This window comes from Geobacillus sp. E263 (assembly GCF_007197795.1).
In the GTDB taxonomy this organism is placed as follows: Bacteria; Bacillota; Bacilli; order Bacillales; family Anoxybacillaceae; genus Parageobacillus_B; species Parageobacillus_B toebii.
In genome coordinates, this window is record NZ_CP041632.1 from 2766680 (window position 1) to 2824350 (window position 57671).

Annotated in this window: 60 protein-coding genes, 3 pseudogenes and 2 riboswitches (2 of these 65 running past the window's edge); of the genes and pseudogenes, 20 read left to right on the forward strand and 43 right to left on the reverse strand. The window is 43.1% G+C overall.

Annotated elements, in window-relative coordinates:
• The 8 genes from FNL97_RS14140 to FNL97_RS14175 all read right to left on the reverse strand — a co-directional run.
• Window positions 1-37: the 5' end (the start) of a TetR/AcrR family transcriptional regulator gene (locus FNL97_RS14140; protein WP_012749347.1), read on the reverse strand. Its footprint begins 536 nt before the window's first position; the window shows 37 of its 573 coding nt (coding positions 1-37); its start codon is at window positions 35-37; its stop codon lies off the left edge, out of view.
• A gap of 94 nt (window positions 38-131) precedes the next feature.
• Entirely contained in the window at window positions 132-1556 is a 1425-nt protein-coding gene (hemY, locus tag FNL97_RS14145) for a protoporphyrinogen oxidase (protein WP_062677435.1), read from the reverse strand.
• A gap of 18 nt (window positions 1557-1574) precedes the next feature.
• A complete protein-coding gene (gene hemH, locus FNL97_RS14150) occupies window positions 1575-2507 on the reverse strand; it encodes a ferrochelatase (protein ID WP_012749345.1) in 933 nt (310 codons plus the stop codon).
• A gap of 15 nt (window positions 2508-2522) precedes the next feature.
• Entirely contained in the window at window positions 2523-3560 is a 1038-nt protein-coding gene (gene hemE / locus FNL97_RS14155; RefSeq protein WP_143416010.1) for a uroporphyrinogen decarboxylase, read from the reverse strand.
• Between the two features lie 339 nt (window positions 3561-3899).
• Window positions 3900-5300 (reverse strand): hypothetical protein, encoded by a 1401-nt coding sequence (locus tag FNL97_RS14160; protein ID WP_062677433.1) that lies wholly within the window; start codon window positions 5298-5300, stop codon window positions 3900-3902.
• Between the two features lie 155 nt (window positions 5301-5455).
• A complete protein-coding gene (locus FNL97_RS14165) occupies window positions 5456-5962 on the reverse strand; it encodes an antibiotic biosynthesis monooxygenase family protein (protein ID WP_143416011.1) in 507 nt (168 codons plus the stop codon).
• Window positions 5959-7173, reverse strand: a complete 1215-nt coding sequence (locus tag FNL97_RS14170; RefSeq protein ID WP_143416012.1) for an ABC transporter permease — start codon at window positions 7171-7173, stop codon at window positions 5959-5961. Before FNL97_RS14170 ends, FNL97_RS14165 begins: the two co-directional genes overlap by 4 nt.
• Complete coding sequence (locus FNL97_RS14175; RefSeq protein ID WP_012749340.1) at window positions 7170-7907, reverse strand: ABC transporter ATP-binding protein; 738 nt, start codon at window positions 7905-7907, stop codon at window positions 7170-7172. Before FNL97_RS14175 ends, FNL97_RS14170 begins: the two co-directional genes overlap by 4 nt.
• A 520-nt stretch (window positions 7908-8427) precedes the next feature.
• Here FNL97_RS14175 and FNL97_RS14180 point away from each other — a divergent pair.
• A complete protein-coding gene (locus FNL97_RS14180) occupies window positions 8428-8850 on the forward strand; it encodes an HIT family protein (protein ID WP_012749339.1) in 423 nt (140 codons plus the stop codon).
• Window positions 8851-8894: 44 nt separating this feature from the next.
• On the opposite strand, the gene FNL97_RS14185 is transcribed toward FNL97_RS14180, so the two are convergent.
• Window positions 8895-9725 carry a peptidylprolyl isomerase gene (locus FNL97_RS14185; RefSeq protein WP_062677430.1) on the reverse strand — a complete coding sequence of 277 codons (831 nt, stop codon included), beginning with the start codon at window positions 9723-9725 and terminating at the stop codon, window positions 8895-8897.
• Window positions 9726-9910: 185 nt separating this feature from the next.
• Between FNL97_RS14185 and FNL97_RS14190 the strand changes: the two genes are divergently transcribed.
• Window positions 9911-9997, forward strand: coding sequence for a YjcZ family sporulation protein (locus FNL97_RS14190; RefSeq protein ID WP_073967926.1), 87 nt, complete (start codon window positions 9911-9913; stop codon window positions 9995-9997).
• 67 nt (window positions 9998-10064) lie between these two features.
• Here the strand turns inward: FNL97_RS14190 and FNL97_RS14195 are convergent, their stop codons facing one another.
• Window positions 10065-10244, reverse strand: coding sequence for a hypothetical protein (locus FNL97_RS14195; protein ID WP_012749337.1), 180 nt, complete (start codon window positions 10242-10244; stop codon window positions 10065-10067).
• Window positions 10245-10428: 184 nt separating this feature from the next.
• Here FNL97_RS14195 and FNL97_RS14200 point away from each other — a divergent pair, with 184 nt between their 5' ends.
• The gene (locus FNL97_RS14200) at window positions 10429-10770 is read left to right on the forward strand and encodes a YhaI family protein (protein WP_143416013.1); all 342 of its coding nucleotides are present in this window, start codon (window positions 10429-10431) and stop codon (window positions 10768-10770) included.
• On the opposite strand, the gene FNL97_RS14205 is transcribed toward FNL97_RS14200, so the two are convergent.
• Window positions 10763-11368: an HTH-type transcriptional regulator Hpr gene (locus FNL97_RS14205; protein WP_205729474.1), complete on the reverse strand. Its 606-nt coding sequence runs from the start codon at window positions 11366-11368 to the stop codon at window positions 10763-10765. The genes FNL97_RS14200 and FNL97_RS14205 overlap by 8 nt on opposite strands.
• Window positions 11369-11541: 173 nt before the next feature.
• Here FNL97_RS14205 and yhzF point away from each other — a divergent pair, with 173 nt between their 5' ends.
• Entirely contained in the window at window positions 11542-11721 is a 180-nt protein-coding gene (gene yhzF / locus FNL97_RS18550; protein WP_502707817.1) for a membrane protein YhzF, read from the forward strand.
• 50 nt (window positions 11722-11771) lie between these two features.
• On the opposite strand, the gene FNL97_RS14215 is transcribed toward yhzF, so the two are convergent.
• From FNL97_RS14215 to FNL97_RS14240, 6 genes are all read right to left on the reverse strand, one after another.
• Window positions 11772-12296: a tryptophan transporter gene (locus FNL97_RS14215; RefSeq protein WP_012749334.1), complete on the reverse strand. Its 525-nt coding sequence runs from the start codon at window positions 12294-12296 to the stop codon at window positions 11772-11774.
• Between the two features lie 115 nt (window positions 12297-12411).
• On the reverse strand, window positions 12412-13494 hold the full coding sequence (serC, locus tag FNL97_RS14220) for a 3-phosphoserine/phosphohydroxythreonine transaminase (RefSeq protein WP_012749333.1): 1083 nt from the start codon (window positions 13492-13494) through the stop codon (window positions 12412-12414).
• Between the two features lie 108 nt (window positions 13495-13602).
• A complete protein-coding gene (locus FNL97_RS14225; RefSeq protein WP_012749332.1) occupies window positions 13603-13788 on the reverse strand; it encodes a sporulation YhaL family protein in 186 nt (61 codons plus the stop codon).
• 193 nt (window positions 13789-13981) lie between these two features.
• Complete coding sequence (gene yhaM / locus FNL97_RS14230; protein WP_012749331.1) at window positions 13982-14956, reverse strand: 3'-5' exoribonuclease YhaM; 975 nt, start codon at window positions 14954-14956, stop codon at window positions 13982-13984.
• 89 nt (window positions 14957-15045) lie between these two features.
• Window positions 15046-16284, reverse strand: a complete 1239-nt coding sequence (locus tag FNL97_RS14235) for an ABC transporter permease (RefSeq protein WP_143416015.1) — start codon at window positions 16282-16284, stop codon at window positions 15046-15048.
• Window positions 16277-17176: an ABC transporter ATP-binding protein gene (locus FNL97_RS14240; protein WP_012749329.1), complete on the reverse strand. Its 900-nt coding sequence runs from the start codon at window positions 17174-17176 to the stop codon at window positions 16277-16279. The genes FNL97_RS14235 and FNL97_RS14240 overlap by 8 nt, the downstream gene beginning before the upstream one ends.
• A gap of 141 nt (window positions 17177-17317) precedes the next feature.
• Between FNL97_RS14240 and FNL97_RS14245 the strand changes: the two genes are divergently transcribed.
• Together FNL97_RS14245 and FNL97_RS14250 are read left to right on the forward strand one after the other, a co-directional pair.
• Window positions 17318-17503, forward strand: coding sequence for a YhzD family protein (locus tag FNL97_RS14245; protein ID WP_012749328.1), 186 nt, complete (start codon window positions 17318-17320; stop codon window positions 17501-17503).
• A 319-nt stretch (window positions 17504-17822) separates the two neighbouring features.
• Entirely contained in the window at window positions 17823-18905 is a 1083-nt protein-coding gene (locus FNL97_RS14250; protein WP_015863580.1) for an RNA-guided endonuclease InsQ/TnpB family protein, read from the forward strand.
• Between the two features lie 52 nt (window positions 18906-18957).
• Here the strand turns inward: FNL97_RS14250 and FNL97_RS14255 are convergent, their stop codons facing one another.
• The 3 genes from FNL97_RS14255 to FNL97_RS14265 all read right to left on the reverse strand — a co-directional run bounded on the left by FNL97_RS14255 (window position 18958) and on the right by FNL97_RS14265 (window position 22102).
• A complete protein-coding gene (locus FNL97_RS14255; protein ID WP_143416016.1) occupies window positions 18958-20463 on the reverse strand; it encodes a coproporphyrinogen III oxidase in 1506 nt (501 codons plus the stop codon).
• A gap of 107 nt (window positions 20464-20570) precedes the next feature.
• Complete coding sequence (locus tag FNL97_RS14260) at window positions 20571-21434, reverse strand: Cof-type HAD-IIB family hydrolase (protein ID WP_012749326.1); 864 nt, start codon at window positions 21432-21434, stop codon at window positions 20571-20573.
• Between the two features lie 308 nt (window positions 21435-21742).
• Window positions 21743-22102 carry a YlbF/YmcA family competence regulator gene (locus FNL97_RS14265; RefSeq protein WP_143416017.1) on the reverse strand — a complete coding sequence of 120 codons (360 nt, stop codon included), beginning with the start codon at window positions 22100-22102 and terminating at the stop codon, window positions 21743-21745.
• Between the two features lie 279 nt (window positions 22103-22381).
• Between FNL97_RS14265 and FNL97_RS14270 the strand changes: the two genes are divergently transcribed.
• The 4 genes from FNL97_RS14270 to FNL97_RS14285 are packed head-to-tail and all read left to right on the forward strand — an operon-like array spanning window position 22382 to window position 27059.
• A complete protein-coding gene (locus tag FNL97_RS14270) occupies window positions 22382-23470 on the forward strand; it encodes a YheC/YheD family endospore coat-associated protein (protein WP_143416018.1) in 1089 nt (362 codons plus the stop codon).
• Window positions 23471-23476: 6 nt separating this feature from the next.
• Complete coding sequence (locus FNL97_RS14275; protein ID WP_143416019.1) at window positions 23477-24541, forward strand: YheC/YheD family endospore coat-associated protein; 1065 nt, start codon at window positions 23477-23479, stop codon at window positions 24539-24541.
• Window positions 24538-25887, forward strand: a complete 1350-nt coding sequence (locus tag FNL97_RS14280) for a YheC/YheD family endospore coat-associated protein (protein WP_062679193.1) — start codon at window positions 24538-24540, stop codon at window positions 25885-25887. Before FNL97_RS14275 ends, FNL97_RS14280 begins: the two co-directional genes overlap by 4 nt.
• Window positions 25884-27059, forward strand: a complete 1176-nt coding sequence (locus tag FNL97_RS14285) for a YheC/YheD family endospore coat-associated protein (RefSeq protein ID WP_062679192.1) — start codon at window positions 25884-25886, stop codon at window positions 27057-27059. The genes FNL97_RS14280 and FNL97_RS14285 overlap by 4 nt, the downstream gene beginning before the upstream one ends.
• On the opposite strand, the gene FNL97_RS14290 is transcribed toward FNL97_RS14285, so the two are convergent.
• A complete protein-coding gene (locus tag FNL97_RS14290) occupies window positions 27016-27420 on the reverse strand; it encodes a hypothetical protein (RefSeq protein WP_012749320.1) in 405 nt (134 codons plus the stop codon). The genes FNL97_RS14285 and FNL97_RS14290 overlap by 44 nt on opposite strands.
• Before the next feature lie 103 nt (window positions 27421-27523).
• Here FNL97_RS14290 and FNL97_RS14295 point away from each other — a divergent pair, with 103 nt between their 5' ends.
• From FNL97_RS14295 to FNL97_RS14305, 3 genes are all read left to right on the forward strand, one after another.
• A complete protein-coding gene (locus FNL97_RS14295) occupies window positions 27524-27712 on the forward strand; it encodes a hypothetical protein (RefSeq protein WP_012749319.1) in 189 nt (62 codons plus the stop codon).
• Window positions 27713-27811: 99 nt separating this feature from the next.
• Complete coding sequence (locus tag FNL97_RS14300) at window positions 27812-28714, forward strand: PucR family transcriptional regulator (protein ID WP_143416020.1); 903 nt, start codon at window positions 27812-27814, stop codon at window positions 28712-28714.
• A gap of 168 nt (window positions 28715-28882) precedes the next feature.
• On the forward strand, window positions 28883-29995 hold the full coding sequence (locus FNL97_RS14305) for an ABC transporter ATP-binding protein (protein WP_143416021.1): 1113 nt from the start codon (window positions 28883-28885) through the stop codon (window positions 29993-29995).
• 50 nt (window positions 29996-30045) lie between these two features.
• Here the strand turns inward: FNL97_RS14305 and FNL97_RS14310 are convergent, their stop codons facing one another.
• The gene (locus FNL97_RS14310; protein ID WP_143416345.1) at window positions 30046-30288 is read right to left on the reverse strand and encodes a hypothetical protein; all 243 of its coding nucleotides are present in this window, start codon (window positions 30286-30288) and stop codon (window positions 30046-30048) included.
• 246 nt (window positions 30289-30534) lie between these two features.
• On the opposite strand from FNL97_RS14310, the gene FNL97_RS14315 reads away from it, so the two are divergent.
• On the forward strand, window positions 30535-30744 hold the full coding sequence (locus tag FNL97_RS14315) for an alpha/beta-type small acid-soluble spore protein (RefSeq protein ID WP_062679188.1): 210 nt from the start codon (window positions 30535-30537) through the stop codon (window positions 30742-30744).
• Window positions 30745-30801: 57 nt separating this feature from the next.
• Here the strand turns inward: FNL97_RS14315 and FNL97_RS14320 are convergent.
• The 14 genes and pseudogenes from FNL97_RS14320 to FNL97_RS14385 form a co-directional block, all read right to left on the reverse strand.
• Window positions 30802-31335: pseudogene (locus FNL97_RS14320) on the reverse strand (amino acid ABC transporter ATP-binding protein); the annotation flags it as partial.
• Window positions 31248-31790, reverse strand: a pseudogene (locus FNL97_RS14325) (transporter substrate-binding domain-containing protein); the annotation flags it as partial. The pseudogenes FNL97_RS14320 and FNL97_RS14325, both read right to left, overlap by 88 nt.
• A gap of 122 nt (window positions 31791-31912) precedes the next feature.
• Entirely contained in the window at window positions 31913-33181 is a 1269-nt protein-coding gene (locus FNL97_RS14330; protein WP_012749314.1) for a hemolysin family protein, read from the reverse strand.
• 452 nt (window positions 33182-33633) lie between these two features.
• Window positions 33634-34821 carry an IS701 family transposase gene (locus FNL97_RS14335; RefSeq protein WP_012748853.1) on the reverse strand — a complete coding sequence of 396 codons (1188 nt, stop codon included), beginning with the start codon at window positions 34819-34821 and terminating at the stop codon, window positions 33634-33636.
• 200 nt (window positions 34822-35021) lie between these two features.
• Window positions 35022-36047 (reverse strand): thiazole biosynthesis adenylyltransferase ThiF, encoded by a 1026-nt coding sequence (locus FNL97_RS14340; protein WP_012749313.1) that lies wholly within the window; start codon window positions 36045-36047, stop codon window positions 35022-35024.
• On the reverse strand, window positions 36044-36811 hold the full coding sequence (locus FNL97_RS14345) for a thiazole synthase (protein ID WP_062679187.1): 768 nt from the start codon (window positions 36809-36811) through the stop codon (window positions 36044-36046). The genes FNL97_RS14340 and FNL97_RS14345 overlap by 4 nt, the downstream gene beginning before the upstream one ends.
• 1 nt (window position 36812) lies before the next feature.
• Window positions 36813-37016, reverse strand: a complete 204-nt coding sequence (gene thiS, locus FNL97_RS14350) for a sulfur carrier protein ThiS (protein ID WP_012749311.1) — start codon at window positions 37014-37016, stop codon at window positions 36813-36815.
• Window positions 37016-38146 (reverse strand): glycine oxidase ThiO, encoded by a 1131-nt coding sequence (thiO, locus tag FNL97_RS14355; protein WP_143416022.1) that lies wholly within the window; start codon window positions 38144-38146, stop codon window positions 37016-37018. The genes thiS and thiO overlap by 1 nt, the downstream gene beginning before the upstream one ends.
• Before the next feature lie 43 nt (window positions 38147-38189).
• Window positions 38190-38798, reverse strand: coding sequence for a thiazole tautomerase TenI (tenI, locus tag FNL97_RS14360; protein ID WP_143416023.1), 609 nt, complete (start codon window positions 38796-38798; stop codon window positions 38190-38192).
• Window positions 38799-38814: 16 nt separating this feature from the next.
• Window positions 38815-39597 (reverse strand): energy-coupling factor transporter transmembrane component T family protein, encoded by a 783-nt coding sequence (locus tag FNL97_RS14365; protein WP_143416346.1) that lies wholly within the window; start codon window positions 39595-39597, stop codon window positions 38815-38817.
• Window positions 39598-39610: 13 nt separating this feature from the next.
• Complete coding sequence (locus FNL97_RS14370; protein WP_143416024.1) at window positions 39611-41062, reverse strand: ABC transporter ATP-binding protein; 1452 nt, start codon at window positions 41060-41062, stop codon at window positions 39611-39613.
• Between the two features lie 20 nt (window positions 41063-41082).
• A complete protein-coding gene (locus FNL97_RS14375; RefSeq protein ID WP_143416025.1) occupies window positions 41083-41673 on the reverse strand; it encodes an ECF transporter S component in 591 nt (196 codons plus the stop codon).
• Complete coding sequence (tenA, locus tag FNL97_RS14380; RefSeq protein ID WP_143416026.1) at window positions 41657-42355, reverse strand: thiaminase II; 699 nt, start codon at window positions 42353-42355, stop codon at window positions 41657-41659. Before tenA ends, FNL97_RS14375 begins: the two co-directional genes overlap by 17 nt.
• 108 nt (window positions 42356-42463) lie before the next feature.
• Window positions 42464-42571, reverse strand: a riboswitch (TPP riboswitch).
• A 73-nt stretch (window positions 42572-42644) separates the two neighbouring features.
• The gene (locus FNL97_RS14385) at window positions 42645-42959 is read right to left on the reverse strand and encodes a YbjQ family protein (protein ID WP_062679180.1); all 315 of its coding nucleotides are present in this window, start codon (window positions 42957-42959) and stop codon (window positions 42645-42647) included.
• Between the two features lie 156 nt (window positions 42960-43115).
• On the opposite strand from FNL97_RS14385, the gene FNL97_RS14390 reads away from it, so the two are divergent.
• Window positions 43116-44300 (forward strand): class I SAM-dependent rRNA methyltransferase, encoded by a 1185-nt coding sequence (locus FNL97_RS14390; protein ID WP_062679179.1) that lies wholly within the window; start codon window positions 43116-43118, stop codon window positions 44298-44300.
• Window positions 44301-44362: 62 nt separating this feature from the next.
• On the opposite strand, the gene FNL97_RS14395 is transcribed toward FNL97_RS14390, so the two are convergent.
• From FNL97_RS14395 to FNL97_RS14415, 5 genes are all read right to left on the reverse strand, one after another.
• On the reverse strand, window positions 44363-45562 hold the full coding sequence (locus FNL97_RS14395) for an MFS transporter (protein WP_049756982.1): 1200 nt from the start codon (window positions 45560-45562) through the stop codon (window positions 44363-44365).
• 113 nt (window positions 45563-45675) lie between these two features.
• Entirely contained in the window at window positions 45676-46206 is a 531-nt protein-coding gene (locus FNL97_RS14400; protein ID WP_143416027.1) for a YfiT family bacillithiol transferase, read from the reverse strand.
• Between the two features lie 243 nt (window positions 46207-46449).
• On the reverse strand, window positions 46450-48114 hold the full coding sequence (locus FNL97_RS14405) for a glycoside hydrolase family 13 protein (RefSeq protein ID WP_062679177.1): 1665 nt from the start codon (window positions 48112-48114) through the stop codon (window positions 46450-46452).
• Window positions 48115-48372: 258 nt separating this feature from the next.
• A complete protein-coding gene (locus FNL97_RS14410; protein ID WP_017435755.1) occupies window positions 48373-48576 on the reverse strand; it encodes a YbdD/YjiX family protein in 204 nt (67 codons plus the stop codon).
• The gene (locus FNL97_RS14415; protein WP_143416028.1) at window positions 48569-50647 is read right to left on the reverse strand and encodes a carbon starvation CstA family protein; all 2079 of its coding nucleotides are present in this window, start codon (window positions 50645-50647) and stop codon (window positions 48569-48571) included. Before FNL97_RS14415 ends, FNL97_RS14410 begins: the two co-directional genes overlap by 8 nt.
• Before the next feature lie 360 nt (window positions 50648-51007).
• A riboswitch (cobalamin riboswitch) is annotated at window positions 51008-51205 on the forward strand.
• A 124-nt stretch (window positions 51206-51329) separates the two neighbouring features.
• Between FNL97_RS14415 and FNL97_RS14420 the strand changes: the two genes are divergently transcribed.
• Together FNL97_RS14420 and FNL97_RS14425 are read left to right on the forward strand one after the other, a co-directional pair.
• Window positions 51330-53615: a ribonucleoside-diphosphate reductase subunit alpha gene (locus tag FNL97_RS14420; RefSeq protein ID WP_143416029.1), complete on the forward strand. Its 2286-nt coding sequence runs from the start codon at window positions 51330-51332 to the stop codon at window positions 53613-53615.
• A gap of 19 nt (window positions 53616-53634) precedes the next feature.
• Entirely contained in the window at window positions 53635-54675 is a 1041-nt protein-coding gene (locus FNL97_RS14425; protein WP_143416030.1) for a ribonucleotide-diphosphate reductase subunit beta, read from the forward strand.
• A 14-nt stretch (window positions 54676-54689) separates the two neighbouring features.
• Here the strand turns inward: FNL97_RS14425 and FNL97_RS14430 are convergent, their stop codons facing one another.
• Together FNL97_RS14430 and FNL97_RS14435 are read right to left on the reverse strand one after the other, a co-directional pair.
• On the reverse strand, window positions 54690-55379 hold the full coding sequence (locus tag FNL97_RS14430) for a TerC family protein (protein WP_143416031.1): 690 nt from the start codon (window positions 55377-55379) through the stop codon (window positions 54690-54692).
• 18 nt (window positions 55380-55397) lie between these two features.
• On the reverse strand, window positions 55398-55670 hold the full coding sequence (locus FNL97_RS14435) for a YkvA family protein (RefSeq protein ID WP_143416032.1): 273 nt from the start codon (window positions 55668-55670) through the stop codon (window positions 55398-55400).
• 528 nt (window positions 55671-56198) lie between these two features.
• Here FNL97_RS14435 and FNL97_RS14440 point away from each other — a divergent pair.
• From FNL97_RS14440 to FNL97_RS14450, 3 genes and pseudogenes are all read left to right on the forward strand, one after another.
• The gene (locus FNL97_RS14440) at window positions 56199-56942 is read left to right on the forward strand and encodes a DMT family transporter (protein WP_286173389.1); all 744 of its coding nucleotides are present in this window, start codon (window positions 56199-56201) and stop codon (window positions 56940-56942) included.
• Window positions 56943-56954: 12 nt separating this feature from the next.
• Window positions 56955-57263, forward strand: a pseudogene (locus FNL97_RS14445) (antibiotic biosynthesis monooxygenase family protein).
• Between the two features lie 118 nt (window positions 57264-57381).
• Window positions 57382-57671, forward strand: partial view of an RNA polymerase sigma factor gene (locus FNL97_RS14450; protein ID WP_062753977.1) — the 5' portion only. It continues 271 nt past the right edge of the window; only the first 290 of its 561 coding nucleotides appear in the window; the start codon lies at window positions 57382-57384; its stop codon lies off the right edge, out of view.

Sequence of the window (57671 nt, forward strand, 5' to 3'; positions counted from 1 at the left end):
CCGCTTCAATGATTTGTTGTTTTCGATCAATAGACATTTCCCTCATCCTTCGAATGACTAAAAGAACAATTTGGTCATTACGTCTAAAATCATAACATATTTTTCACAAAAAAGAAAGAGGTTAACTCTTTTTAGTTAACCTCCGCAAACTTTCGATGGCTCACTTGCAAATAATCGAGTACTTTTTTTACCGCTTCTTCCCCTTGGGCAATGCAATCCGGCAGCCCTAATCCTTCGTACGAACTTCCCGCTAAAAACACACCTGGAAGCTCAGAGTCCATGTGTGCTTTTATATTCGCAAGCCGCTCTTTATGGCCTACCGTATATTGTGGCATCGCCCTTTTCCATCGCGAAATAACGAAAAATTCCGGACGTCCCGTAATACGCATAATTTTGTTTAAATCATCCAGCACGACGCGGACGATTTCGTCATCTGACTGTTCGACAATTTCTTCATCGCCAGGACGGCCGACATAGCAACGCAACAGCGCTTTTCCGCTTGGTGCGGTATGCGGCCATTTTTTATGCGTCCATGTGCACGCCGTAATCGTATAATCATTGCGGCGGGAAACGACAAAACCCGTTCCATCAATATCTTGTTCAATAGCGCTTTCCGGAAAGGCCAATGCCACGGTTGCTACCGACGTCGATGGAACTGATTGAAACGGCGCGAAAAACGGATAATCAGCAAACATCGCTGGTACAGATGAGTGCGGTATCGCGACGATAATGCTATCTGCTTTCCACACTTCTCCATTGCTTAAACGCAAACGATATTCCGTTCCTTCGCGTCTAACGTTTTCTACCCGCACCCCTTTCATGACACTGCCTTGTTCCAATCGTTTTTCCAATTCATCGACTAACGATTGCAATCCCGTTTTTAATGTTTGAAACGCGCCTTTCCGTTGTTTTGCTGCTTTCGGCGTCGTTCGTTTTGCACCTCGCACCAGGCTGCCGTATCGCTGCTCCAATTGAAAGAACTGCGGAAATGTCGACATTAAACTCATTTGATCAATATCGCCTGCATAAATGCCAGATAACAGCGGCTCAATTAAGTTATCTACCACCTCATCGCCAAATCGGCGGCGGAAAAATTGTCCTAATGATAAATCGCCTTCTGTTTTTGTCGGCGGCAAAATAAAATCAAGGGCAGCACGCAGTTTTCCCAGCGGAGAAAACAACCCTGTCGTGATAAACGGACCGATTTGTGTCGGAATCCCCATGACGGCTCCGCCTGGTATCGGATATAGCTTGCCGTTCACTAAGATGTACGATTTTCCTGTCGCGTTATGAACAATCTCGTCTTCTAGTCCTACTTCCTGCACAAGACGAAAAGCGCTTGTTTTCCGCGCTAAAAACGAATCAGGACCGCGCTCAATCACAAAACCGTCACGTATCATTGTTTGCACTTTGCCGCCTAAACGATGGGTCGCTTCTACCAGTTTACATTCAATAGGAAGCTGTTGTTCTTTAATTGCTTTTTGCAAATAATAGGCAACGGCAATTCCTGTTATTCCGCCTCCGATGATCACAACCGTACGTTTTTCGCCACTCACTGTTCATCGCCTTCTTTATCAAAGTTTGATCCGTTTTAATACAACTGTTGCCAATGCATCGATGAATTTTGGATTCGCATTCGGCATTTCCGGCCGATAATAGTTTGCCCCGATTTCTTCTGTTACTTGTTTACATTCAATATCGTTATCGTACAACACTTCCAAATGATCAGCGACAAAACCGACTGGAACATAAACAAACGATGTATATCCTTTTTCCTGATGCAGCTGTCTCGTTAAATCTTGTACGTCTGGTCCTAACCAAGGCTCTGGTGTGTTGCCGGCACTTTGCCAACCTACCGCATAATGTTTTACACCTGCTTTTTCCGCGATTAGTTTAGCTGTTTCGGCAAGCTGCTGCGGATACGGATCCCCCGCTGCAATAATTTTTTCCGGCAGGCTATGCGCTGACACAATGAGCACTGCTTTTTCGCGTTCTTCTTCGGTCATGGACGCGTATACTTCTTTTACTTTTTCCACCCAATAATCGATAAATTTCGGTTCATCATGCCAGCTGTCAATCGTATAAATGACCGGTCCTCCTAATTTTTTTGCTTCCGCTTTTGCCCGTTCATTATACGATTGAATGCTAAACGTTGAAAAATGCGGTGCAAGCACAATGCTCACAGCTTCTTTTATGCCATCTTCATGCATTTGGCGAACGGCATCTTCCACGAACGGCTCAATATGTTTTAATCCTAAGTACATTTGAAACTCAATGTCATCTTGAATGTCGTTAAGCCGCTTTTCCAATTGTTTTGCTTGTTCCAGAGTAATTTTTGCCAATGGAGAAATTCCGCCAATCGCTTTGTAGCGTTGTTTTAAATCTTCCAATAGTTCCGAAGAAGGCTTTCGGCCATGACGAATGTGCGTATAATATCGTTCAATATCTTCTTCTTTATATGGAGTTCCGTACGCCATCACTAATAATCCCATTTTCTTTTTTGCCATCTTTACTAACACCTCTTATTTTCTTGACGTATAGTCATGGATAAACGCCGTTAACCGTTTTAACGTTTCTGGCTGAATCTCTGGAAAAATGCCGTGGCCTAAGTTGAATATATATCCCGGCTGTTCCATGCCTTCGTCCAAAATTTGTTTCACGCGTTTTTCAATTACTTCCCAAGGAGCCAGAAGAACTGCTGGATCTAAATTTCCCTGAAGCGCTTTTGTAATCCCTCTTTCCCGCGCTTTGCGAATCGAAAGCCGCCAGTCGAGTCCGATTACATCAAGCGGCAAATCGTTCCATTCTTTCGCTAAATGGCTCGCACCAACCCCAAACATAATAAGCGGAACGTTTTCTTCGCGAAGCGCCGCAAAAATACGAGCCATTGTCGGTTTAATAAATGTGCGGTAATCGTCAACATTCACCGCGCCAACCCATGAATCAAAAATTTGAATCGCGCTCGCGCCAGCACGAATTTGCGCCTTCACATAGCGAATCGTCATATCAGCAAGCTTGTCCATCAGAGCAAACCACGCTTTTGGTTCTGCGTACATAAACGCTTTCGTTTTATTGTAGTTTTTCGATGGACCGCCTTCAATCATATAGCTCGCAAGCGTAAACGGCGCACCCGCAAATCCGATGAGCGGAACATTTAATTGTTCAGTCGTCAGCAGTTTGATGGTTTCCAATACATATGGCACATCTTCTTCCGGATGAATTTCTCCAAGTTTTTCTACATCCGCAAGAGAGCGGATGGGATTAGCAATCACCGGTCCAACCCCTGCTTTAATTTCTACATCAACACCAATCGCCGGAAGCGGGGACATAATATCTTTATATAAAATGGCCGCATCCACATGATATTGTTCGACCGGCAATCTTGTTACATAAGCACAAAGCTCTGGTTGATGGGTAATTTCAAATAACGAATATTTCTCCTTAAGCGCCCGATACTCCGGCTGGGACCTTCCCGCTTGTCTCATATACCAAACCGGAACATAATCTGTCTTTTCGCCGCGGCAGGCGCGTAAAAATGTATCATTCTTTTGTTTTGACATCCTCATCCGCCTTTCTTTCATTCAACATCGATAGATCTATAAAAGATAAAAAATTTTTCATCAAAGCAGTTGTATACAAAGTTACGATTATAACTATACAAGGTTCTTATGACAATGTATAGCAATGGGGGGAAACTGTCAAAAAATTGACGATTTATTTTCGTTTGTTACTGACTTTCTGCACAATACCGTTTCGTTCGTCTGATTTCAGAAATAAATAGCCAGTCATTCCGTTTTTTATACTTTTCATGGTTATATCAAAAAATCATTCGTGTTCCTTTATTATTATATCAAAAAAGCCGCCTCGCTCACTCCTACGAGACAGCTTTTTCGTCAATGTTAAATCAAAAACATCGCTACAATGGTTGTCACAACAAGTCCAATCGCCACCGGAACCAAGTTTCGGCGCGCCAGCTCAAACGGGTCTACACCGCAAATAGCTGCCGCTGGAATAAGCGCCCACGGAACAAGCGTGCCGCCTCCAACCCAAATTGCCGTAATTTGTCCAAGCGCAGTTAATGTCGCGGCACCGCCGCCAATCGCTGTCGCGAATAAATGAGCAACCGACCCCGTTAACGAAATACCAGAAAATCCTGAACCATCCAATCCTGTGATTGCTCCTACAATCGCTAACGTGACCGCTCCAACTCCATCGCTGAGCGGTACGACATGAGCGAGCGCAATTCCTAGATCGTTTACAATTCCTTGCGATAGTTTAGGCAAGTGTTCTCCGATGATTTTGACAAACCCTGCGTCACCGAGGTAAAAAAACGCCGCGATCGGAATGACTGGTCCAAACACTTTAAAGCCAAATTGAAATCCTTCGATTAAATAATTCGTAATTTCACTAAAACTTTCTTGTTTATAAGCAAAAATGGAAATAAGAATTAAAATAAAAATCGCTGTTCCACCGATTAACGCAGTCGCATCTCCACCTTGCAGGCGCAAATAAAACATTGCGATGACATCTAGAACAAATAAAATCGGAATGATGATCGCCAACATATTTTTCGCTTGATTAGACAACAATTGTTTTGCCTTTTCGATTGCCTCATCCGCTGTCGCCGCTACTTCATTCGTTTCATTAGCGAAATGGCCCCTTTTCATATCACGACGAAGCAATAGAAAGGCAGCAACCGTAGTAACAACTCCCATCACAAACACAAGCGGCACGCTGGCAGAAATGACTTCGGAGACAGAAAGACCAGCGGCATCTGCTGTCAGTTTTGGCGCTCCTTGAATAATAAAATCTCCTGATAGAGCAATACCGTGACCAAACAAATTCATCGCCATCGCCGCTCCTAACGCCGGCAACCCAACACGAATGGCCACAGGCAGTAACACTGCACCCATTAACGCAACTGCGGGAGATGGCCAGAAAAACCAAGAAATGATCATCATCAAAATCCCAATCGTCCAATACGCCCATCCCGGAGTGCGGATAAACCGGATAAACGGCGAAATCATCACATCATTAATTCCTGTTGTTGTCATCACTTTGCTCATTGCCACAATAATGGAAATCACTAAAATGGTTGGCAAAAGCTCTGTAATCGCGTAAATAAAGCTATTAAACACCCCGCTGATCGCCGCGCTTAACGAATGGGTCGCTGTAGCGGCTAACAAAAAGATCCCGATAATGCAAATAAGTGATGTATCTTTTCGTGCGATCATAAATCCGATAATAAACACGATAAACGCTAAGTAAATCCAGTGCAGCACCGTTAATTCCACACCCATTTATATTCTCCTTTCCTATATGCTTTCCATTGTTAAATAGGACATTTTCCCAACATGGATGTACTACAGCATATGAAAGGAGAATAAAGGTGTGAAACACTATCCGCAAAAAACCCCCGCTTATTCATTCGAAAAAGCGGAGGTAAAAAACCGTTTTATCTTTCTTGAACGACCGAATAGACTGTTATATAAGATGGACGCGGAAATATTTTTTGTTGAGATGGTTTTTGTTCTTCTTTCCGCTGCTCATGCGCTTTTGTGAACGCTTTTGAACGCTGCCAATTTTCAAAATGCTCTTTTCCTTCCCATAATGTCATAATGATATACGTGTCATTAGAAAGCGGACGCAGTACGCGAATCGCAACAAATCCAGGTTCATTTTCAATCAGTCTTGCCCGCTGCACAAAGCGATGCTCAAATAGCGGCCGCCCTTCGTCGGTCACCGGAATATTATTGCATACAACAAACGCTCCGCCCAACTCACCAACTGCATCGATCACCTCATAACGGCGCGGCTCTTTAAACACCGTTTCGCCATCTGTTTCATGAATCAAAACAGCATCTTCTCCACTTTCCAACAACAACATCGTTTCATTTGCATGCATGCCCTTCACCTTTTGCAAATAATCCGTTGTTCCTGTCGTAATATACATTTTTTTCATCGTTTTTCCCTCCTATTGCGGCGTTTGGAAAGATAATGAAACAGTAGCCAATAACTAAAAACAGCTCCTGCCATCCATGACGCGCCCCATATCCAGCCAGCATAAAGCAGGAATAAAAACAAACTGAAAACAATGTTTTGCACCATTAATAAGAAAAAGAGGAGGCGGCATACTGCCTGTTTCCGCGCATCGTTAGGAAGCGGATATAATCGGATAAACAAGTTTGTCCGATGATGGTCGATTACCGAGAATAATTGAAAACCTGTAATGTAAAGAAAAAATAACGATGCAGCGATTTTTCCGTATTCGGATGGAACAATATAAAGAAATAACAATCCGATTGCGATTAAACGGATATAAAGACCTAAATATCCGCCCGAACGGATGAATGTTCTTGCGTACAAATAAAGAAACGTATTTTTTGGATGATACGGAATCATAGAAACTAGAAAATCAAGCCAGCGCCGGCGTTTCGCCTCCTCTTTCCATTGTGGAACATCGGTAAATAAATTGGCGATACGGTAAAATGTGCGCACCGCACTTGTTTCTTGTTCAATGAGACGCTCCCATTTCCATCCTTTTCGCTTTGTTGCTTGCACCAAATAAACCGTTATGCCTGCAATAATGGCACATAGAGCAAGCAAAAACAAAACCGAAGCAGGAACAAGCAAAAAGTAAACAAAAAGAGCATTGACCCCAAACCGTGCGACCATGCTAAGACGATGGGCAAGCGGTTCAATAAAATAATTTCCTTTCCAGCTTATAAACAAATTCCATCCTTTCAAAACGAGCAACACGAAAAACAGCAGCCATAAAGAAACATCGGAAAACTTCCGGTGAAGCGGCGCAATTGCCAACCATACAAGAAGCAGCCCATATCCCTGCAAAAGAAAACTCAGCAAAAAAGCCCGTTGAATATATGGACGAAGCTTTGTCTCAGACGGCAATAAAAACACGATATCCGCTTCTTGAAATAACGTGCGCAACGAACCAAACGTCAATACGAAAGAAAAAATCAGTGCGGCAATGATGGGATAAGGAAAATGCGGCGGAAGCGTTTGTACCCAACGATGGTAGGCGACCGCCCCTAGGCCAATGCCAATGAGCAATATAAACAATAGATGATCGTTCAACATATAACGTAAATAGCGCCGCATTTTTCGCACTTCTTGATAAAGGCGGTCGTTCCATAGTTTTTTTCCATCCATCATACGCTTTCTTCCTTTGTTAACGCAATATATAGTTCATCCAACGTTGCCGCTGGAGAAGAAAATTGTTCACGCAACTCCTCGAGCGTTCCTTTCGCCCTTACTTTTCCGTTATGCAAAATGACAAACGAATCACAATATTTTTCTGCTGTCGCCAAAATATGTGTCGACATTAAAATGCCCGCCCCTTTTTTCTTCATTTGCTGCATTTGTTCAAGCAAAGAATGAATCCCTAACGGATCAAGGCCAAGAAACGGCTCGTCAATGATATAAAGCTCTGGCTCCACTAAAAAGGCGCACATAATCATGACTTTCTGCTTCATTCCCTTGGAAAAATGAGCAGGAAACCATTTTAACCTTTTCTCCATGCGAAATTCTTTTAATAACGGCGGAAGACGCCGTTCGTATTCATGTTTTTCCAAACCATAAGCCATCGCCGTTAATTGCAAATGTTCCTCCAATGTCAGTTCCTCGTACAAAATAGGTGTTTCTGGTATATATGTAAATTGCGAACGATATACATCCGGCTGTTCCGAAAACGTTTTTCCGTTAATCGTAATCGTCCCTTTCCTCGGTTCCATCAGCCCAATAATATGCTTGATCGTCGTACTTTTTCCCGCGCCGTTTAGACCGATTAAACCAACTATTTCCCCGCGATCGACGGTAAACGAAACATCTTCGAGCACGTTTTGCTTCGTATATCCCCCGTATAAATGTTGAACTTCCAAAAGCGCCATCGCCTGCTTCCTTTCTATTCATAAATTACGGATTACATTTTCATTTTATCAAAGCAACAAATACTTTCCAAAAATTATCTCTCTCCTTTTTGCATACATCCTTTTTTCTCGGGCATGATAAATAGCGAAGAGGGGATGAGGAACAGCGCAAATGATGAATCATCCACTTAGAAATGAGGTGTTCACGAAAGACACACTTGTCGAAGTAACACCATTGTAATGCAGTGAGGAAGCGCGAAACTCCTTAAGTAAATGAGGTGTTTGTGAAAGACAAGACCATCGTTCCATTGCTATGAAGCAACGAACCTCTATGTAAGAGCTTAAAGGGGATGGTCATCTTGAACAAAGGAAAACTCACTCTTTAACAACTTTTTTTGCAAATGGGGTGTTCATCAAACGCCATTTTGTTTGAATAAACCCTCTCCCCTTTTCACTAAAGCAGGATGTAATCAATACAAGATTACATCCTGCTCTTTTTATGGTAAAATGGAAGAAAAAATAGGAAAGGTGGCTTTTTCTAGTGAGTGAATGCATTTTTTGCAAAATTGTAAACGGAGACATCCCAGCGGCAAAAGTGTATGAAGATGAACATGTATTGGCTTTTCTCGACATCAGCCAAGTAACGAAAGGGCATACGCTTGTCATTCCAAAAGTACATAAAGAAAACATTTTTGAACTCACTCCAGATGTTGCAAGCCACGTCTTTACCGTTGTTCCAAAAATCGCAAACGCGATCAAAAAACAATTTTCCCCAGCCGGCTTAAATTTACTAAACAATAACGGTGAACAAGCAGGGCAAACTGTCTTTCATTATCATGTTCACTTAATCCCTCGTTACGGCAAAGGAGATGGATTTGGCGCTGTATGGAAATCCCATGCAAGCGATTATACGTTTGACGATTTACAAACCATTGCCGCAACAATTCAAAAAGGATTGGAATAAACAAAAGGAAGCGATTCTTACCCGCTTCCTTTTGTTTTTGACCGTTATTTTAACACATCTTGCAAATCTTTATCTTCAATCTCCACTTTTGCATCTTTTATCAGTTTTTCTACTTTTGATTGTACTTTTGCTGGATCCAATTTGCTTTGTTTTACTTCGAATTCGATTTCCTCTTTCATTTCGTTAAACGGCTTTTTCTCCTCTTTGTCCGTCACTTTGATGATATGGTAGCCATAGTCTGTTTTCACCGGATCGCTCACTTGTCCAACTTTTAACTTATATGCTGCATCTTCAAATTCTTTCACCATTTTTCCAGGTCCAAACCATCCTAAATCGCCGCCATTCGATGCTGACCCTGGATCTTGTGAATATTGTTTCGCAAGCTTTGCGAAATCTTCTCCTTTATCAAGCTTCGCTTTAATTTCTTTTGCTGTCTTTTCGTCTTTTACTAAAATGTGGCTCGCTCTAATTTTCGGTTTATAATTCTTATAATAGTCTTTTAACTCTTTATCCGTTACTTTTATATCTTCCATTGCTGCTTTTTGCCGCAAAAGATCCAGTTTCACCATATCCCGAATCGCTTTTTCTCCATTTTGCTGAACGGCTAAATCATATTGCGTTCCATACATTTCTTTTAAGTTCTCGATTTCTTTATCGATTTCCTTGTCTGTCACTTTATATTTTTTGCTTAATACTTTTTCATGAACAAGGTCACGAATCACTTCCTTGCCTACGCGGGCCTTCATTTCATTATAAAATTCTTCTTTTGTGATGTTGCCGTCCTTTGTTTTTACAATGACTTCAGAATCGCCGTTATTGCAGGCCGAAAGCCCAAAAACAGCGGCGACGGCTGCAACGATCATCCATTTTCTCATTTGTTCCACAACTCCCACACCAATTTTTTGACAAAAAAAATTACAACAATAACTATAACATATTTTTCATAAAGAAAAAAACTTTTTCCTTTTAGTCATACGCCCATACATATGTTTTTGCCTTACATATGATGATGATGAAGCATCTGAGGCTGAATTGCTCCTTTTTGAAAGGAGGTGTTACAATGGGCGCACCTTATGCAGGAGGCTTTGCGTTAATTGTTGTGTTGTTTATTTTGTTAATTATTGTTGGATGCTCATGTTTATTCTAATTAACCCCTTCCCCTTGTCTACAACACATCTACAAAAAAGCTGGCAGCACAAGCTGTCAGCTTTTTTCTATGTAAATAACACTTCAAAATAGGAAGAAATTAATAAAATCGTAATAAGAACGTTGATTGTTCGAAAAACACTTGGTTGCTTTTCTTCTGGTATTTCCCTTTGCGCGCAAAGGCGAGATGTTAATTGATTAATAAGAAATAAAATAATGACAGCAAGGGGTATAAAGTACACCGTCAAACCTGTTTCCCCTCCTATTCATAATTACTCATTTACTTTACAACGTTTCTTTTTATAAATCAATATGATTTTTACAGAAAAACTCTTCTCCCCTGAAAAAAACTTTTTTATTGGTTGTTTTTCATAAATTAGGTAAAATATACGTAAAAACTTGTCCATTATGTTCGGCAAAAGGAGCGCGCATATGGGAACACTAGAGGAACGAATCGCCAAATTGGAATTCCATCGATCGTTGTTAATGGAAATGGTCGATGAAACAAAAAAACCGTTTTATTATCTTGTTATTAAAGCAAATTTAACAAAAGAAGAAGTAGATGAAGTGCTTGCCCTTTGCGAACAGTTAAACGAGGAATATGAAAAACAAAAAGCGGAAGGGCTGACGATTTTCACCCCGCTCCTCCTTCATTTCGCGGGAATGCTCCATCCTAGCCTTCCGCTCGAACAGACAGTTGACGCTCTCCTTAAGCAGCAAATGTTTGTCCCCCTAATGACGGAATTGAAAAAGTTAATGAAAACCGTTAGCTAGACTGACTTGTTAGCTCCTTTTCTTTTTCTTGCGATTTCGCGTTTCGTTTCACTAGTTTTCCATCTTGTTCCACGAAATCGTTTTTAATGTTTTCAAACGCTCTTTCAAAAATTTCCATAAAGTCATCGCCATAAATGTTGCGGATGATACACATCATTTCTAAAATTTCTGGAAACTTTCCATATAGCTCTCGCAGCGGCAATGCTCCGTTAAACACCGCGTTTTGCGTTGGATCATACGATTCCATTAATTTCAATAATACTTCTTCTCCTTTTTCTGTCAGTTCAATGTACGTATTGCGTTTATCGTCTTGTTTTTTCGAAAAGGAAATCAAGCCTCTCTCTTCTAATTTTTTTGAAAAATTAAACGCTGTGGATACATGCATCACTCCAAATTTTGCAATTTCCGAAATCGACGCCCCTTTAAAATGATATGCAATCCATAAAATATGATGTTCGTTAATGTTTAAGTCAAATGGTTTAATCCATTGCTGCCAGTCTTTTTCGATCGATTTCCAAAGCGCCTTGCTTAACTGAGCAATTCGTTGGCTAAATAGCATCGCCTCTTTTATAGAATAATTTTGCTCTGTCGTTTTCATCGTTCCACCCACTCTTTCCTCACCGTGTTTTTTACTTTCTATTATGCCAGTAAAATAAAAATTAATAAAGATAAAAATGTTTAATTTTTTTATTTTTGTGACCATTCCCCGCCGTTCATAGCTGTAAGTTAGCCAACATATAGTAAGCATAGGGGGAGAAAGCAATGATATATATGCAATCGTTTTTTTTTATGATTAGTTTCATATTTTTCTGTCTTTTCATAAATACTCTTTTTTCATTAACAAAAGCGAAAATGTATCCGCCAAAAATAGTATTAAAACAGCGTGCTTTCGGTTATATTGGAATAGCATTTTTTTGCTTTGTCACTGCTTGGCTACTCCGATATGTATAGCGTGATAGCAAAAAACCCGACCAAGATGATGATCGGGTTTTTTGCGATTGTTACGCATGCGCTGTAATGTTCATCCGCTTAAAAATGGACGAGGCAATTGGATAGATAATCACCATCACAATCGTATTAATCACAGCCGCCGGCAATACAACGGTCAGAAATAAAGCAGAAAAAGCTGCCCCGCCTGGCAATCCTACCAACAAAAGCGCAGCGGTTAAAAAGATCGTGCCAGAAATGATCGTGCCGACCGCTGTTAATATTGCGGCAGAAATCACCGTTTGACCATACTTTTTCAAAAGCAACACAAACGCGAAGAATACAAAAGCGGTAATCGTTTTGTCAATGATATTTGGAACTTGTCCCCCCGGGAATCCTGTTGTCATCGCGGAAATAATGCCTGTCACAACTCCAACAAGCCCCACTGCTTTAACATTCGGAAACAACAAAATAGCCAAAAACATCATTGTCAGCATCATGTCCGGCTTCATCCCAAAGAAAATTCCTGGAATGACCGCGTGCAATACCGCACCAATTCCGACTAACAATGCCAATGAAACTAGTACTCTCGTATTCATGCTCATCTCTCCTCATCTATTCTTTCCTAAGCTCCTCTAATAGTGCATTTGCACCTATTACGAGAATCTTTCTATCATTATATCACTTTGCAGTGTGAAAGTGAAGTGGGAATTTTCAGTTAAATTTCCGATAGAAATCATTCATAAATTCCGCTAACGCTTCACACGCTTCAAGCGGCACGGCATTATAAATCGATGCACGGCAGCCTCCAACAGAACGATGGCCGGCTAATCCAACAAATCCTTTCTCTTTTGCCTCCGCCAAAAATTTCTTCGTTAATTCTTCATTTGGCAGCCTAAATGTCACGTTCATAAGCGAACGGCTGTCCTTTTCCGCATGTGGGGCATAAAACCCATTGCTTGCATCAATCGCTTCGTATACGACAGCCGCTTTTTCTTTATTGCGTGCTTCGATCGCTTTCACACCGCCTTCTTCCTCGACCCATTCGAGCACAAGAGAAAGCATGTAAATCGCAAACGTTGGCGGCGTATTGTATAATGAATTACTTGAGCTGTACGTGCGGTAATCGAGCATCGTCGGCAAGTTATCCGGAATGCGCTCCAATAAGTCATTGCGGATAATTACCACCGTTACGCCGGACGGCCCAAGATTTTTTTGCGCCCCCGCATAAATTAATGCAAATTGCCCAACATTGATTTCCCTGCTTAAAATATCGCTCGACATATCGGCAATAAGATCAACTGGCAAATCAGGGAATTCATGCCATTGTGTGCCGAAAATCGTATTGTTGGAGGTAATATGTAAATACGCTGCGTTTTCGGAAAGCTGAATGTCTTCCGGATGCGGAATGTACGTATAATTCGCTTCTTTGCTTGATGCGGCGATATGAGTTTTTCCAACCTTCTTTGCCTCTTTCAGCGCTTTTTCCGACCACGATCCTGTTAACACGTAATTAGCGACATGGTCTTTTCCAAGCAAATTCATCGGCACCATCGAAAACTGCAGGCTCGCTCCGCCTTGTAAAAACAAGACGTCATGGGTATCAGGAATGTTCATCAGCCGTTTCAGCCGCTCTTTGGCGCTGTTGTGCACCGCATCGTATTCTTTGCTGCGATGGCTCAGCTCCATCACGGACATCCCTGTATTTTGAAAATTAAGCAATTCCGCTTGCGCCCGCTCTAATACCGGAAGCGGCAACGCTGACGGTCCCGCGTTGAAATTATACGCCCGTTTCATTTTTTCATCCCCCATTTTATTTCTTTAATGAATAAGAGAGTTAATATTATCCTAACACGAATTCCGAAAAAATAAAGGGAATTTTTCAAAAAATAAAGTCCTTGTTGGCTACAAGGACTTCGCTTGCTGGCGCCGCTCCCGCTCCTTTCGGATGCGCTCCATATAAATTTCTCCCTCTTTTTCAATAAATGCTTCATCGATTTCTCTCTCTTTCGCTGCTGTTCTTACTGCCATGTAACCGCTAAAAATAATTCCCGCAACAACTAAATAAATCCACCATGGCATGCTAAGCATTAACATCCCCCTTTTTCTGGCTTGTCTTACTAAACTATACGCACAAAATCAATGATCTATGCATAAAGAAAGAGGCGGAAAATACCGCCTCTTTCGTATTGTGCAATGCTTATTCTTTTTTTCTTTGCTTGCTGCTTTCAAGGCTTATGAATAATGCAAGAAGCCCACTGCCTTAGCCGTTGGGGAGAAGGCTTTATGATGTCCCCCCTCTTTCTTGCATTAAAACAGAAGAGAAAATTGGTTTATAAAATGAACGATTTTCTAATGCATAAATTCGTTCCGTAAACTCACCCGGCTTTACTTTTTCAAGCGCCCGGTCGATCATATTCATTTTCGCATCCAAATTGTCAATGTAATGAAGAATTTCTGCTTCTTTCACCATTGGCGGCTTCGGACTGCCCCATTCCGCTTTTCCGTGATGGGAAAGCACCATATGTTGCAGCACGACGATTTCTTCGCCGCTGATGCCAAGATGTTCAGCAGCTTTGCTGATTTCGCCTACCATAATCGGAATATGTCCAAGCAGCTTGCCTTCGAGCGTATACGAAGCGGACACTGGGCCAGACAGCTCAATTACCTTGCCAAGGTCATGTAAAATCACGCCAGCGTATAATAAATCTCTATTCAATGACGGATATAAATTCACAAGCGCTTTTGCCAATTCTAACATCGACACGACATGGTACGCCAATCCAGAAATAAATTCATGGTGGTTTTTCGTCGCCGCCGGATAGTCAAAAAATTTCTGTTCGTATTTTTTTAATAAATAGCGCGTAATCCGCTGAATATTTGGATTTTGCATTGCAAATATGTATTCTGTAATTTTTTCCATCATGTCTTCGCGTTTCATTGGGGCCGTCTCGAGAAAATCGGATACACGGACAGCATCCCCTTCGTGAGCGAGACGAATCGAGCGGATTTTCAGCTGCATTTTTCCTCGGTAATTATGAATGTCGCCCAATACTTTAACAATGCTTTCCGGCACGTAGACACTTTCATCTTCCGGAGACACATCCCATAGTTTCGCTTCAATATCTCCAGTTTTGTCTTGCAAAATCAATGTTAAAAACGGTTTCCCGTTACTAGCGATTCCTTTTGTCACCGATTTAATGAGCAAATACACATCGACTTGCTCGCCAACCTCATAATGAACAATTCCTTTCGCCAACCTTTTCCCTCCGTTTCCGTCTTTGCGTATAGTTAAGTATACCACATGTGTGCAAAACACAAAAAGAAAACCTTGCCTTAGGCAAGGCCTTACTTTTTCGTCAATTGCACCGCTTTTTTCATATCTTTCAGTGAACCAGATTTTCCGTACATAAGCACTCCGCCGCGATACACCTTCGATCCGAAAAAGGCAAGCAAGCCAATCGTAGCGATTAATAAAACAAGGCTGAGCACCACTTCCCAAAATGGAACAGGCAGTAACCCAACACGCAAAAACATAATCATTGGCGCGAAAAACGGAATGAATGATGTCACCGTAATAAAGGACGACTCTGGAGCGTTTAAGCCAAACATCGCGATCATAAACGCAGCAATGACAACAATCATCACCGGCATAATCATTTGCTGTACGTCTTCCACGCGGCTGACGAGCGAACCAAGCACGGCAAATAATGTCGCATATAAGAAATAACCTAAAAGGAAGAAAATAATCGCATACACAAATGTCGAGACAGGAAGATGATCAAAACCGAGAAATTTCCACAATTCTTGCCCGCTGCTTTTCAGCGCTGTGAAGCCAACCGCAAATAAAATCGCAAACTGTGTTAAACTAAGAAGCGCAACCCCTAGGATTTTCCCGAACAGCTGCTGGATCGGGTGAACGCTTGATACCAAAATTTCCATGACGCGCGACGACTTTTCCGTCGCCACCTCTGTGGAAATCATGCCGCCGTACATGAGAACAAACATGTACATCGCAAACAGCAGCACGTAAACGAGAACGCGCGCCTGATTCAACTCTTCCTCCGTTTTCGCGTTTTTTTCCAATGCCACTTTTTCAAACGGCACCGGTTCATATAGCTGTGCAATCTGCTCTTGTTTAAGACCGAGTTTTGCTGTTGCCAGCGTTGTTTTCAGCTGCTGGAGCGCTTGCTCAAGCTTGCTTGGCGTATCGTTGTCGGCAATCGTGTTCGCGTAATATGCTGCTTTCGGCAGCTGCTTCTCATCGGCGGAAACTACGAGGAGCGCATCCCACTTGCCATTGCGGACGGCCTCCTTTGCCTTTTCTTCCGGACCGGTCACCTTCTTTAACTTGAGATCATCGTGTTTTCCCTGTTTTAGCTGTGCCTCAAGCGGTTCGTAAAACACTCCCGTTGTATCAATGACCGCCACCGTTGTTTTTTCATCCTTTGTAAAAAATTCAATAATATGCTGGATGTTGGCCATCGCAAAGACAAAGAGACTCGTAATAATCGTTGTGATGATAAACGATTTCGCTTTCAGCTTTGTCGTATACGTATGCCAAAGTACAATCCAAAACTTATTCATACGCCGCACCTACTTTTTCAATGAAAATATCGTTTAACGAAGGCTCTTCTAGCGCAAACTTGCGAATAAATCCTTTGTTGGCAATATGGGAAAGAATTTTTTGCGACACGTCTTCGTTTTCGATTTGCAAATGCACGCCTTCCGCTGTCCGCTTCATTTTGACAACCCCTGGGAACTCCGCCAGCTCATCAAGCGGCATATCAGCATGAATAATAATGTTCTTTTTGCCAAAAGACCGCTTCACTTCTTTCAATGATCCGTATACGACCGGCCGACCGCGGTGCATAATGCAAAGATGCTCGCACAACTCTTCGACATGCTCCATACGATGGCTCGAAAAGACAATCGTCGTTCCATTGTTTTTTAAATCGATGACCGCTTCTTTTAACAGCTCGACATTGACCGGATCGAGCCCACTAAACGGCTCGTCTAAGATTAATAGCTTCGGCTTATGCAACACGGCGGCGATAAATTGAATTTTTTGCTGATTCCCTTTCGACAGTTCCTCAACCCGCTTGTCCGCGTACTCCGGCACGTTAAACCGTTCAAGCCACGCTTCCATTTCTTTTATAATCGCTGCTTTATCCATGCCGCGCAGCCTGCCTAAATAAATAAGCTGATCTTTTACTTTCAGTTTCGGGTACAGACCGCGCTCTTCCGGCAAATAACCGATGAGATGGCTTTTCGAGTAGTCGATTTTTTCTCCATTCCACGTAATCGTTCCTTCCGTTGGTTCCAGCAAGCCTAAAATCATGCGAAACGTTGTCGTCTTTCCCGCCCCGTTCGCGCCAAGAAATCCGAACAAGTTTCCTTCCGGAATCGTTAACGTGACATCGTTGACCGCAGTCACTGTGCCAAACCGCTTTGTCACATGCGCTAACTGTAACGACATTCTCACTCCCCCAATTTTAGATAAAATTTCCACTAAATCATACACGTTTATCATAGCGAAAAGTTTCATCATTTAGAAGGAATTTTTTTTAAAATAGCAAAATAATAATATGAATCACCATTCAGCAAAGGGGGGACTACTATGCCAACATATATATTAACAGCATTCGACAAAAGTGGAGAAAAACTGTTGGACGAAACGTTCGAAGCCGCGAACGATGAAGAAGCAAAAAAAATCGGCGAACAAAAATTGCGCGAACATAACTGCCACGATAAAACGCACCGCTGTGTAACATCAAGCGGAAAGCTGATTTTATTCCACCGTTGACACGAATAAAGCCCGGTTGCCGAAAGCAATCGGGTTTTGAACAGAAAGGACGGGAAAAACAAGGAAAGATATGCATAAAACGCAGCAGGCGGAACAGCTTCACCATGATGAGGACAAAGTCTTTGCACCTACCGAAGACTTACAAAGGATCGAAGGAGGCGTATGGAATCAAAAGAGCTTTCGCCCGGATTCACGAGAACATCCGCTGGAAGCCCACTGCTTTAGCTGTGGGAGGAAGGCGGGGTTTATATTTTCAGTATATATTGAATTTTTTGTTCAATATAAGTACACTGGATTTAGAAAGGTAGGTGAATCAAGAATGCTCTGCACTCTCAAGATTAAATTAATGCCAACTCTTGAACAGTTTCATGCGCTGCTGGAAACAATGAAACGGTTTAACCAAGCATGCAACTATATTAGCGAGATTGCTTTTCGCTCCAGAACCTTTTCCAAAACGAAAATCCAGCGGCTTTGCTACTATGACGTCAGGGAAAAATTTGGCCTCTCTGCCCAAATGACCGTTCGTGCCATCGGCAAAGTGTCGGAAAGCTATCGTTTGGATAAAAAAACCTTGCATAACTTTAAAGAAACCGGTGCCATCGTGTATGATGAAAGAATCCTGTCCTTTAAAGGGTTAGAGTATGCTTCCATCCTTACCTTGCAAGGAAGAATGGAAATCCCTATGGTCATTAGCCGCTACCATCAAGGTTTGCTGTGCGGCAACCGTGTTCGGGGTCAAGCCGATTTAGTCCTTCAAAACGGTATTTTTTATTTACTGCTCGTGGTGGACGTTCCCGAAGGCCAGCCCAATTCCGAAAACGGATTTATCGGTGTGGACCTTGGCATCATTAATATCGCCGTCGATAGCACCGGTGAGGTATTTTCCGGCTCGAAGGTCAACGGGCTGCGCCGCCGCCATGCGAAACTTCGCGCCAAACTCCAAAAGAAAGGCACCAAGTCAGCGAAACGCCTGCTTAAAAAGCGTTCCAAGAAGGAAAAACTATTTGCCCGTGATGTGAACCACTGCATTAGCAAGAAGATTGTTGAAAAGGCAAAGGCACTCGGATGCGGCATTGCCCTTGAAGATTTAAAGGGCATCCGCCAACGCACCGAGAAAACGGTTAAAAAGCAACAGCGTCGTCAACACTCTTCTTGGTCTTTTTATCAGTTGAGAAAGTTTATTGAGTATAAAGCGGCGATCGCTGGCGTGCCGGTGGTATTGGTTCATCCAAAAAATACTTCCCGCACCTGTCCGGTTTGCGGACATGTGGCCAAAGAAAACAGACCGTCAAGGGATCAGTTTTGTTGTCGAGCTTGTGGGTACGCTGCCCCTGCCGACAACGTGGCTGCGGAAAACATCCGCAGGGCTGCTGTCAACCAGCCGAACGCGGCAGCCAATTAGGCTAGTTGCAAGCCCACGGCTTTAGCCGTTGGGTAGTTGACTGCTGTTCCCTCTATCCAAACAACGCCTCCAGCATTTTCAGTTTTTCGTTCGTGTAATGGACAAAATTTTCGTTATACACCTTCGGTTCTTTCGGATTGGCAAAGCGGGTAATTTTTCGAGTCTTCGGATCGACAAACTTGCTGGACGCGCCGCAGCCAAGCCCGATAATCGACTGTTGTTCTTCCATAATCATAATGTTGTAAATGCTTTCTTTTCCCGGCAAGGCATATCCGACGTTTTCGAGGTTGCCGAGAATGTTTTTTTGCCGATACAAATAGTACGGAACATAGCCGTGCCGCTTCGTCCACTCTTGGGCCGCTTTCATCATTTCGCTGATTTCGTCGCGGTCGGCGACTTTGTATTTCGCTTTGTTTTTTGTCATTTCCGATGCTCGTTTAAACGAAAGCGTATGCACCGTTAACGACTCCGGCATGAGTTTTTCCGTTTGCGCCAATGTATAGGAAAATTCTTTTGTTCCTTCCCCCGGAAGCCCGATAATTAAATCCATGTTAATGTTGTTCATGCCCATCTCGCGGGCAAGATGAAACTTTTCAATCGTTTCGTCTACCGTATGGTGACGGCCGATTGCTTTTAGCGTTTCCTGAATGTAAGACTGTGGGTTAATGCTGATGCGATCGATGTTCCACTTTTTAAGCACATTCAGTTTCTCTGGTGTAATCGTGTCCGGACGCCCCGCCTCGACCGTGATTTCGCGGACACGCTCGACATTTGGGAACGACTGATACATTTCCGCATACAGCCGGTCCATTTCTTCGGCGGTGATGCTTGTTGGCGTGCCGCCGCCGTAATAAATTGTCGTAATGTTGATGCCGCGCTCTTTTAAAAAGCGGCCGACTTCCCGCATTTCGTAATGCAACCCAGCTAAAAAGGCATCGACGGAACCTTGGCGCCCGCCAATCGCATACGCTGGAAACGTACAATACGCGCATTTCGTTGGGCAAAACGGAATGCCGATATAAATGCTTACTTCATGGGCGAGGTCATATAAATCTGGCACGACTGTAAGCTGGCGGTCGACGATTTCCTGCATCAGCTCAATTTTTTCTTCTGTTACTAAATAATCATCGCGAAGCTGACGGTGCGCTTCCTCTTTTGAAAGACCGGAACGCAGCTTTTGATGCAACAGTTTTACCGGACGTATTCCTGTCAACACTCCCCATTGTTGAATCAGACCGGTATATTGCTGCAATAACGTCAAATATACATGAAACACCGTATATTTTATTTGTTTGAAACGATCTTTCTCCTCAAGATAGCCGGATACGTCTTTTTCATGATCCGCTTCATATTTATTTCCCGTTAATTTTTCCGTCAATATTCCATGCACATGAACACGCTTGTCGCCGTTTATCGAAAGCGCAACTGCTATATCTGCGTCGTGAACCGATTCAAATACCAGCTCATATTCTTCGAAAAATAATCCTGTGATTACCTCCAACGGACGTTGAAACCGCTCGACATCATGTAATCCTTGAATTTGAACGCGCAATGACATCACCTTTCCCAGTCAAGCTTATTTAAGTGTACAGAAGGCAATTCGCTCTCGTCAAGTAACGAGATTCGCCAATGAAAAAGCTGGGACCATCCATCCCAGCTTTCCTTTTATCGTTTTATTTTTAATTTCCGCAGAAATTCCGGTCGCAGCTGCTTGCGGAAATGTTCTTTAATCATGTAGGCGACACCGAGCTGTTCGTTCGAACGTGTCACCCAGTCAGCTGCTTTTTTCACTTCCACTGGCGCATTTCCCATTGCGACTCCTAGACCAACAGCTTCAATCGCTGGCATGTCGTCGAGACCATCGCCGATTACAACCATTTCTTTTAAAGAAATCCCTAAATGATTGCCAAGGCGCTGCAATCCTGCGAGTTTTGACACGCCCTGCGGTACAATTTCCATCTTTTCGTTTGGGTGCATAATCATATCAATGGTCGGGAACGCTTTTGCTAATACCGACATGGCCTCATTCCTTTCTCGTTCGTTTGCAAAATAGACATCGATTTTCGGAACAGCCACTGGTTCATCCATTAATATATTGCCGAGCGAATCGACAAACTGCGTCGGATAAAAAAACGGATCGCCTGATGATAACACCGTTTTTACGACTAAATTTTTTTGCACTTTGTTCCGATTGCCGATCGAATAGCGCTCATGCATCAATCGAATGTTGCAATTGTAATTTTCAAGCACCTGCACAATGTTAAATGTCCGTTCTTCTGGAATAAGCGCTTCAAATATTTTTTCCTTTAGTGATTTTCCGATTATTGCACCTTGAAACGTGATCAATTCGCTATCCAATTTTAACGCTTTTGCGACTTTCCGTGCCGCGAGCAAATTTCGGCTCGTCATTAACGTTACGTAAACTCCTTTTCGTTTCACATATTCTACTGCTTCTTTTGTTTCCCTTTGCAGGCGGCCGTTGTTTTTTAAAATCGTTCCATCAATATTGAGAGCAAGCAATTTGTACATCGCTGTCTCCCCCTTTTCGAAAAAGTTGAATCTTGCCCCTCTTTGCGTTCGGCGTTTTTTTCTTTTTGAATTGTTTCTCCCTCCGCTTTTCTTCTCTGTCTAGCTTCAGCTCGCCTCCGCTTTTCTTCCCTGTCTAGCTTCGGCTCGCAACCGCTCGGGGTCAAATAACCTTCGCCTTCGGGGCGACAAGCACCCCTGCAGGCGAAGAACATTTGCCCATCGCGGTTAAGCAGCTCGCCTCCGCTTTTCTTCCTATCACTTCATAGCTATGATAAAACGGACAAAAAAAGAACACCCAATACGAGTGTTCACATTTGTTCTGCGAATGAACGATATAGTTCCTCTAGCGGTTTCATCGTGATTTGTTGAATATCGGATAATACCATGCTCATTCGTTGTTCAAGCGTCATCAGCTGGGCAAGCTTTTCGTTTTGCTGGGTGAGCGCCATCGCTTTTTGCGCTTGCTCGATTTCTTCCGGTAAAATTTCAGCACCAGTCATCTGTTTTTCATGAAGGCGCATTTGCAAATTGCGGAAATTCGTAAATAGGCGATACGCGGTTTCGTCGCGGCGCACCGCTTCGTATGCCTGCTTTAATTGTTGAAAATCACTGCTTGTACGGATGGCCTGCTCCAGCTGCTCGGCAAGGACATAGAGTTGATTGGACATAAAAAAGCCTCCCAATAAAAAATAATGTATCACTATCATAACGTATGCGCCGAGAAAAAGCGATATGACTAACAAAAATTTGATAATCCGGACGGAACAGCATTTTGATTTCAAGTGTGTTTGTCACTCCACCGACCATCAAATCATCCCATGTTTCTCCCCTTTCACGCATGTCTGCAATCACCAATATTAGGCGAAAATCATACGATACGATATGAAACATTTGCCTAATTTTTCATTATAGAGCTTGTGTAACAAAAGAGCAAATGAGGGAGAACGATGAACCACCCCCAAGCTATCGCCGTGATGACAGAAATTTTTCATACAGACTCACATGTTCACTTTGGATCCATACATGAATTTTGCAAGGAATTAGCGGAATATAGCAAGCAACATCACCTAACTTTATACGTTACATCTTTATCGATGTATTTAGAAAATGAACGAATTGGCTATCAGTGGATCAATGGAGAATGGACAAAAACGGAAGTACCGCCTGCAAAAGTGATCTATAACCGCATTCATTCACGAAAAACAGAATTAACCAGCTTATTTGAACGTCTTATCCAAAAGCTAAAAGATGAACATGTTCTTATGTTTAATCACCGTTTTTTGCATAAATGGGAAGTGCACGAATGTTTAATGAGCCATCCGTACTTGCATCCGTATTTGCCAAAAACAGAGTTATTCACAAAGAAACAAATGCTCGACGACTTTCTTGAACAATTTCCTGTCGTTTTTATTAAACCAATTTACGGCAGCCAAGGACGCCATATTTTGCGCATTGAAAAAACGGAAGGCGAGTTTCGCCTTGACTATTCCACGTTCATGAAAGATACGATGCAACAATATCCTTCTACTTCCGCCCTGTTTGCGGTCTTGAAAGAACGAATAAAGCTGGCATCCATCATTCAGCAAGGCATTGCCCTCCAGACGATGGAAGGACGTCTCGTTGATTTTCGGCTATCATGCCACCGCATTCATGACAGCGAATGGCGCGTAACATCCGCTATCGCACGCGTCGCCCAGCAAGAACAATTTGTCGCCAATCTTGCCCGCGGCGGGGAAATCATTTCAATAGATGAGGTATTGCGGAAATGGTATGAACAAAACAGAGCGTTCCAGCAAAAAATGCTGTTAAAAGAAATCGCGCTCGAAACAGCTTCCGTATTAGCAAATGAAGCCGACGGATTATATGGAGAGTTCGGCATTGATTTAGCGATCGACCAAGAAAACAAACCATGGATTATCGAAGTAAACACAAAACCATCCAAACAGACCGATATGGCAATGTCAAATCGCCTTATTCGACCTTCCGCTAAAGCGATTATTGACTATTGTTTATCGCTTATCGAGCAAAAGGAGTGAGTAAAATTGATTTCTCTTGGATTTGTCACCGTCTATGATCAACAAGAAGTAAAGTATTCCACAGAAGTTGCCAAGCGGGCTGATCGTTATGGCATTACCGTATACCACTTTACCCCTTTTGATATTGACCCGTTAACGGAAAAAGTGCGCGGCCTGCAATTTGATAACACCAAGCAATCATGGATAGAAAGCACTTTTGACATTCCCACCTTTTTATATGACCGTTGCTTTTATCGTGCGGATGACCGCTCAAAAAAAAGCAAACCGATCGTACAATGGTTAAAACATCGGCCAGATATTACATTTTTAGGACACGGATTCCCAAGCAAATGGGAATTGTACAAGAAGGTCATTGAACATCCATTGCTTTCCCCGTATATTCCCAAAACAGAACGTCTTCAATCCGCTATGGATGTACTGCACATGATCCAGAAAGAAAAAGCCGTCATTTGCAAGCCTGAACACGGCTCGCGCGGCAAGGGCATTTATGTCATAAAACAAATGAGGAACTTACTTCATATTTTAGATGCAAGTGGTCAAACAATTGCCCATATCAGACGAGAAAACGATTTGCAACGGTGGATTAATGATTTGCTTCAACACAATTCATACCTTATTCAGCCGTTTTTGCCGTTACAGACGAAGAAAAACGAGCCGTTCGATATCCGTTTTCTCTTCCAAAAAAACGAACGAGGCAAATGGAGCGAACGAGGCAGAGCGGTGCGAATCGGACAGCCTGGAACAATGATTGCCAACGTCAGTGCCGGCGCTTCCATTTTCGATTTTTCGGAATGGATCAACCAAGTTTCTTCCCCACAACGCCTTTTTATTACCGATGGAATCGAAACGATTACAAACGTGTTGCCATCCTACTTGGAAGAGCAATTTGGCCCATTGTTTGAACTAGGTCTTGATCTCGGGATTACTGAGGAAGGCGCTGTATGGATCATTGATATGAATTCGAAGCCAGGCCGAAAAATTATTACTGCACTCACTCCTGAAAACTGTGACGTCTACGAAGCACCGCTTCGCTATTGTCTGTTTCTCGCAAACGAGGTGAATATCTCATGAAATATACATTAACGATACAAGAGGCGGAAGAAAATACGATTTATCTTCCGCCCGATATTTCGCTCTCCGGGCAAACGATGGCCGCGTTCGGAAGCATGTCCACCGCATGCTGCTTTGTTTCGTCCCCGGTTTTAGACAAACATATCGTTATCACAAACGATGTTGCCAAACGCTTACAAATCCCATTTTCTGCCGATATTCATCTATTTCTCACTGAAGACACCGTCCATCTTGGTCCGCTCATTGGCATTTTTACCGCAGGGTTTACGAAATCGCCGCTTCGTCCGGTGGGAAAACGGAGCTTTTTCTTTGCGAAACTGCTTTCACAAGAGAAAAAAGTCGGCGGATTTGCTTTTGTTTTTGGCGCTCATCATATTCATTGGGAGAAAGGAACGATAACGGGGTATTTTTATACAGAAAACGGTTGGGTCCAGCATGAAGTTCCGTTTCCTACCGTTATCTACAATCGCTTGCCAAACCGTCGAATTGAAAACGATGAAACATTCCAAGCAATTAAAGAAACATTAAAAAAAGAATACGGAATTCCTTTGTTTAACGAAAACTTTTTTAATAAATGGGAAATATACCGTCTGCTTGAAAAACATCCATTATCCAGGCCGTACCTTCCAAACACATCTTTTTATCCTACGATCAAGACCGCCGATCAATTTTTAAAACGTTATGGCGAAGCATATTTAAAGCCCGCCAACGGCAGTCTCGGTTTAGGTATTTACCATCTTTTGAAGAAAAACACGAAGTATGAATGCCGATTTCGAGATGAACATGGAACTAACCGGTCGCAAACCTTTCCAACGTTATCATCTTTGTGGGAAAACGTTTTTTCACAAAAAAAATTAGATTCATATATTATCCAACAAGGGATTCGCCTCATGGAAGTCAATGGAAGAAAATTCGATTTTCGCGTTCATACAAATAAAAACGAAGAAGGGGTTTGGCAGGTGAGCGCGATCGCTGCAAAAATCGCAGAAAAAAGAAGCGTTACGACCCATATTAACAATGGGGGCATCGTAAAAACGATCGAAGAAATTTTCCCAGACCGAAGCACTCGCAACCATATCATAAGGCAACTTCATGACACCGCTCTTACCCTAAGCCGTTGTCTTGAGGAACAGCTTCAGATGAACATTGGTGAAATCGGATTTGATCTTGGAATCGACCAACAATATCGGATTTGGATGTTTGAAGCAAATTCGAAGCCGGGACGATGCATTTTTAAACATCCGAAGCTAAAGCGATATGATGAACTAACAGCGATGCTCTCTCTTGCGTACGCCGTTTATTTAAGTAAAAAAATAATTGATGAACCAGAGGCGTTATTCACATGACGATCATTTGCTACAATGAAAAAAAACAACAATGGTTTCATCAAGATGAAGGCCGTACCTACGTTTTTGGATACCAGCATCCATTGGCTTTTTCTAACGAATTGCCGTCTTTTTCGTTTCACGTAAAAGAACAGCGGGGAAAAGTAGGACCGCTTGTCGGCATTATGATTAGCGAATCTTCCATTCCCGCTTTGTTAAAACGAAAAAAACGATATATCGAGCTGATCACCACTTCCTTGCAAGAAGCGGGAAGTATCGCTATCGTTTTACCATTTAGCTCTATCTATGAAAAATTCGTTCAAGGATATGTATTCGTTCGCGGCCTCGGACAGTGGGTGCCTGTTACCGCCCCTCTTCCCGACGTTTTTTACAACCGAATCAAAAGCAGATCAGAAGAAAAAACAGACGAATTCCAACGAATCATCGAATTTTTAAACAACCTTTGCATTCCATTTTTTAATCGTTCTTTTTTTACAAAGTGGGAATTATACGAGACATTACAAAAAAACGACCAATTGCGCCCGCATTTGCCAGCTACGCTTTTAGTTCATGATACGGACGATATACGAAAAATGCTGCAAACACACGGAAGTGTATACGTTAAACCAAACGAAGGAGCAAAAGGAAAAGGGCTGTTTCGCTTAACTTCTTCTCCTTTACAAACACACATCCTTTACGAACAAATAAATGTTCGAAAAACACTCACTTCCCTTGACGAACTCACTCCTCTTTTTTCATCGAAACGCTATATTGTCCAACAAACAATTGACGCTGATACATGGAAAGGAAATCGGTATGATTTGCGTGTTCTCGTTCATTATCACCACGGCGCTTATGCAATCAGCGGCATTGGTGTGCGGATGGCGCCAGCGCAACAACTGACAACACACGTCCTAAACGGCGGAAAACTTCTGCCGTATTCCGAAGTGAAACATCGGATCGATGAAGCCCTTTTATGTAACCTAATTTCCGAGTGCGGGAAAGAAATGAGCAAGCATTTCGGTTTTATTGGCGAGTTTTCCGCGGATATTGGCCTTAGCAAAGATGGACAATTGTACATGTACGAACTGAACGCCAAACCGATGATTTTCGACGAACTGGACATTCAACATCATGGTGCCAAACAGCTTATCTCCCTATTTGATGAACTAGCTGGTTTTTTATCATCGTAAAAAATAGCTGGCTATATTGAATGGCCTGCTGTAATGAGTGATCTGCCGCTTTTTGTGCAGCTCCCGATAACATCTCACTTGCTTTTCGACACAACATTCCTTTTTTTAATTCATTGGAACAAAGCGCATACAACAGTTCGGAAACCGAAGCTGTTACGATCTTTTCACTGTCGCTTTCTTCATATGCCCCGGCAAGTAAATAGTGAATATATTGCCATAGCTTATATTGACGTGTTATATCCTCTAAATACAGAATAAATTGTTGTTTCCACGTTTCATCGCTCACTATTTCTGCCATCTGTTCTGCTAGTTGCGTTGATGTTCTTGTTATGTACAGCAGTTGTTTCACCGTACGTATCATTGTGTTCCCTCCTTGCTTGTCCTGCTTTTTGACATATATATGATGAATACGAATAATCTATGCTTTTATAATACAAACTACAAAAAACAAGGAGGGACGCATTATGACGGAACGAAACAAACGGAATTATCAAGATTCCCAATATGAAGGACGCGATGAACACTATATGGATATCGACCGTATGATCAATGAGGGATTGGCAGGGGGCTATGTCCATGGCCACGGTGATGCCGTAAACATCGAGGAAGCGCGCGACTTAGCAAAAGAAGAACCTCCTCATGAAACAACGTAGCCATTCAAAAACCGATTTTCCTTTTTATTGGGAAAATCGGTTTTTCTTTTTGTATAATAAGCTAAAAAGAATCATGAAGTGAAGAAAGGAAACATCGCCATGCTCAAACAGCTAAAATCCTACTATAAGGATGCAATCGTCATTAATGAACAAGTAACCGACACTGATGCATATGAATGGTTTTATACAAAAGATGGAGATAAAATCGGAATTTGCAAACAACGTCTATCGAAACAGGAAAAACAGCTATTATCGATTTTTCTCACGCCGATTCCCGACGTTGGCCGTATGATCAGCGATGAAGAAATGGCATGGCATCGTTGGGTCACGCATGGAGATTCAACGTTGCTGCAGCATTTTTCCTCCCAGTCCCCGTATTATCGCTTTATTCATTTTTTCATAAAAGGTTCTGTTGTCAACAAAGATAATTTTTTCGATGTCATCAGCGGGTTGTTTTCCGAACATATTATTATCGTTTGGGAACACGACTACCAAGGTGTCATTATTGAAAAAAAACAAAAACCAACCCTAGATCCTTTGCCGTTTGCTGAAATTATTGATACATTATCTACCGATTTTTATATCACCATTCATCTATTTATCGGGCACATCCATCCATATGGTGACCATCTTTATGAATTATTTTGCCACGAAAAACAATGTTTCCAGCTAGCACAAACGTATATGCCAACACAAACGGTATATCAGATGGAAGATGTGATTCCGCTATTGCTTATCCATGGTTCCTCGGAACTTGAAATGATCAAGAAGTCGCTTCCTTTTCTCGAAACATTGGATGACGAGTCACTTCATATCATCAAAACGTTTTTTCAATGCAATCTAAACGTTTCCTTAGCGGCAAAAAAGTTATATATGCACCGCAACAGTTTACAATATCGCATTGATAAATTTATTGAAAAAACAGGAATCGATATTAAACATTTTAAAGGAGCTGTCGCTGTGTATTTAGCAATATTATTACAGCAATATGCGGACCATTGAACTACAGTAAAGCCAGGATCACCATACGAGGCAAGCGCATAGTCCGTCTATTCGTCATCTTGCCTGAAATCTCCCTCTTTTTTTGTGCATGTTGTCCATTTACGAATTCTGCTATTTTCGGTACGCTTAAAGCAGTTGAAAACGTTTTCTAATAGGGGGAGTGAGAATATGGCAGAGCTTCGTTTAGAGCACATTTATAAAATTTACGATAACAACGTAATCGCTGTAAAAGATTTTAACCTACATATTAAAGATAAGGAATTTATCGTCTTTGTCGGTCCATCCGGCTGCGGCAAATCAACAACATTGCGGATGATTGCCGGCCTTGAGGAAATTTCAAAAGGCGACTTATATATTGACGGCAAGCGCATGAATGATGTTGCGCCAAAAGACCGCGATATTGCGATGGTATTCCAAAACTACGCTCTTTATCCGCATATGACCGTTTACGATAACATGGCATTTGGTTTAAAACTTCGGAAATTCCCAAAAGCAGAAATCGAACGCCGCGTTCGTGAAGCAGCGCGCATTCTTGGCCTTGAGCAATACTTAGATCGCAAGCCAAAAGCGCTTTCCGGTGGTCAACGTCAACGGGTGGCATTAGGCCGCGCTATCGTCCGTGACGCAAAAGTATTTTTAATGGACGAGCCGCTTTCGAACCTAGACGCAAAACTTCGTGTGCAAATGCGTTCCGAAATCGCTAAATTGCATCAGCGTTTAGAAACAACAACAATTTATGTCACACACGACCAAACGGAAGCAATGACAATGGCAACACGGCTTGTTGTCATGAAAGATGGTGTCATCCAACAAGTTGGCACACCGAGAGAAGTATATGAAAAACCAGAAAATATTTTCGTCGGTGGCTTTATCGGTTCCCCAGCGATGAACTTCTTAAAAGGAATATTGCAAGATGGCAAGTTTGTCATTGGAAATATTACTATTGGCGTTCCAGAAGGAAAAATGAAAGTGCTTCGCGACCAGGGCTATATCGGCAAAGAAGTCATTTTAGGCATTCGCCCAGAAGACATCCATGATGAACCACTCTTCCTTGAAGCATCGCCAAATACGAAAATTACCACCCGCGTTGAGGTAGCCGAGCTGCTTGGTGCAGAATCGATGATTTATTCCAATATTAATGGACAAGAATTTGTCGCACGCATCGATGCCCGCACAGAAATCAAGCCAGGCCACCAATTAGACCTTGCCTTAGATATGAACAAAGCACACTTTTTTGATATTGAAACGGAAAAACGAATCCGTTCTGCGGATGAAAAATAACGATATCGTTCCCCAAAATATTGCACAGGCTCTAGCGATGATGCTAGAGCCTATTCTTTAATAAACCGCACTTCTTCGTGACAGCAATGCAGACAATAAAAAAGATGCACACATTCGTGCCGAATCAATGTCTTCGGATACCCATCGACCAATTTCATCATATCAATATCCATATAAGGGCTGTAATCATCATAATAATCGGTTATTTTACCTTTATCTTCCATTTGATTCTGACAACAAGAACAATATACTGTTACATTACGTAAACCGTTGCAAAGCGGACAAATGTTCATCATGTTTCCTCCTGCTAAAAACATTACCTTATTTTACATATTCCCTAATACACAAAACAGTAAAACGTTAAAAATTACCATAAGAAAGAAATGAATAATGAAAGAAAAACGTCTCAAACTATTAGTACCATTAGCAAACAGTACATTGGGTTCAGCCTAGTTTGGCGGCATGCTTATAACAGCATGCGGTGCTGGTGCAAATCCAGACAACCCAGCCATCAAAACTTAAACAAGGAGATGATCATAATGGCACGTAACAACAATTCTAACCAACTACTAGTCGCTGGTGCGCAACAAGCAATCGATCAAATGAAGTATGAAATCGCTCAAGAATTTGGTGTAAACCTTGGCCCTGACACAACTTCTCGCGCTAACGGTTCTGTTGGCGGCGAAATTACAAAACGCCTTGTAGCAATGGCGCAACAACAAATCGGCGGCCAATTCGGCACTCGCTAATAAAAACTTCATATACATGGCTTAAGCCCCAGGCGTCTTGCCTGGGGCTTTATCTTGTTACTCGATGAGTTGTAAAAATTGTTTTGTGCGCTCATGTTTCGGAGAAACGAGCAGCTGTTCCGGTGCTCCTCTTTCCACGATGATTCCCCCATCCATAAAAACCACTTCATCGGCTGCTTCTTTCGCAAACCTCATTTCATGAGTGACGACGATCATTGTCATTCCTTCATTCGCCAAACTTTTCATGACTTTCAGCACTTCACCGACAAGCTCCGGGTCTAACGCTGATGTTGGTTCGTCAAACAGCATGACTTCCGGTTCCATGGCGAGCGCCCGTGCGATCGCGACACGCTGCTGCTGCCCTCCAGACAGCTGAAATGGATAATGATTGGCTTTATCTTTCAGCCCCACTTTCTCCAACAATGCCATCGCTCTCTCGCGTACTCGCTCTTTCTTTTCGCGCTTGACCGTCACAGGTCCTTCCATGACGTTTTCAAGGGCGGTCCTTCCACACCAACAATTTGAGCGCCATACGACCGCGCTAAATCCGCATAGTTGCTTGTCATCGATTGCGCTGCTTTTAGTCCTTTTATGTCTTCAAATTTAGATACTTTATTGTTATCTTTATGAACGACTAACACCGCCATAGAAGTAATGTACGGATCAGAAAAATCATATTTCTGTTGCCGGTCCCGGCGGATTCCGACTTCATTGGCAATCATGTCAAAACGTTTTGCGTCCAATCCCGCGAACATCGCATCCCACTGTGTTTCCATAAACACAGGCTTGACGCCGAGACGCTTCGCTACTTCTCTTGCCAAATCCACATCAAAACCGGTTAACTTTCCGCTTTTATCATGAAACGTAAACGGCGGATATGTTCCCTCTGTTCCAATTCGCAATTCTCCCGATTTTTTCACCTGCGCTAACAAGTCGGTTTCTTGCTTGCCCGACTTTTCCTTGGATTGCTGATTGCCGCATGCGGCCAACAACAAAATCGAAGCTGTCAACAAAAGAAGCAAACTTTTGAGAAAAAATCTTTTCATATATTTTTTAACCTCCATCATTCCGATTGGTTTTTAGCGACATATGTCATAATAAAAAAGTTTGTATATGATGTCAATAAAAGAGTATAAACGACAAAACAAAAAACGGAGCTTCTCGCTCCTTACATATTTTCCACTAACGGCGGCTCATTTAATGAAACAAGTACTTTCCTAATTCTGCGATTTTCGACTTGTCGTACGGTTAAAGTAAGCGGACCATAATGCAGCGTTTCGCCGACATTCGGCACGCGTTCAAACATTTCAAATATCCAACCGCCTAACGTATGGGAAGAGCTTTCCGGTGCATCAATTTTCATTATTTCGCAAAATTCATCAAGCGGAAGTTCAGCGTTAAATTCATAACTGTTTTCATCGATTTGTTGAATATTTTTTACCGCTTCATCATGCTCATCCCATATTTCTCCAACAATTTGTTCAATAATGTCTTCAAGCGTAATTAATCCTGCTGTTCCTCCAAACTCATCAATGACAATTGCCATATGCACTCTGCTTTTTTGAAGTTCCGGCAACAAATCAGAAATTTTCATTGATTCCACGACAAACAGCGGCTTGCGTAATAACGCGCGAATGTTTATATCTTTTTGTTGTACAAGCTCACTAAAAAAGTCCCTTTCAGATAAAATACCAATCACATTATCAATATCTTCCTCATACACCGGTATACGGGAGTACTTTTCTTCAAGAAAAACATCTCGAATTGCTTCGATCGGCTGATTTACTTCCACAGCGACCATATCTGACCGTGGCGTAAAAATTTCTCCAACTAAAATTTCATCAAAATCGAGCGAACGGTGAATTAATTCTTTTTCTTTGTTGTCAATAATGCCTTCTTCTTCACTTAAATCAATCATCACTTTAATTTCCTCTTCCGTTACTGCTGGAACAACCGTTCCATTCGTAAACCGTTTCGCTACGCTCTCTTTTACAGCGTTAAATAATGTCGTGATGGGTGAAAGCAGTTTCATCAATGCGTAAACAATTCCGGCATAACGAATCGATAGCGATTCCGCATGCTCTTTCGCAATCGATTTTGGCAAAATTTCACCGAAGATTAAAAGAAGCACGGTCATGACAATAATCGCAGCAATAAGACCTGCACGCTCCCCAAGCATCGTTGTCGCAATATCTGCTAAAAACGCAACGGCAACAATACTTGTGACTCTGTTTGCAACAAGCACCGTCAATAAGACGCGATCTAAGTTTTCCATAATGTAATTTACTCGCTTGCTGCCACGGTGATTTTCTTCCACATAATTTTTCAAGCGAATTTTATTCGCTGAAGAAAATGCGGCTTCCACCGAAGAAAAGAAGGCAACTAACACGATACAAAGAAAAAACCACCCTAACAGACTCAGAGGCAACTCTCCCAAAGAATCTTCACTCTCCTAAATAAAAAAACGTACTTTGTTAGTATTTTAGTATTATCCATTGTATTTATTACATTATATCAAATTTTTCACAAAAAGCCTATTCGCAAAACGCCTATCGTCTAAAATATAATAAAACTGCAGGATGATCCCTGCAGCTTTTTATGACTCGATGATGATTGAACCGATAAAATATATCAGCACAAGCAATGAAGCAATGTTTAACGTTACGGATAATTCCTCCATAAATGCCCCTCCTAACGATAATCATCCCCATTGTTATGTTAACACAATAATTTTCTCAATACGTAAGACATTTTATACAACTTTTTGACAAATCCATTTTTTCCCCTTGCAATTTTATTGTGAGAAAGGTAATACTTATTACTCTATCTGTAGATGAGCATTTTTCATTACAATAATTTCCATGGTTAGAGAGACAAACAGGGTACCCCTTACGCGATACGGAGCTGTTTTTTGATCACATCAATGGGAATATCTTGCTTTGCAGCGTCATAAATGAACTCGACGACGCTGTGGTCTTTCCGCGACCGAAGAAGCTCCAGCCCGGTGGAGAGGTTTTGGCGGGATTCGGCGATGCTGTACACGCAGGCCAACAGCACCACCGCCCAATACCGTTTCACCGCCCGAATGTGGCGAACGCGGTATCCATCCAGCTTCAGTTGATCTTTCGCCTGCCGGAAAAAGCACTCGATCGTCCAACGCTGAGCATAGTAACGCAAGATGTCTTCGTCCCCGAGTTCCCGGTCGGTGCTCAAGATGCAATGAAGATGTTCCGGCGCCATCGGCTGATCCGCCTTCCAAGCCAGCAGCACCACCGCGTCATCGAGGCCATGGATGGCCCCCTCATAGCGATACACGCGATAACGCTCCTGCCCCACCGTGACGAGGCGGGTGTCTTTGGACTCGATATAGCGGGCAAACTGCTTGGCTTGGATGGCGATGCCTTTCGGGTAGAGAATCCGGTTCGTCTTGAGCATCGCGATGACATGGAATCCCTGTTTCAGACAGGCTTCGATGAGCTTCTTAGACGGATACCACGAATCCATGAGCACATACACCGGCTGAGCCCGCTTCACCTTGAGCGAGGAAAGCATCTCGATCGCCAGGTCGATCTTGCTTTTTCCCGCTTTCTTGTCATACAGGCGGAACGCAAATGGGAACGCCTGCGTGAAGGTGTGCACCATCAGCCAAACGAGCGAATGCCCCCAGACCGATTGATGATCTTTATGCGAGTAGTGCCAGTCGCACCCTTGAATGGCGTGCACAGCCCGTGACGAAGGCTTTGTTTTTTGGCAAATCGTATCATCAATCGAAACAAAAAGGGGTTGATTCTTCCGTTTGGCCAGTCGTTCGACCTGGGAAAGGATCCACTCTTGAAGCTTCCCAAGCAGTCTTTCCTCGTTCCAAGGGCTTTTCGTGAAAAAGTGACTGAGCGTCGTTCGATGATTCGGATGAAAGCTCCAGTAATGAATATCAGTCAATGTTCCCGAGAATCCCTTGGTGGTCAAGGCATCGACAATATGAATGAGATGCTTGATGACCGGTTTGGAAAGCTGCAGCGTCAACCCCAGCGTGAAGAAAAACTTGTGGATTCCTTGGTGATGTGCTAATCTATTCATGAGACATGAACCTCCTTGTGGATAGTTGGTGGTACATCTATTCTAACCAAGGAATCGGGTTCATGTCTCCTTTTTTGTTTAGTTGTCAATTTATGTCAGTGAATTTGCTCATCTACAGACTCTATTATAAAAAAGGCTAATCGACAATCCTTTTGGCAAAGCTACAAACACAAAAAGAGAGCTTCTCATAATAGAAGCTCCTAGCCTAAATAGCGATAATAAATCGTTTTTGCCTCTTGAATATCCTTTGTCCCATGAATGAGCGCGCGTCCGTCTTGAAAGACAACAAGCCGTCGCTCTCCAAGCGATACAGAGACAAGATACGGGTTGACATCTACGGGCAATCCTTGTTTGACAAATAATTCAGCCAGCTCTTGCAAGTTGTAGTTTCGAGGCGCAGCCGGGCGAATTTGTACGGAATTTCGTCCGCATAATACCGCTGTTTTTGTCTGTTGATCATAAGAAAGGTACGGATACGATGGATGAGTGCCGCAAGTAGGGCAATCTTCTTTTTTCACTTGATCAATGCGAATCGCCGTATGCTGATTTTTCCATAAATCAAACGACACAAGTTTATTGCGCAGCGCCGCCCAATCTTCAACAAGAATTTTTAATGCTTCCGTTACTTGATAGGCGACGACCATTTGCACAGCAGGGCTGATAATTCCTGCTGTATCACATGTCAAACCGCCTACTGGCACCGTTTCGAGCAGACAGTGAAAACATGGGGTCTTCCCTGGGATAAACGCGTAACTAATGCCATAGCTTCCGACACACGCGCCGTGAATCCACGGGATGCGATATTTATACGCAGCATCGTTAATAATCATACGTATATCAAAATTATCTGTCGCATCAATCAAAAGGTCGGGCTTTCGCTCTGCAATAAGCTCTTCAAGCTCTTGTGCCGTTACATCGCCGACGATGGCATCAATTGCGACATCAGAATTTACCTCTTCAAGCCGCCGCTTTGCAGCAATTGCTTTTGGGATACATTCTTTTGCGTCCGCTTCGCTATATAATTGCTGACGTTGCAAATTGCTCCATTCGACATAATCGCGGTCAACAATGGTGACTTTGCCAACGCCTGCCCGCACAAGCGCCTCTGCATTTCCTGTTCCTAGCGCACCCGCACCAATAATGAGCACATGTTTCCGCATAATCTTTTTTTGTCCTTCTGCGCCAATTGGCGCAAATAACTCTTGTCGAGAATACCGTTCAATCAAACAACACTCATTCCTTCCATTGGACTGCTTGCTGTTGCGTACCGTTTTTTAGGAATTCTGCCTGCCTCATAGCCAAGACGTCCGGCTTCCACAGCAAGTTTCATCGCTTTTGCCATTTTAACCGGATCGGCTGCACCAGAAACAGCAGTGTTTAACAACACACCATCAGCCCCTAGCTCCATTGCAAACGCCGCGTCCGCCGGGCTGCCAATTCCAGCATCAACAATCACCGGGACAGTTGCCTGTTCAATAATTAAGCTTAAGTTTAACGGATTGACAATGCCTTGTCCGGAACCGATCGGCGAAGCCCCCGGCATAACCGCATGACAGCCAAGCTCTTGCAGACGTTTTGCGAGCACAACATCATCAGAAGTATATGGAAGAACGATAAATCCTTCTTCCAACAATATCTCTGTTGCCTTTAACGTCTCCACTGGGTCTGGAAGCAATGTTTTCTCACAGCCGATCACTTCTACTTTTATCATATCACATAATCCCGACGCTTTGGCGAGCCGAGCGATTCGCACTGCTTCCTCCGCCGTTTTCGCCCCCGCTGTATTTGGAAGAAGTTTATATTTTGCAAGATCTAAATTTTCCAAAAAATTAGGCTGGTTTGGTTCAAAAATGTTCATGCGTCGAACAGCAAACGTTAAAATTTCCGCACCTGACACTTCCACTGCTTGCTTTTGTACTTCCAAGTCTGGATATTTTCCTGTTCCTAGCAACAATCTTGATTGAAATTCATATGGCCCGATTTTTAACATATCAACCGCCTCCTACAAAATGAACGATTTCTACTTTATCGCCATTACATAATGTTGTTGTTTCATATTGCTGTTTTGGGATAATCGTTAAATTTACTTCGACAATCGCAATTTTATTGTTTAACTGAAAATGGGCAAGCAAATCGCTAACCGTTTTCACTTCATCTGGAACATGAATCGATTCGCCGTTAATAATGAGTTCCATCACTTCCCCACCTTTGCTTGATGTCTTGTAAGTGAAAATGGAGCAAGGTCGACCTCGCTTCCTTTTCCTTCAATGAGATCGGCTAACAATACGCCGGTAATCGGACTTAACAAAATTCCGTTTCGGTAATGACCTGTCGCGATCCATACATTCGGATAGCACGGATGCTCCCCTATGTATGGCAAGCCATCGCTCGTTTGCGGGCGGATGCCGCTCCACGCTTTTTCCCATTCCGCATTTTTCATTTCTGGAAGAAGATGATGCGCACGTTCAAGCAAATTCATGATTCCATGAATCGATACTTTTCGGTCAAATGTGTGCGGTGTCGAAGTTGCCCCTATCAATAGGCGATTTCCTCGTTTTGGAACGATATAACAACCGTTTTTCGCAAATACGGTCGCTTGAATTAACGGTTTTTCTGTTTTTACAAGAAGACATTCCCCTTTGACTGGATACATCGGCAGCGATATGCCCGTTTTGGCAAGAACACGCGAAGACCATGCTCCTGCCGCAATAACCACAACATCGGCTGCGATCGTTCCATGATTGGTGCGAATCATGTATGAATGATTTGCTTGTTGTAAATCGATGACTTCCGTATACTCATGCCACTTTGCTCCATAGGCAATCGAGGCATTCGCAAAAGCGATAGCGAAATCAGAAGCGCTCACTTGTCCGTCTGATGGGATGTACATCGCGCCCGCTAAATCGCGGGAAACATTCGGCTCTATTTCCGCTGCCTCATCCATCGACAGCCAGCGTACTGGATAATCGGTATGCTGCCAAAATTCGTAATGACGGCGAAGGGCGGCTGCTTCTTCCTCCGTTACTGCCACTTTCAACATGCCTTTCTGTACAAGCCCAATGTCGATTCCGGTGAGTTCCTTTAATTCCTTCGCAAGTTCAGGAACCATCTCCCTGCTTTTGAGAGCGAGAGGAATAAGCGGACTCTCTTCGGAAAATTCAGACTGCGCTCCAAGCATTCCTGCCGCCGCGCTTGATGATTGGCTCGCAATCCGCCCTTTTTCAAGCACACCGACGCGAAAATGACGTTTCGCCAGCTGAAAAGCAATAGAAGCGCCAATAATTCCGCCGCCGACAATCACAACGTCATAATGATAACGTTCCATTTAAATCCCCTCTTCCCTTTTCTGCTAACGATTTCTTCCTCGTTCATGCCATTTTCTCTATAATTTTTTTAAGTTTCTTTGCTTCGCCAACAGGATCTTCAGCAAAAAATACTGCTGACATGACGGCAATCCCGTGCGCACCAGCTTTCAGTACTTGTTCTGCATTATTGGAATGGATGCCGCCAATCGCGATAACAGGAATATTCACGTGATTGACGACACTTCGCAATGATTCTATTCCGCGCGGCGGTACCCCTACTTTGCTTCCAGTAGCAAAAACGTGGCCGTATATACAATAATCAGCACCGCTTTCTTCCGCTTCCATCGCTTCCGCGATCGAATGAACCGAACAACCGATAGACAACGAAGGAAAATGAGGTTTTACTTTCCGCACAGACAAACTATGGTGCGCAAGCTGGACTCCTTTTACTCCAAAAACCACCGCCACATCAATTCGGTCGTTCACGATGATTTTTCTAGGCGGCACTCCTTGCTTGATTAACGCTGTAAGAAACTCGGAAATTTCCCTTGCTGTTTTCATTTTTTCCCGCACATGAATCGCGTCTACATATGGATGAACGCGGGCGCAAATCGCAACGAACTGGTCTAAAGACTGTTTTCCTGTTGAAATGATATGAAGTTGTCTTTCCATTCTAATCCCTTGCTTTCTACCGCACATCTTCCACCGGAATGTACGGATAATGAACTCCTGTGTAATAAGCCGCTGCCGTCACTATGATAAAAACAGCAACAAGCACAATATCATATTTGCTAAACCCGATTTCATAATAAAACGTTCGCTCTGCGCTGTTGGAAAAACGCTTTGCTTCCATCGCAACAGCGATGCGCTGGGCACGGCGGATGCTTTGTGATAAAAGCGGAATCGCATACCGCTTCATTTTTTCGAACAATCCGTTATGGACAACCCCTCGTACTTTTAACGCGTTTCTTACAGTTTGAAATTCCTCGATCATAATCGGAATTAAGCGAACGCCTGCTAAAAAGCTGTAAGCGTATTTTGGCTTTAATTTTAACTGCTGCATCAGCGAATAAAATAAGCGGACCGGTCTTGTCGTTAGGGAAAACAAAAGCCCAAGGAGCGCGAACGAAAGCGCTCGAAATCCAAGATGCATTCCGCGCAAAAAGCTTTCTTCCGTCACATGGATAAGCCCCCAGCGAAACCATGTCGTCGAACCTTCACCAAACAAAATCATCGATGACGCGGTCGACACAAATACAAGAAAAAACGGCAAAAACAATAGCAGCAAAAACTTCCATGGATAGCCGGTATACAGCATAAATAACAAGAGAAGACCGAACGAAAAATTGATTAAAACATTTGGGTTGTGTACGAATAAAACAACGATAAACAACAAAATGAGCACCATAAGTTTTAAGCTCGGATTCGTATGATGCAGCCATGTTTCTCGATAATGAATGTTCCATTTCATCATCTATACCTCCCTACACGGACAGCACAGCCGCTTTGGATGGATGAGGAGAAATCCGTTCATCTTTCACCAGCTGCCCGTCTTCAATCACCCATCTTCTTGTGGCAAAATATTTGACAATGTTCTCATCATGGGTGACCATCATAATCGTTGCTCCTTGCTCGCGATACGATTCCAATAACTCAAGCAGCGCAAACGTATTTTTTGCATCTTGACCAAACGTTGGTTCATCGAGCAGGAAAATTTGCTGTCCGCTTACGATCGATGCAGCCACACTTAAACGACGCTTTTGTCCCATGGAAAGTTGGTATGGATGCTGATTTTGCTGTTTTCGAAGGTGGAATCTCTGCAGAAATTGTTCGACCGTTTCCGTAATTTCCGCTTCTTCTCGTTTTTCTAAACGAAGCGAATAAGCAATCTCCTCTCGTACAGAATTAGTAACAAACTGAAATTCCGGATTTTGGAAGACAAATGCAATCAAACGATGAAGCTGTTTTAACTGCTTGCTGTCTTTTCCGTATAACTCATACGTCCCGTCTGTGCGAATGAGCTTCATCAGCGCGTGCAAGAGCGTACTTTTCCCAGCGCCGTTTTTGCCGGTAATGGCAATCCATTCTCCTGCGCATACGGTCGCTTCTTCCACGCGTATTTTGACATCGCGCAGGCGATAGCCTTGGAACTCGCGAAGGCGGATAATTTCCTCTTGGCGAACATTCACTCGCTGGCGTTGCCGCTTCGCTATATATTCATCCCATACACCCGGATACCAAATTCCTTGTGAAGCAATGATATCTTTGTAATCGGAAAACACCGTTTGCGCTTTATCATCAGCAATGATCTCGCCGTTATCATTAAATAAAATAATCCGATCGACAAAATCGAGTATATGATCGATTTTATGTTCGACAATGATGACCGTTTTATCATGGGCAATTTGTTTCACCGTCCGCCAAATCGCTTCCGTTCCTTCTTCATCAATCATTGCCGTTGGTTCATCCAAAAACAGTACATCTGGATCTAACGCCAATACGGAAGCAAGGGCGAGCCGTTGCTTCATTCCTCCCGATAGTGTATGAATATCGGTATGCGGCTCTACAAAAAGACCAACTGTCTCTAGCAGCTTCTCGATCCGCTCTTTCATCTCTTCGCGCGGCACACCGATATTTTCGAGCGCAAAGGCGATTTCTTCATCGACAAACGGCATGCAAAATTGCGAATCGGGATCTTGGAAGACGTAGCCCCAATTATTGGGAAGCTGCACTCGCTCTGCTTTCATCGGAATATCGATCGAATGCGGAATCAAGCCCGACAGCACTTGCAACAATGTTGATTTTCCGCATCCGGATGGACCGAGCAACAACACTTTTTCTCCTTCGTAAAACGTGATCGATAAATCTTTAAATAACAATGTATCTTTTCCAGGAAATTTCAAGCGCAGCCGTTCAACAGATGCTATCGGTTTCATCGGTTCACACGCCACCTTTTTTAACGATCAAGCGCATCGTAATCTTCTTTCGAAGCCGGGCGCAACATTTGCGTCACACCAGTTTTTTCTAACGCTTTTACTAAAGAAACGGCAAAAACACCGGCAATCACCACTGCGCCAATAAAACGGGCAATAAGGAATAATGCCAAGTTCCAAGGAGCCAGCGATTCAATATACCCTTTATAAAAATCCATCACAAGCGAGCCAATCGTCGCACCAATCGCCCCTAACGACACGACCAATGCGTCAAACCGTTTATAACGGAACGCGGCAAACACCACTTCCGCCAAAAGCCCTTGAACGACTCCGTAAATAAGCACCTCTAGCCCCCACTCTGAGCCCATAATAAATTCTCCAGAAGAAGCAGCAATTTCCGCTAACAGCGCAACACCTGGCTTGCGGATCAGCAAATATGCCACCGATGCGGCGATAAACCACATGCCGTAAATCAACTGATCGATATGGAAACCAAATGGCTTGACAAAGTAGTAGAAAGGTCCCCAAATTTTATAAATGATCCCAAAAACGACAGAAATCACGATTGTCGTTAAAATATCAACAAGCTTCAATCCTTTAGTTGTTGCTGACATGTTCTTTGATCTCCTTTCTTGCTGATGGCCATGTTTCTAAGCGATATGCCATCTCCCAAAATTCGTATTCATATTCACTGCTAATAAGAAAATGCTGTTCCATCCGTTTGCGATCGGATTCGGTGACTGCTTCCGCAATCGCATCCAAACGGGCGATTTGTTCTTCTACTAAGCTGCGAAACCATTCGGAGCTATATGTTCCAATCCATTTCTGATAGATCGGCTCTTTCGGCTTGCAGTCCTTTAGCCGCTCACCAATCTCATAATAAAGCCAGTAGCACGGCAAAATCGCCGCAATCACATCACCTAAATGCCCTTCATACGCAGCCCGGTACATATGCGACGTATACGCGTATGCGGTCGGCGCCGGAATAAATGACGCTTTTTCTTCTTCCGTGATCCCAAGCAGCTCGGCAAACGTTTCATGCAAAGATAATTCCGCTTCACATGTGCTTTGGGCGTGATACGCCATGCGCGCGGTTGTCTTCAAATCTGGAGACTTCGCCGCTCCAATTGCTTGAACTCTCGCAAAATGGTGCAAATAATACTCATCTTGCATCACATAATAGCGAAAACGAGTAAGGTCTAGCGTTCCTTCCCCTAACTCTCTCACAAAAGGATGGCGAAAGCTTGCCTGCCAGATCGGATCGGCCTTTTTCCGCAATTCCATCGCAAATGACATCTTTATCTCTCCCCCTCTTTTTATAAAAAATAAACACCACTTCCTTTACGATGCGTAAAGAAAGTGGTGTTGCACACATAGTCGTCGAAAAAACACAGAAAAACCCACGACTGCGCCACTCCACTTCCCTACGCTGGTATTACCCAGATCAGGTTCTAAGGGTCTCAAAGGCACACTTTGATCTCAGCCTTTCTAAAGGCCCCCCTAGTGGATTGCGTCCAATATAAAAAATTTTCCCTTGTTTAAATTTATCATATCACGGTAAATATCATTGTCAACCCTTTTTTTACTATTCCACGATGACTGCTGTACCGTATGCCAAGATTTCCGACGTATTCGCCATAATTGCCGCTGTAGCGACTCTTACGCCGATTACCGCATTTGCTCCTTGGCGTTTCGCCTCGTTTATCATGCGTCCAATCGCAATTTTTCTCGCTTCGTCCATCATTTCGGTATACGCCTTGATTTCTCCGCCGACAATCGTTTTCAGACCAGCCATAATGTCTTTGCCGATATGTTTTGACTGTACCGTATTTCCTTGTACAAATCCGATATACTCTTTTATTTGTTTTCCTGGTACATAGTCCGTCGTTGCGATAATCATCACAATCCCTCTTTTCTTTTCATCTATGCTTATCGTTATTCTGTTTAGAAGAAAATAGTCCTGCCAAATGTCGACAAACTTGCCTGCGTTGCGTCTTTGTCCGCAATTCTGTATCATAGAAAAAGCAAACGACTATATCATAATGGAGTGGAGAACGTGGCAAACGTATTTTTAAAACGAAAGCGAAAAAAACGTCTGGAACAAGGACATCCATGGATTTTCCAAAGCGAAGTCGATTATATTGAAGGAGACTTTGAACCAGGCGATTTTGTGGACGTATATAATCATCAACGCTACTTTTTGGCAAAGGGCTATATTAACCCGAAATCGCAAATCATTGTGCGCGTTTTGACGCAAAATCCTGATGAAGAGCTAAATGAACAATTTTTTGTCGACCGAATCCGCAAAGCATGGGAGTATCGTGAGCGAATGATTCCCGGCGTTCGCTCATGCCGCGCTATTTACGGTGAAGCTGACTTTTTACCGGGGCTGATCGTCGATAAATACGAAGACGTGCTTGTCGTTCAGATTCTTTCCCTCGGGATGGAAAAACGGAAAGACTGGATTTTGCGTGGTTTGCTTGAAGTATTTAAGCCAAAAGCGATTTATTTGCGCAATGACGTGTATGTCCGCGAGCTAGAAGGGCTAGAGCAAGAAAAAGGCTTTTGGTATGGCCAGTCGGAAACGGAAGTGCTGATTGAAGAAAACGGCGTCAAATATATCGTCGACATTGAAAACGGGCAAAAGACGGGATTTTTCTTCGACCAAAGACAAAACCGAGCGGCGATTAAACCGCTCATTAACAGCGATACAACAGTGCTCGACTGTTTTACCCATACTGGCTCGTTTATGCTCAATGCGTGCTTATATGGTGCGAAACACGTCACTGCGGTCGATATTTCCGAACACGCCATTGAAACAGCAAAACGCAACGCCGCACTCAATGGCTTTACCAACGTCGATTTTGTCGTCGCCAATGCATTCGATTATTTGCGCGAAGCGGTTCGCGATGGAAAGAAATGGGACGTTGTCATCATTGACCCGCCAGCGTTTGCGAAATCAGCTCAAGCCGTTCCGAAAGCGCTGCGCGGCTATAAAGACATTAACTTAAACGGCTTAAAGCTTGTCAAAGATGGCGGCTTTTTCGTCACAGCGAGCTGTTCGTACCATGTTCACGCTGATTTGTTCCAAGCGATGATCGAAGAAGCGGCGTTTGATGCGAAGAAAATTTTGCGGCAAGTGTACTGGAGCGGCGCCGGCTACGATCATCCAAAGCTGCTTGCTGCCGATGAAGGCGACTATTTAAAATTTGCCATTTATGAAGTGCATTCGCGCAGATAGCTAAATGGTTCCATTTTCTAAACAAAAAAAACGCTTAGGACTGTCATACAGTCCTAAGCGTTTTATTTTTTATGCAAAATATATAAGTAAAAGCTAATAGAAATCAACACGGATAGTGCGGCAGTTATATAAATGCTAGAGTAACCGAACCAATGGCCAATTTGCCCAAAAGCCATCGCTCCTACTCCGACCCCTAAATCGAAAAAGGCGAAAAAGGTCGCATTTGCCATTCCTTTTCGGTTTTTTGCCGCTTTTTCCACAGACCATGCTTGCAGTGCTGGCTGCACCGTTCCAAACCCTAGCCCGTAAAGAATCGCTGCGATAAACAAAATCGCATTGCTTGGCAGCCAAGCCAACAATAACATTGCAATGAAAATCAGTGCAGCACCTGGTATAAACACCGCCTGATGGCCTTTTCTATCATACAACCGGCCGGCAAACGTTCTTGTTACCATTAACGCAAGCGCATATAGCAAGAAATACCATTGAATTCCTGAAATTCCTTTTTGTGCAGTATATAGTGGCAGAAATGAGGCAATTCCTCCAAATGTCACCGTAAGGAAAAATAGCAAAATTGAAGGCTCTAGCGCGCTTTTTTCATAAATATCCCACTTATTACGCGCTTGCGCTTGCGGCTGTCCGATTTTTTTATATGTAATATTCGAAGCAAACAATAGTGACGCCAAACCTAAAACGGCACAAATCAAAAAAAGATGGCGGAATGACAACATTCCGGCGAGCAATAACCCCATAGATGGCCCAAAAGCAAGTGCTAAATTCCCTGATAGTCCATAATACCCCATTCCTTCGCCTCTCCGGCTGGCAGGGATAATGTCCGTGGCAATCGTTCCGGAGGCAGTAGTCGAAAACCCCCACCCAATGCCTTGAATAACCCTCATCATAAACAACAAAAAAATGCTCGCGATAAAGCTGTATGATCCGACCGAAAGGACAAAGATCGCAAGCCCTAGCAAAAATACAAAACGCCGCCCCTTTGTTTCTAACGCATGCCCGGCAAACGGCCGCACCATTAATGCCGCAAATGTGAAAATCCCGACCACTAAACCGATCAGCTGGTCATTGCCGCCAAGATGCTCGACAAACAGCGGAATCGTCGGCAATGTCATTTGAAATCCAAGAAAAACAAAAAAATTAGCTAAACAAATAAGTATAAAATCTTTTGTCCAAATTTTTTCCTTCGTTGCATCTATGATGTTTTGACTTTGTGGTTCCCCCACCGCAAACTCCCTCCAATCATTCATTTTAAACCGAACACTCAATACAGTTTAGTGTAACATAAATAGATAAATTTTTTATGTAAAAAGCTTATTGGAAATTTATAATGAGATAAAAAAGCTGCCCGTCTAGGCAGCTTTTAGTTCCATCCTTTGCGTTGTCGCAACGAAGCAATTTGCGCCGTATGATGTTTGCCGTGCCATGCGTGCATGGCGATTAACACATATAAAGGGACGTTCTCTTTTGTACCTTCATGATAAAAATTCCGCTGAAAATCATCGCTGCTCATCGACTCTAGCAGATGCGCCCACCGCTCGTGAAGGCCTTCGAGCAATTGCAGCGATGGCTCGATATGTAGTGAACGAGCTTCTGTCGTCTTTGCCCAATCATTTTCCTCAAACGGTTTAATCGAAGGAACATCTTCCGTCAATGTCCATTTTGTGCGCAAAAACGCGTTCATGCTTGCATCGGCGATGTGATGGACAACTTGTGCAACCGTCCACCCACCATCTCGATACGGCGTGTTCAGCTGTTCTTCATTTAATCCGCTGACCGCCTCCCGCAATTTTGCTGGTATTTGGCGGATATCAGAAATCCACTGTTTCGCATCTTCTTCGCAAAACGCAGCCGGGGCTTGAAATTTACCAATCGGGTAGCGAATTTCATCCATATTTTTTTCCTCCTCTTCTTATATACATATTCTATAACCCATAAAAAAATCCTGCTTAAATATAGACAGCATATCATTACATAGCTTCTATTAAAATTACTTTCACTTATGCCGGATATAATTGCCGCAGCGAAGTTTACAAAAGGACAGTACAAAATAATTTGACAAGAGACGGGCAGCCTAAAGCCATCTCTCCTCACCGAAGCAAAATAAAGCTGCCGAGAAATGAACGGCAGCTTTTGTCTATTTCAGCAAATATACGCGTGCTTCATACGGTTTCAGCTTAAAGCGTGTTGCGTTTTTATGCGGTTTTACATCATAGTTTTGCAGCACCAAATTTTCTGAGCTTAATCGAATGCCATCATATCGATACAGCGCTGGCTTGTCGCTTAAATTGACAATAACCACCGCTTTTTCGTTTCCAAGCGTTCTTGTGTACGCATAAATCGTCGGATGCTTTTCTAAAATCAAATCGTACGTTCCATAAATAAACACTTCGTTCTCCTTGCGAAGCCGAATCATTTTTTTGTAAAACTGAAGGACGGAGTTCGGGTCGCGCAATTGCGCCTCGACGTTAATGGTCTTATAGTTTTCGTTCACTTTCATCCATGGCGTTCCCGTCGTAAACCCCGCGTTTGGCGCGTCGGACCATTGCATTGGGGTTCGTGAATTGTCGCGCCCTGTTTTCCAAATCACTTTCATAATTTCTTCATGGGAGCGGCCCTTTTCCCGTTCGATTTGATACATTCTTTTAATGGCGACATCATTGTAGTCTTCAATATTCGAAAATTGGACGTTCGTCATCCCAATCTCCTGTCCTTGATAAATAAACGGTGTTCCTTGCATCAAAAAGTACATCGCACCAAGCGCCTTCGCACTTTCGGTAAGGTACTCCTTATCATTTCCCCATGTCGAGACAGAACGAGGCTGATCATGGTTTTCTAAAAACAATGCGTTCCAGCCGCGGTTTTCCAGCCCTTTTTGCCATTTTGTCAACGTGCGCTTTAATTGGCGCACATCCACTCCGCCATTCGTTCCTTTTTGCCATAACCCTAAATGTTCAAACTGGAAGATCATATTGAAAATGCCGTTTTCCTCACCGACCCATTCTTCCGCGTCCTCGACGGTAACGCCATTCGCTTCTCCAACCGTCATAATGTCATAATGCGCAAACGTTTGCATTTTGAGCTCTCTTAAATAATCCATAATCCCTTCTTGGTTCATATGGCCAGCAAAAGACGGAACATAATCTAGCCCTTTCGGATTCGGCAAATCCGGCAATCCCGGCTTTTTCTTAATATGTGAAATAGCATCCACTCGAAATCCATCAATTCCTTTATCCAGCCACCAATTAATCATTTTATACAACGCTTGGCGCACTTCTTCGTTTTCCCAGTTTAAATCCGGCTGCTTTACATCAAATATGTGCAAGTAATATTGATCAGTTTTCGGATCGTACTCCCACGCCGATCCGCCAAAGATGCTTTCCCAGTTGTTCGGCTCTTTGCCATTTTTTCCATCACGCCAAATGTACCAATCCCGTTTCGGATTATCCCTTGATGAACGCGATTCAATAAACCATGGGTGTTCATCGCTTGTATGGTTAATGACTAAATCTAAAATCACTTTCATGCCGCGCCGGTGAATTTCCTCGAGCAATAAATCAAAGTCTTCCATTGTCCCGAATTCTTCCATAATCGCATGATAATCGCTAATATCATATCCGTTATCGGCATTTGGCGACTTGTAAATTGGACAAATCCATATGATATCGATTCCAAGGTCTTTTAAATAGTCAAGCTTCTCGATAATTCCGCGAAGATCTCCAATTCCATCGCCATTTGAATCCATGAAGCTTCTCGGATAAATTTGATACGCGACTCCTTCTTTCCACCAAGCTTTCTTCACGGCTGTATCCTCCTCTTTTTGTGCATACGTTTTCACTATTAACTGTACACTACATGATGCCAATATACAATCTTTTTTGCAAAAAAGAAGGCAGCCTTCTTTTGTATACATAGAAAGCTGCGCTTTTTCTATTCTTACTCTGTTTTGGAGCGATTCGCCTCGTGAATGAACAGGAAAACACAAACGAAAAAGCTCGTCCTCATTAACTTAAAATAAATACGAAAAAGGAAAAAAGGGGAATAGTTTCCCCTTTTTATGTCAGCAACAGCGTGATACTTTTCCGCCTTTGCCGTTATAGCGCGCTTCCTGCACTTCGCAGAAAAACTCTTTTCTTGATTTTATCGGCTCTCCTGGATGATGTGTTTTCATATGTTCTACATATTTCTCGTAGTTTGGAACACCGACAAGCAAATCAAGAAATTGCTTGCGGTAGGAAAGAATCGTATGAAGCCACTTACGCATAATGTTTAACCTCATTTCCTCCATCTCTTGGAATATAAGGTGCTTCTTTCAACGGTACATGTTTGTTTTTCAATACTTTTATCCACATATTTACTGCCGAAATCAACATGGCAATCACAACAAGCATGAAAATCGCGCAAAGCGTTGCATCAATGTAGTCGTTCATAATGATTTGCCGCATTTGTGCTTCATTGGTTGCAGGTGCTAAAATTTTACCTTGATTTAATGCATCTTTAAAGGCATTAGCATGAGCTAGAAAACCGATTTTTGGATTGCTATGGAACAGCTTTTGGAATCCTGCCGTCATCGTTACCACTAAAAGCCATGTCGTTGGGACCAATGTCACCCAAACGTAAGCTTTTTTGCCCATTTTGAATAAAACCGTCGTTCCAAATAAAAGCGCAATTCCTGCCAGCATTTGGTTGGCAATACCGAAAAGCGGCCATAATGTATTAATACCGCCAAGAGGGTCGACTACTCCTTGATATAAGAAATAGCCCCAAGCTAATACACATAATGTAGTCGCGATAATATTGGAAACTAGTGAATCCGTTTTGCCAAGCGGTTTGTAGAAAGTGCCCATAATATCTTGAATCATAAAACGCCCAACGCGTGTGCCTGCATCGATCGTCGTTAAAATAAAGAGCGCTTCAAATAAAATCGCGAAATGATACCAAAACGCCATTAATGCTTTTCCGCCGATCACATTGGAAAGGATGACAGCCATTCCGATCGCTAGTGTCGGCGCTCCGCCAGTCCGCGATAAAATCGTTTGCTCACCGACATCTTTGGCAAGTTCCGTCAGCATGTCAGGCGTAATGGTAAATCCCCATGAAGATACGACTTTTGCTGCTTGCACAACATCCTGCCCAATTACAGCAGCTGGACTATTAATCGCGAAATATGCTCCAGGAGTTAATATACACGCAGCAACCATTGCCATCACTGCCACGAACGATTCCATTAACATGGCTCCATAGCCGATCGGGCGCGCATGGCTCTCTATCTCAATCATTTTTGGCGTTGTACCAGACGAAACGAGTGCATGGAATCCAGACACCGCACCGCAAGCAATCGTAATAAATAAGAATGGGAATAAGTTACCAGCAAACACAGGACCAGTGCCATCCACAAATTTCGTTAACGCCGGCATTTGTAGATCAGGTGCAACCACTAAAATTCCTAACGCTAAACCAACAATCGTACCGATTTTTAAGAACGTGCTCAAATAGTCACGCGGCGCAAGCAATAACCATACCGGCAAAGCAGATGCGACAAATCCGTAAGCAATCATTAAAATCGCGATCGTTTCACCTTTCAATGTAAAGATTTTCGCTAATGTCGGGTGCTCCGCCACATATTGTCCAGCGACAAGAGAAACAAGAAGCAGAATAAATCCCATTAATGACGCTTCCGCCACACGCCCTGGACGAATAAAGCGCATGTAAACTCCCATCAAAATCGCAATCGGAATCGTTGCAGCAATCGTAAACATTCCCCATGGGCTTCCTACAAGCGCTTTTACTACTACTAACGCTAAAACGGCTAATAAAATAATCATGATTCCTAAAATTCCAAGCATCGCGATAAATCCTGTTACAGGGCCAATTTCTTCCTTGATCATTTCACCGAGCGACTTGCCGTCACGGCGCATCGACGCGAACAAAATGATAAAATCTTGAACCGCGCCCGCTAACACAACGCCGACAATAATCCAAATCGTCCCTGGCAAATATCCCATTTGTGCGGCCAAAATCGGGCCGACAAGCGGTCCGGCGCCAGCGATCGCCGCAAAATGATGGCCGAATAATACCCATTTGTTTGTCGGCACATAATCTTTTCCATCATTAAACACTTCCGCAGGCGTTTTGCGATTGTCATCGAGCTCAAATACTTTGCGAGCAATAAATTTACTATAAAACCGATACGCTACCGCATACGTACACACAGCAGCAACAATCAGCCAAATCGCATTCACCGTCTCGCCGCGGTTCAATGCAAGAACGGCAAACCCTGCCGCCCCAAGAGCGGAAATAAGCCCCCAAAGCAAGGCCGATTTTAATCCTTTCACGTCTTTTCCCCCTTTGTTGTTTTAATAATATTATATTAACTATTCTGAAAAATTCAAAGAATATTTTCTAAATATTATAAGGATAAATATTTTTATAGTCGTTTTATCACCATATCTTTTTTTACTCTGAACATTCCTGCCTAATATTAATTTGTTGAATTTTGGATAACTGTTTTATTATTCTAAAAAAGTATAAATCAGTTTTATTTGTTAAAAATGTAATATCAAGAAAATAATCATGAGTTTTCATGTCCTTACAAAAAATAGTTGAATTTTCTATCGTTTTATTATATGCTTGTACCATCAGCAACAAAAATACTATATATTGTGTTATATATCTAAAACCACAACTAAATATAGTATGAAGACCGCAAGCAATGGTGTCCATCCGGACTTAATAGGGAATCTGGTGAGAATCCAGAACTGCCCCCGCAACTGTATGTGTGGACGAAATGGAACATCCACTGTATGTGAAAGCTCGCTCGGGCGCACATACGGGAAGGATCCAAAGTAGGAAGAAGCACGAGTCAGGAGACCTGCCTTGCTTGTTTGCGTTTCATGTTCTCCGGGGAGCGAGAAGATGAAACGATGGTTGGAAAGGGATTCTCTTGCCCTTTTTATACTGTCGTTTCGTCCACTCGACCCGAGTGGATTTTTTTATGGAAACAAGGAGGAGAAACTGATGGAACTACAGGCGAACACTATCATTATTACTTCAGAAAACGGGCAAACTAAACCGTTTTCGCGCGAACGACTCATTTCCTTTATCCGCAATATAACAAAAGACTACCCGCATCTACAGACAGATGACTATATGGAGCGCATCATCCGCATCATCGAAAGCAAAGATACACTTTCTGCGGAACAAATCACGAATTACTTAATACTTGAAGGTCTTTCCTATATTAGTGAGGCAGAACCAGAATGGACGTTTGTCTGTGCTCACATCTATTTGCAAAAGCTATACAAAGAAGCGGCAAAACAACGTGGATATGACGCAAAACAACGCTACGGCAGCTTGTACGAGTTGATTACAACGCTTGTTTCTAAAGGCGTGTACGATCGCTCTCTTCTTGATGATTACTCAAAAGAAGAAATCAATGAGCTTGGAAAACTTATTGATCCAGATAAAGATAAGTTGTTTACATATATCGGCCTTCGCACGCTCGCGGACCGCTACCTCGCCCGCGACTACGACCGCAACTTGTACGAACTGCCGCAGGAGCGCTTCCTTATCATCGCAATGACGTTAATGGCGAAAGAACCGAAACATCGCCGGTTTACGTTCATTCAAGAAGCGTATTGGGCGCTAAGCAACTTATATATGACCGTCGCCACGCCGACGTTAGCAAATGCCGGAAAAAGCTACGGACAACTTTCAAGTTGCTTTATCGATACCGTCGATGACAGCTTGCAAGGCATTTACGACAGCAACACAGACATCGCCAACCTTTCAAAATCCGGCGGCGGAATCGGCGTCTATCTCGGCAAAATCAGAAGCCGAGGCAGCGATATAAGGGGGTTTAAAGGCGTTTCGTCCGGAGTGATTCCATGGATGAAGCAGCTTAATAACACCGCCGTCAGCGTCGACCAATTAGGGCAGCGCAAAGGTGCGATTTCCGTTTATTTGGATGTTTGGCATAAAGACATTTTCGCTTTTTTGGACGCGAAATTAAATAATGGCGATGAACGAATGAGAACACATGATTTATTTACGGGCGTCTGCATCCCAGATTTATTTATGGAGCAAGTAGAAAAACGCGGCGATTGGTACTTGTTTGACCCCCATGAAGTGCGCAAAGTGATGGGATTTAGTTTGGAAGACTTTTATGATGAGGAAAAAGGCAGCGGAAGCTTCCGCGAAAAATATTGGCAATGCGTTCAAGAAAAGAGCCTTTCGAAAGAAAAAGTGCCAGCGATCGAAATAATGAAAAGCATTATGCGCAGCCAGTTAGAATCCGGCACACCATTTATGTTTTACCGCGACGAAGTGAACCGGAAAAACCCGAACGCGCATCTCGGCATGATTTACTGCAGCAACCTTTGTACAGAAATTGCGCAAAACCAAAGTCCGACCGTCGTGGAAAAACAATATACGAAAGATGGAAAGATTATCATTGAAAAAATCCCGGGCGATTTCGTTGTTTGCAATTTGTCTTCCATCAATCTTGCCCGTGCCGTCACCGACGATGTACTCGAGCGGCTCATCCCGATCCAAATGCGCATGCTCGATAACGTCATTGATTTAAATAATATCCCGGTATTACAAGCGAAATTCACCAATCAAAAATATCGCGCCGTCGGACTTGGCACGTTCGGCTGGCATCATTTGCTTGCGTTAAAAGGCATTCGCTGGGAATCGGATGAAGCAGTTGAATACGCGGACAAGCTGTATGAAAAAATTGCCTACTTAGCGATCCAAGCAAGCATGGAGCTTGCAAAAGAAAAAGGAAGATATCCGGCGTTTCCGGGATCTGACTGGCAGACGGGCGCTTATTTTGATAAACGCGGATACCGCCGCAACGACAACGTCGACTGGGACACGCTGAAAAAACAAGTTGCCAAATACGGCATGCGCAACGGCTATGTGATGGCGATTGCGCCAAACGCTTCGACGTCGATTATCGCCGGCAGCACAGCCAGTATCGATCCGATCTTTTTAAAAGTGTACGCCGAAGAAAAGAAAGATTACAAAATTCCAGTTACCGTGCCCGATTTAAACGCCGAAACAACGTGGTACTATAAATCAGCTTACCATATTGACCAGCATTGGAGCATTAAGCAAAATGCGGCGCGCCAACGCCATATCGACCAAGCGATTTCGTTTAATTTTTACGTGTTGAACACTATCAAAGCAAAAGAGCTTTTAGATCTTCATCTCACCGCATGGAAGTCAGGATTCAAAACAACGTATTACGTCCGCTCTACTTCCAGCACGATCGATGAATGTGAATCATGCGCAAGTTAATGCCAAGGGGGAATAAAACATGGCACATCCATTAACGAAGCGGATCATCATGGACCCAGAAGCACCAAACCGCTCAACGCGAATCATTAACGGCAAAAGCTCAAACGTCCTAAATTGGGATGATATCGCCTATCCTTGGGCGTACGCCAAATATAAACGAATGCTGGCAAACTTTTGGACGCCGTTTGAGATCAATATGTCCCAAGACGTCAAACAATTTCCGAATTTAACTGAACGCGAACAAGACGCGTTTTTGAAAATTATTGGACTTTTAGCGCTGCTTGACAGCATTCAAACGGATTACGCCGGAAGAGTCGCTGATTACATCACCGATTCAAGCATTAACGCGCTGATGATTATGCTCGCGCAGCAAGAGGTCATTCATAATCATTCATATTCTTATGTTCTTTCCAGCCTCGTGCCAAAAAGCAAACAGGACGAAGTGTTTGAGTTTTGGCGAAACGAACCGATTTTGCGGAAAAGAAACGACTTTGTCACCAACGGCTATAAAGCATTTGCTGAACATCCAAATGTTGAAAACTTGCTAAAATCGATCGTGTATGACGTTATTTTAGAAGGTCTGTTCTTCTACTCCGGCTTTGCCTTCTTTTATAACTTGGCGCGCAATCAAAAAATGGTCGCGACAAGCACGATGATTAATTACATCAATCGAGACGAACATATTCATGTCGACTTATTCGCAAAAATTTTCAAAGAAGTACTAAACGAATATCCGGAATACAATACACCGGAACTTGCTCAATTTGTGCGAGAAACGTTCATTAAAGCAGCAGAGCTGGAAATCGAATGGGCCAATTACATCATTGGCAACGATATCGATGGCATTGATATGCACGATTTGAGCGCCTACATTAAGTTTTACGCCAACGTCCGCGCCCATCAGCTTGGATTTGACCGTCCGTTTGACGGTTATCGGACAAATCCATTGCGCTGGATTAAAGCATATGAAGAAGTCGACCTCGGCAAATCAGACTTTTTCGAACAAAAATCAAGACAATATACAAAAGTGAACATCGATAACGGATTTGATGAGTTATAAGCAAAAGCCGCCAATCATTCGTTGGCGGCTTTTGTTTCTAATTGGTTTTCACCCTTCTTCTTTTTCAACGTGCCAGCGGCAATCACTCCAGCAATGACGAGAATTTCAAATCCGTATTTGACAATCGGATTCGCAAAATATTGATCTAAAAACGGCTCATCCACTATCATCTTCGAGGCCGTCCATGCAAGCACTCCCGCTCCGATTGTAATAATAATTGGGAAACGCTCGATCCATTTCAAAATTAACGTACTTCCCCATACCATGATCGGCACCGAAATTAATAATCCTAATATAACTAATAAGAAGCTTCCGTGCGCGGCTCCCGCTACCGCCAGCACATTATCCAACCCCATTAATGCATCGGCGATAACAATCGTGCGGATTGCCTCCCATAAGCTTCCCACCGCTTCGACGTCATGGCCTTTTTCCTCAACAAGCAGCTTATAGGCAATCCAGACAAGCAAAATCCCACCGACTAATAGCAGTCCCGGAACTTTTAATAACCAGACGACAAACAATGTCGCAAGCGCGCGGATTACAACCGCCCCTACCGTTCCCCAAATAACCGCTTTTTTCTGTTGATGCTTCGGCAAATTTCGCGCCGCCAAACCAATGACGATCGCATTATCGCCCGCTAGTACAAGATCAATAATGATAATCGATAAAAGTGCAGATAGAAATTCCATCGAAAATAATTCCATTGATCATTCCTCCTTTTTTTAAATACCGTATTTATCTTTTAAATGTGAAGGAGCCATTTTTACTATTTGCTGAAGAATAAATAATAGTACGGTTACATCATCAATGATGCCAAAAGGTCCCAACCAATCAGGAATAATGTCAAACGGAAACACCATATAGATCGCTAAAAGTACAATGGAAAGCGTCTTTTTAAACATAGGCACTTCTCGAGAGCGAAAAAATTCGATGAAAAACGGGATAAACCGGCGGATTTTTACAATGAAACGCAGTCGTTTCCATAATTTCCCCATTATATCCCCCCCAAATACTGCATTTCATCTTTTTCGAATCTCCTTTTTATTCTCCCCAATCCTCCTCCTTTCTTCACAAAAAAAGACCTTTACCCAATCGGCAAAGGTCTTTCCATAAAAACAGACCTTTACCAATATTGGCAAAGGTCTCGCTAACAACGTCATCGTTGCCAACAAAGCCGAGGGGGTGACCCTGAACTGACGACTTTGTTGTTAAAGCTACTCCCCTTTAACGCAGAAACTATATATTATTTTCAATTTAATGATATTCAATCTTATATGCGTTGTCAATAAAAAACTCGACTTGCCATTCAATCTCTTCTGTGCCAATAGAAAAAATATGATATAATTCAGAAAAAATTCATTAGGAGAGACGGAATATGAATACCAAAGAAATTTCTGCTCTTTTTCTGCTTGCCGTTTTATGAGGAGCTTCTTTTTTATTTATGCGCATCACTTCTCCTGTCATCGGTCCTGTGCTTACAATTGAGTTGCGCGTGCTTATCGCCGGCCTCGTGCTGTTATTGTATGTATGGATGTTCAAAAAAAAGCATAGAGCTGAAAGCTTATTGGAAGCAATATCTCATCGTCGGGGCGCTGAATGCGGCAATTCCGTTTACACTGATCGCCGCTGCCACGCTGCATTTACCTGCTTCCGTAGCGGCCATTTTGAACTCGACCACTCCGTTGTTTACCGCGCTTGTTTCGCGATGGTTTCTTCACGAGCCGATTTATGCAAAAAAATGGATCGGCATCGGCTTCGGAATTGTCGGTGTTTTTGCGCTAGTCGGCTGGAGTCCTGTTCCGCTGTCGATGCAGACCGTTTTTTCCGCATTACTGTCGATTTTGGCCGCGTTCTCATACGGATGTGGCGGTGTGTATGCCAAAAAAGCGTTTACGGGAGTTTCTTCCTTATCGTTGTCGATTGGACAGCAACTAGGCGCCGCTTTCGTGCTCATTCCGTTGACGGTCTTTTATATCCCAACGAAGCCGGTATCGCCAGTCGTGGTGTATTCGGTATTGGGATTGGCCGTTTTTTGCACGGCGATTGCTTACTTATTTTATTTTTACTTACTAGCAAACGTCGGTCCAACAAAAACGTTAAGCGTTACCTTTCTTGTACCTGTTTTCGGTGTCATCTGGGGAATGATCTTCCTTCACGAAAAAATCACGATTGGCATGCTCGGCGGCCTAGCCGTTATTTTAACAAGCATTTTCCTCTTGTCAGATGTCAAAATCATCGTGAAGAGACAAGAGTACATAAAAGGATAAGGGGGAAAAACGATGGAAAAGCCATATTACGCAGTGATTTTTACCTCGGAGCGAACCGAAGGAGATCACGGATATGATGAGATGGCGAAACAAATGATTGAACTGGCTTCCCAACAGCCTGGTTTTCTTGGCGTCGACAGCGTCCGCAATGAAAGAGGCATCGGCATCACCGTTTCCTATTGGGATTCTTTAGAGGATATTGAGCAATGGAAAGCGCACGCGGCGCACCAAATCGCTCAAGAAAAAGGAAAGTAGCAATGGTACAAGCGCTATTCAGTCCGGGTGTGCAAAGTAGAACGGGAATATGGGTTTGAAAAGTAACCCAGACTGCTGCATTTCGTCAGCAGTCTTTTTTAATGCATAATAAAAAATTGAACCTTTTCTCCTTCGACTTCGCCTTATATGCAGATAAAACTCTGACAAAAGAAAGGATGGTTGTATGCATGATGAACAACATCTTTTGGCGCAGTGCAGACAAGGAAACAAAGATGCTTTTTATCTGCTTGTTTCCCCTCATCTAACGAAAGCGTACCGGCTCGCTTTTACGATACTTCGCTCACATCACGACGCCGAAGATGCCATACAAAACAGTTTGCTCGAAGCCTATCGAGCGATCAGCGAGGATAAGGAAATTCATCATTTCTCGTCATGGTTTTACCGGCTTGTCACACATCGCGCCATTGATTTGGCGCGCAAACTCGGAAAAGAAAGGCAATATACCGAAATCAG

Bases quoted from the DNA above. Each gene is read 5' to 3' on its own strand.
- FNL97_RS14240 (WP_012749329.1), bottom strand. From the start codon at position 17,176: ATGTCGTTACAGTTAGCGCATGTGACAAAGCGGTTTGGCACAGTGACT.
- FNL97_RS14370 (WP_143416024.1), bottom strand. From the start codon at position 41,062: ATGAAACCGATAGCATCTGTTGAACGGCTGCGCTTGAAATTTCCTGGA.
- hemE (WP_143416010.1), bottom strand. From the start codon at position 3,560: ATGTCAAAACAAAAGAATGATACATTTTTACGCGCCTGCCGCGGCGAA.
- FNL97_RS14425 (WP_143416030.1), top strand. From the start codon at position 53,635: ATGGCACATCCATTAACGAAGCGGATCATCATGGACCCAGAAGCACCA.
- FNL97_RS14205 (WP_205729474.1), bottom strand. From the start codon at position 11,368: ATGAAAACGACAGAGCAAAATTATTCTATAAAAGAGGCGATGCTATTT.
- FNL97_RS14395 (WP_049756982.1), bottom strand. From the start codon at position 45,562: ATGAATGATTGGAGGGAGTTTGCGGTGGGGGAACCACAAAGTCAAAAC.
- FNL97_RS14245 (WP_012749328.1), top strand. From the start codon at position 17,318: ATGCCAACATATATATTAACAGCATTCGACAAAAGTGGAGAAAAACTG.
- FNL97_RS14260 (WP_012749326.1), bottom strand. From the start codon at position 21,434: ATGTACAAATTGCTTGCTCTCAATATTGATGGAACGATTTTAAAAAAC.
- FNL97_RS14185 (WP_062677430.1), bottom strand. From the start codon at position 9,725: ATGAGAAAATGGATGATCGTTGCAGCCGTCGCCGCTGTTTTTGGGCTT.
- tenI (WP_143416023.1), bottom strand. From the start codon at position 38,798: ATGGAAAGACAACTTCATATCATTTCAACAGGAAAACAGTCTTTAGAC.
- FNL97_RS14335 (WP_012748853.1), bottom strand. From the start codon at position 34,821: ATGAATAGATTAGCACATCACCAAGGAATCCACAAGTTTTTCTTCACG.
- FNL97_RS14345 (WP_062679187.1), bottom strand. From the start codon at position 36,811: ATGTTAAAAATCGGGCCATATGAATTTCAATCAAGATTGTTGCTAGGA.
- FNL97_RS14170 (WP_143416012.1), bottom strand. From the start codon at position 7,173: ATGATGGATGGAAAAAAACTATGGAACGACCGCCTTTATCAAGAAGTG.
- FNL97_RS14200 (WP_143416013.1), top strand. From the start codon at position 10,429: ATGGGAACACTAGAGGAACGAATCGCCAAATTGGAATTCCATCGATCG.
- tenA (WP_143416026.1), bottom strand. From the start codon at position 42,355: ATGTCATTTGCGATGGAATTGCGGAAAAAGGCCGATCCGATCTGGCAG.
- FNL97_RS14280 (WP_062679193.1), top strand. From the start codon at position 24,538: ATGAAATATACATTAACGATACAAGAGGCGGAAGAAAATACGATTTAT.
- FNL97_RS14295 (WP_012749319.1), top strand. From the start codon at position 27,524: ATGACGGAACGAAACAAACGGAATTATCAAGATTCCCAATATGAAGGA.
- hemH (WP_012749345.1), bottom strand. From the start codon at position 2,507: ATGGCAAAAAAGAAAATGGGATTATTAGTGATGGCGTACGGAACTCCA.
- FNL97_RS14215 (WP_012749334.1), bottom strand. From the start codon at position 12,296: ATGAATACGAGAGTACTAGTTTCATTGGCATTGTTAGTCGGAATTGGT.
- thiO (WP_143416022.1), bottom strand. From the start codon at position 38,146: ATGGAACGTTATCATTATGACGTTGTGATTGTCGGCGGCGGAATTATT.
- FNL97_RS14435 (WP_143416032.1), bottom strand. From the start codon at position 55,670: ATGGGGAAATTATGGAAACGACTGCGTTTCATTGTAAAAATCCGCCGG.
- FNL97_RS14315 (WP_062679188.1), top strand. From the start codon at position 30,535: ATGGCACGTAACAACAATTCTAACCAACTACTAGTCGCTGGTGCGCAA.
- FNL97_RS14250 (WP_015863580.1), top strand. From the start codon at position 17,823: ATGCTCTGCACTCTCAAGATTAAATTAATGCCAACTCTTGAACAGTTT.
- FNL97_RS14310 (WP_143416345.1), bottom strand. From the start codon at position 30,288: ATGAACATTTGTCCGCTTTGCAACGGTTTACGTAATGTAACAGTATAT.
- FNL97_RS14270 (WP_143416018.1), top strand. From the start codon at position 22,382: ATGAACCACCCCCAAGCTATCGCCGTGATGACAGAAATTTTTCATACA.
- FNL97_RS14285 (WP_062679192.1), top strand. From the start codon at position 25,884: ATGACGATCATTTGCTACAATGAAAAAAAACAACAATGGTTTCATCAA.
- FNL97_RS14365 (WP_143416346.1), bottom strand. From the start codon at position 39,597: ATGAAATGGAACATTCATTATCGAGAAACATGGCTGCATCATACGAAT.
- FNL97_RS14300 (WP_143416020.1), top strand. From the start codon at position 27,812: ATGCTCAAACAGCTAAAATCCTACTATAAGGATGCAATCGTCATTAAT.
- serC (WP_012749333.1), bottom strand. From the start codon at position 13,494: ATGAAACGGGCGTATAATTTCAACGCGGGACCGTCAGCGTTGCCGCTT.
- FNL97_RS14175 (WP_012749340.1), bottom strand. From the start codon at position 7,907: ATGGCGCTTTTGGAAGTTCAACATTTATACGGGGGATATACGAAGCAA.
- thiS (WP_012749311.1), bottom strand. From the start codon at position 37,016: ATGGAACTCATTATTAACGGCGAATCGATTCATGTTCCAGATGAAGTG.
- FNL97_RS14255 (WP_143416016.1), bottom strand. From the start codon at position 20,463: ATGTCATTGCGCGTTCAAATTCAAGGATTACATGATGTCGAGCGGTTT.
- FNL97_RS14420 (WP_143416029.1), top strand. From the start codon at position 51,330: ATGGAACTACAGGCGAACACTATCATTATTACTTCAGAAAACGGGCAA.
- FNL97_RS14165 (WP_143416011.1), bottom strand. From the start codon at position 5,962: ATGAAAAAAATGTATATTACGACAGGAACAACGGATTATTTGCAAAAG.
- FNL97_RS14160 (WP_062677433.1), bottom strand. From the start codon at position 5,300: ATGGGTGTGGAATTAACGGTGCTGCACTGGATTTACTTAGCGTTTATC.
- FNL97_RS14305 (WP_143416021.1), top strand. From the start codon at position 28,883: ATGGCAGAGCTTCGTTTAGAGCACATTTATAAAATTTACGATAACAAC.
- FNL97_RS14190 (WP_073967926.1), top strand. From the start codon at position 9,911: ATGGGCGCACCTTATGCAGGAGGCTTTGCGTTAATTGTTGTGTTGTTT.
- FNL97_RS14225 (WP_012749332.1), bottom strand. From the start codon at position 13,788: ATGCTTAGCATGCCATGGTGGATTTATTTAGTTGTTGCGGGAATTATT.
- FNL97_RS14430 (WP_143416031.1), bottom strand. From the start codon at position 55,379: ATGGAATTATTTTCGATGGAATTTCTATCTGCACTTTTATCGATTATC.
- yhzF (WP_502707817.1), top strand. From the start codon at position 11,542: ATGCAATCGTTTTTTTTTATGATTAGTTTCATATTTTTCTGTCTTTTC.
- FNL97_RS14290 (WP_012749320.1), bottom strand. From the start codon at position 27,420: ATGATACGTACGGTGAAACAACTGCTGTACATAACAAGAACATCAACG.
- FNL97_RS14375 (WP_143416025.1), bottom strand. From the start codon at position 41,673: ATGTCAGCAACAACTAAAGGATTGAAGCTTGTTGATATTTTAACGACA.
- FNL97_RS14265 (WP_143416017.1), bottom strand. From the start codon at position 22,102: ATGTCCAATCAACTCTATGTCCTTGCCGAGCAGCTGGAGCAGGCCATC.
- FNL97_RS14440 (WP_286173389.1), top strand. From the start codon at position 56,199: ATGTATGGATGTTCAAAAAAAAGCATAGAGCTGAAAGCTTATTGGAAG.
- FNL97_RS14385 (WP_062679180.1), bottom strand. From the start codon at position 42,959: ATGATTATCGCAACGACGGACTATGTACCAGGAAAACAAATAAAAGAG.
- FNL97_RS14410 (WP_017435755.1), bottom strand. From the start codon at position 48,576: ATGCGTAAGTGGCTTCATACGATTCTTTCCTACCGCAAGCAATTTCTT.
- FNL97_RS14235 (WP_143416015.1), bottom strand. From the start codon at position 16,284: ATGAATAAGTTTTGGATTGTACTTTGGCATACGTATACGACAAAGCTG.
- FNL97_RS14400 (WP_143416027.1), bottom strand. From the start codon at position 46,206: ATGGATGAAATTCGCTACCCGATTGGTAAATTTCAAGCCCCGGCTGCG.